The organism is Brevibacillus porteri, assembly GCF_003013475.1.
In the GTDB taxonomy this organism is placed as follows: domain Bacteria; phylum Bacillota; class Bacilli; order Brevibacillales; family Brevibacillaceae; genus Brevibacillus; species Brevibacillus porteri.
Window position 1 is genome coordinate 1 of record NZ_PXZO01000045.1, and the last position, 56,973, is coordinate 56,973.

Below are 56,973 nucleotides of genomic sequence, written 5' to 3' on the forward strand. Positions count from 1 at the left end.
CACTCCCTCCTACTCGATTGTCCGGCATAAATACGGCTTCAAAAGTACAAGTGCTACGAAAAATAAAATGACTGCGACATAAGCAGGCAAGAGATGAATAAAATCGACATAGCCAACAGTAAAATGTATGCCTATGCCAGAAATAAAGCCTGGAATGCCTGCTAAAAACAATGTCCACCAAATCCACGCTTCTCCTCGCCTGATACCCCAAAGGCTAATCAGTAAGACAGCCAGACCATTCGAAACTAAGGCTCCGCCAAAGCCAGCACGGTCATGAGCAATCACCGGAATTAATCGCTCATTGTAAGACTGCATGGTATCAGCTGACACACAGAGAAAGACGAGGTCGGAAGGAACGAAGACACCTGTGACGCCGATGATGGAAATGATGATACCAGCCCCTGTCAAACCAAATCCGATGATGACAAAGAGCAATTGTCCCCATAGAGCCATTCGCCAATCCTGATCATTGTGAAGCTGAGGCGGTAGGCGAGTCAAATGAACCTTTGCAGGTGTTCGTAATGCGAGCAAAAACATGGGGAACAACACGAGCGCTAAAATCGCGTGCAAGTAATCGAAGTACCCGTATCCAATAAATAAAAAGAAGCTGGAAAATCCAACAGCACCGGAGACGAGCAAGATGGTCCGCGTCCAGTGAATGTCTTTGCGTAGGCCATGGTAAGCCAGTTGACTATACAAAATTCCGATGGATATCATCGTTCCTGCCAGACTAATCCGATCGTGTGACATAAAAGAGAGGATTTGCGCATTTAAGAGTGCAAGCTGGTCGGCTGACATCCCGAGAAAGCGTTCGTCGTAGGGGAGGACGACGGTTGTTGCGGCGACTAGCCAAGCAAGTGCCCCACCGATAATCATGCCCACGCCCAACAAGAGTCCCCATATCCAAGAAGGAAATAAAAAAGCAGGTCGCTTTTCTTGAGGAGGGTTAGTGTCTGGTTGTGTTTGCAAGATGGCTTCGTTAATTCGTTTTGGCAAGCCAGGTCCAGAATAGACCAAACCACTGTGCAACTGCACAAAATTGGCACCCGCTGCCAGAAGAGTCAGAGCATTTTGTGGCTCCAGAATACCACCTGATCCAATGATAAGGGCATCTGACCACTGTTCCCGTGCCCAGGAGACAAATTTGACGGCTTGCTCGTGTGAACTCCTCCCTGTGATGTAAACAGAGTTGTTCGCGCATGGTGAAATTTCCTGAATCGTGCCTCCAGCGACAACGAAGCCGTTGAGTCCTGCTTCTTTTGCCGAGGTAAGAATCGGGAGTGCTTCCGCTTCTGTAAGACTCGGTGGGATCGCCAGCAAGAGTGGCATATCCGTCTTGTTACGCAAACAGGAGAAATGTTCCTTCCACGCTGTATGGCTCCATTCTGGTTGTCCCGTATTCGCCCGCGTATCTATTGTGAAAAATGAACAAAAACGCTCCAATCTGGCGATCAGCTCCTGAAGCTCTTCTGTGGCTTCTCTCAGGCCGGCTTCTGGTCGGCAGGCCAATCTGACTCCGATAGGAATTTGGATGCCAGAAGCCACCTCCAGGCGCCTCTCAAGGGCATGTATACCATTATTTTCCAATGGACTGGAATAGTGGATATTCATCGCGGCAATGTCACGTTGAACGGTGCCGTCAGAATCAATCGGTTCTTTGGACACAGGTCCCAGCTCTAGAAACCCGAAGCCGAATTTGGACAGCGCCTGAATGGCGATGCATTCCGTGTCCAATCCGGCACCCAACCCGACTGGAGTAGGGAACGTGACTGGACCAATTGTTTTGGAGAGCTGTGAGGGAGGCTCCATATGTCCCATCCATTCGATGATGTACGGACCACCCGGAATTTTTGCCAAAGTGCCGATTGACTTCAAGGTAATAGAACGGGCCCGTTCGGGTGGCATGAGAAAGAGAAGAGGCCGAAACATCGTTTGATACGACCAGTCTGGCATGGCAGCATAGCCCACCTTTCCTGATTTTTCCCATTTCCATCTTATCTTAAAGTGTTTGTATAAAAAATAAAAAAAGCTGCTCTCCGTGAAAGAGGCAGCGTTTTTTGGTTCGGATCGCTTTAGCCAGAAATGGCGGTTTGTCTTTTTACGACTTTGATCGTTTTCAATGTCTCATCTTCAGGACCTTGTACGGGTAATCCGACTCGGATGTTTTCCTGAATGTACGCGATATTTTCCTCGGTGATTACCTCCCCAGGAAGGAAGATCGGGATACCTGGAGGATAGACCATGATGAACTCAGTGATGACTCGACCTGCTGCTTCCGCCAACGGAATCGTCTCTGTTTCTGCATAGAATGCTTCTCGAGGGGTCGTGGACAGCACAGGGATATTCGGCAGTGAGATGGTCGGCTTCTCTTCTGCTTGTACGTGCGAAAATTCAACGGACAGATCACGCAATCCATTTACCAGCGTGCGGATGGATTCTTCCGTATCGCCCGCAGTAACGAAGCAGAGGATGTTGTACAAATCGCTCATCTCGACTTCAATGTTGTACTTGTCACGTAGCCAGTTCTCGACTTCCCATCCAGTGATTCCGAGATCGCGTACGTGGATGAGGAGCTTGGTTGGGTCCATCGCAAAAGTCGCAGGCTTTCCAAGAATCTCTTTGCCAACGCAGTAGATGCGCGGGATTTCGTTAATCATATCGCGTGCTTTTGCTGCCAGTTCCATCGCTTGGTCCGCGAGCATTTTCCCGTTGAGGGCTAAATGCTGACGCGCCATGTCTAACGACGCGAGGAAGATGTAAGAAGTCGAAGTCGTCGTGAGCATACTCATGACCGTTTTCACCCGATCGACATCAACGAGGCCTTCCCGTACATTCAAGATCGATGTTTGGGTCAAAGAGCCACCCAACTTGTGTACGCTGGTTGCTGCCATGTCGGCACCTGCTTGCATGGCCGAAATCGGCAGTTCCTCATGGAAATGAATATGCACACCATGAGCCTCGTCTACCAATACCGGAATTTCATAGTTATGCGCAGCCCGCACGATCTCACGCAGGTCACCTGCAATACCGAAGTACGTTGGGTTAATCACCAACAGGGCAGCAGCATCAGGATGGGCTTCCAGTGCTTTTTGCACAGCCTTCACTGTGATCCCGTGAGAAATACCCAGACGCTCGTCCATTGCAGGGTGAATAAAGATTGGGATTGCTCCAGCGAAAATAACCGCCGACATAATCGATTTGTGTACGTTGCGCGGTACGATAATTTTGTCGCCAGGACTGCATGTCGCCATAATCATCGCCATGATGGCGCCGCTTGTACCTTGCACGGAAAAAAATGTATGGTCAGCGCCGAATGCCTCGGCTGCCAAATCTTGTGCTTCTTTAATCATTGCCTTTGGGTGATGCAAGTCATCCAATGGCGCAATGTTGATGAGGTCTATCGAAAGAGCGTTGTCCCCGATGAACTCGCGAAATGCCGGATGCATACCCATACCCTTCTTATGGCCCGGAATGTGAAATTGAATCGGGTTCCGGTTGGCGTGCTCCAACAACCCGCTGAACAAAGGAGTTTTCATTTGTCTCACTACGATCGCCTCACTTTACTAATCAAGAATAATAAGGGGAAAAACAAACAAATTGAGTATAGCAAAATAGGGGGGGAAAGCAAGCGAATTTTTATTCATGTTTACGAGTGGTGGCAGGAGTTTGGCCTGTAAGCCGAGAAGGTCATTTACACGGGGTGATAATTGGATGAAAACGAGAGTAACGGAGCTACTTCAAATTACATATCCGGTCGTTCAAGGTGGCTTGGCTTATTTGGCTTACGCAGACTTGGCTGCGGCTGTGTCAAATGCCGGGGGACTCGGTCAAATTACGGCTATGTCCTTGCCATCGGCGGAAGCACTGCGGGAGGAGATTCGCAAGGTCCGTGCATTGACGGATAAACCATTTGGTGTGAATTATGCAATTGGTCAACACGGTCGGCCGTATGAAGCAATGCTGGATGTGGCGATTGAAGAAAAAGTGGCAGCTGTTTCGGTAACAGGAGGCAATCCAGAGCCGCTGCTGCGCAGACTCGATGGTCATCCCATCAAAAAGCTTGTTTTGGTTGCGTCTGCCCGTCAAGCACAAAAAGCAGAATCGATTGGCGCGGATGCTGTGATGGCTGTTGGTCAAGAAGGTGGGGGGCATCTGGGACGAGATGATATTGGGACGTTCGTTTTAATTCCGCGTGTGGTGGATTCTGTGAAAATTCCGGTATTGGCTAGTGGTGGTATCGGCGATGGTCGGGGGATTTTGGCAGCGCTTTCACTTGGTGCAGAAGGTGTGGAGATGGGGACGCGATTTATTGCGACGCAAGAATGTGTCCATGCGCATTCTGCCTACAAAGAGGCGTTGGTTGCTGGAACCGAGCATGATACCGCAGTTATCAAGCGCACACTGGGGACACCTGCCAGGGTCGTTCGTACACCCGGCTCTGATCATATTCTCCAATTGGAAAAAGAAGGGGCAGGCTACGAGCAGTTAAAGAGCTTCATCAGTGGAGAGAACAATTGCACATTTATTTATGAGGGCGACAGCCAGCGTGGCTTTGGTTGGGCAGGTCAGGTTATTGGATTGATTGATGATGTACCAAGTGTCCAACAATTGTTTGACCGCTTGTTTGGCGATGTGAACAAGTCGTTGGATCGACTGCGGTCTTTTTCCTAAAACAAAAGAACAGGCCTGCGTTTTTCAAATGAAAGCGGACCTGTTCTTTTGCATATAACTTAACTAAAGAAAGCGGGAGGCGGTCTATCCACGAGAATTTCCTAAGGTATAGAGCTTACTCAACACGCCAAATGTATCTTCGAGACGACTCACCAATGCTTCTCCGTCTGCTAGGATTGGATCATGACGGTCAATGGTAACTCCACAGAGCAACTCCGCTTTTTTTACCTGTGCCAGCCTGTCCACCAGCTTTTTCACGCCAGAAGTGCCCAGCTCTTTTTGAGAAGTGCTTGCTGGTTGCATATGATCTGGAGACCAGTGAAAATGCTCCGGAACCATCGCGATGACCTCATCTAGACGCTTATTAAACGCATGACTGATGATCTCTTTGGAAGGAGACTCGTAAATTACCGCGTACCAAACAAACAAATGTGTTCCCCACAAGCCGATTTGAAAGTGCGGATGTTTTTTGTAACCGCGTTTATCATTAGCCCAGGCAACCCACGTATCAGCTGGTGGGTTCACCGTACGGCGTGCATGCTTTGCTATGTGCGTAAACATTTCATCTCCGGTTGCTACAGAGAGAAAAGGCGCAAAATGTTGGCTGAGTACTTCGAATTTAGGACGGATATTGGTTTTGATCGCGTCCATCCGAGCATCCAGTCCATCAATGGCAAAAACATCAAAATCTTCTTGACGAAAGCCTGGAAACGTTAGCATGTAACAAACACCTCTTTTAAGCATCATCGAACCCCACTGGAAAGAAAAGGGCGATCGTCCCCGTCAAGGGAGCTTGGAATCCTCCATATGATATCATACCATCCAGGAAAAAAATACATGCCGAGTTTTATGAATAGCAAAACCAAAGCCTGAATAATATGATATACCACTCACTCCCTTGCGGCTATTTTGATATCTGAGTATTCTGTCAACGGGAGGGGCCTGTAGAAGATGAATCTCGGCATGGAGTTGGAGTATTTTCATTTGGCAGTTTGGTTTGACCGCAAAACATTGCACGCGATGGTGCAGGCCCTGGTGGAAGCAGGGGTGAGCGTCACGTGGAAAGAATCTCCCGAGCAGTTTCACCTCCTCGTGAACACCACAGATGGCCGATCCGACTGGAAAATGCAGCGTTTAAACGGGTCCTATAAGCTGCACATTACCGGCATTCCTGTCAATGATTCGCGGGTGGCACTTGTACTTTACCACTTCGTAGAGCGGGCAAAAGGGCATGCCATGATCAAGGTCACTTTTGAAGAGTGCGTCTTGCTAAAGCAAATCCAGTACGGAGAAGTTATCAGAATAGTGGAATTAAAAGGAGCTGAGAAAAAAGTGATCTATGAAAAATTTTGTAATGTAACGATGGATCAGGTAATTGCCGCGATGAAACGACGTGACTCGGAAGAACGCATCCCGGTGCTGCGTCTGGAGTTGGATTATGAACTGGCAACGTTGTATGACGCAATGCAAGCCAAAGACCAAAGTCAAATGAAACAGTCCACAGAGCGCTTAAAACAGCTCCGTCGGGAAATGTTGCTTTTGGAAGCGTAGGCAGACTGGAGGATAGCCAAAGGACGATGAGTTTGACACAAACTAATACGGAATGAAAAAGCGACATCTCAAACAAATGAGGGTGTCGCTTTTTTTGGTGTGAACGTCGCTTATTTAGTAATTGTTGTTTTTATGAAAGACTTGTTTGAATGGGAGGCCTGGCGGTTGTACAATAAAGAAGGTTTTTGACAGCATATTTACGCACGCGCCGGAAAGGAAGAAAAGTTTTGGAAGCATTCCTATCACAAATCCCCAATGTAGCGATCCTGCTTTTAGCCGTCATCGCATTGACACTGATCCTGTTATGGATCGTGATTATGCAGTCTGTCCGGATTAGTCGATTGAGGAAATCAATCAACCGGATCATGACAGGGACGGGAGGAGCCAATCTCGAGGAAGGCTTGCACAGACTGCTGGATCAGGTAGAGGAAATGAAAAAGCAGCATAGCGATCAGCAGTTTGCCATCAATCGTCTGTCACAGCGAATGGCAGCGCAATGTGGCAAAGTAGCGATTATCCGTTACAATGCCTTCGGGGATGTCGGCAGTGATCTTAGCTTTTCGCTGGCGGTAACAGATGACGCTGGGAACGGTGTCGTGATCACCAGCATTTTTGGACGAGAAGAATCTCGCGTGTACGCCAAGCCGCTTGAGCAAGGGACATCGAGCTACCATTTGTCTGAAGAAGAACAGGCTGCGATCAAAAAAGCGATGACCTCAACTGCAGGGATATAAGTCCCTCTGAATTTCAATGAAACAGTAAGCATATGAATGAATCAGGGAGTTCTTTTCATTTCCCTGCGTCTGATTGCGGATATTCCGGTTTTTTGCTAAAATTCATCGTCATTTTGCTCAAGACTTTTGAAGGTACCTGAGGTATAATAAAGATGTCAAAAATGGCTTTTTTGCGAAAAACAAAAAGTAGGTGATCCGCCTTCATTACCCAAATCGATTTTCGATTCGCGGGGCAAGGCCAGGTTCTACAGCGTTCTTTTGTTGACACTTAGCGTATCTCCTCTGATTTGGATAACTGTTCGGTCGTATTCGGCCCATGCAAACCAAAAGAATTGAGGAGATATTTATGGCACAGCGTTTAGCAACTAATTACGCCAAGGCCTATTTCACGGTGAATGAAGAAGAGCTGAACCAGTTCGTTTCGCTTTTCACCAATGAACACATTTCAGTCCAAGTCAAAGTGTGTGACAATGGCGATCGTGACGTAATCCTGAATGACAAGAACGGCGAAATTCAATTGAGTTTCTGTCGGGTTGGCAGCCGCTACTCATGCGACAGCTCGTATCTGATCCGAGATAGGCAGCTGGCAAATGCCATGAGAAAAGCAATGAAAGCGTTCCGAGGCTATGGAATTGTCCACCGGATTTATGACGGCTTCACTATGGTGTATCACTACGATCAAGGATCGGTTGTGAGCATTCAGGAGCTAACCGGAGACGAAGAAGTGTCCATCTTTGAAAATAACTCTCTGCACATGGCCAATGAGCTAGAGGCTTTGTTCCAGCAGGATGGCAGCGAGCAGGAGATTGAGTCCTTACGTCAAGAAACGGACCGATGGCTGGATTTGCGTAATTGGGCAAAGAGAACTGCCCCGGAAAAACTTCCAGCAATTGATGTTCGATTAGTAACGTTATCGCGACGTCTATTTGAATTAGAAGTTTAGAAAAAAGGGTGCCTGAGGCACCCTTTTTTATGTATGTGATCACACAGCGAATAACAAAAAGCGGGTTTCCTCCTGACCAGAGGTGCCCGCTTTTGCTTTTTTGCCCTTCACTTAGCGCAATTGTAATGGTTTGCTCATATTGTACCAAATAGCTCCAGCATGATCTGAGCTGGAAACACCGTTGTTGGAGTATCCATGACTTTCATAGTAGCCAATCAAATTTTCCTTACACGTCAGCGTGATCGTCTCACGACCGGCCACTCTTGCTGATGCTTCCAGGTGTGTGAGGAGCATGGAAGCAATGCCTCGTTTTTGAAAAGCGGGAGAAACCGCTAGTCCTAGGATGGTTTGATGCCCGCCCGATGCCGGATTTTCTTTAATCGTTTGAAACAAATCATCCGTAATGAAGGGGGTTTCGATAACGGGTCCATTCACCAACCCCGCAATAACGCCATCCTCTTCCGCTACAAAAAAACTGTCTGGAATCAATCGAATGCGTTTCTCAAATGCTTCCTGTGTCGCAGCCTCTTCTGGTGAAAAGCAAAGCTGCTCGATGGCGATCAGTGCTGGCAAATCTTCTGCTTTGGCATTGCGGATAGTGATCATGTGTTCCGATCCTCTCCATTCTTGTTCGTTTTCCTTTCTCGAAAAGTTTAGAATCTTACCTGTTTGATGTCAACGAGAGCGGCTTGTAGCAAGGGGGCGCCTTCATTCTGTAGAACGTTTGATCAATTTATTTTTATAGTTCTTGTTTAATCTTGAAAAAGGGTATTGTCAAACTAGGCCGATGCATGGTATTGTTGTTTTCGTTGGAAACAGGATTAGGAACCAGGATTCACTTTAAAGGGTGGATAACAACGGAAACCGCCCCCGTTAGTGAATGACGCAGGTCCTAGCGATGTTTAACATTACACTCGTTAGGAAGGGGGAACCGAAAGATGGAATATTCGACTTTCGGAAGACACGTTGCTGTTGACACATGGGGAGTTCAGTTTGATTTGTTGAACGACGCAGAATTTTTGAAAAAGGAAATGATTGAGGCTGCTGAGGCATGCGGTGCTACGGTACTGAGTGTGCAAGCGAAGCAGTTTTCTCCTCAGGGTGCTACCGTACTGGTTCTTCTCTCGGAAAGCCACCTGTCCATTCACACGTATCCTGAGCGCGGCTTTGCTGCTCTGGATTGCTACACGTGTGGGGAAACCGTTGATCCGCAAATCGCCATCGACTACTTGGTATCCGTGCTGAAGCCGGAAAAAACTTACGCGAAGAAATTAGTTCGTGGTTTGGGTGAACTGCAAGTTGTTGAGCCAGAAATGAAGCTGGTTGAAGCGGCAAAGTAAGTAACAAATGGAAAAGTTTTCAAGAGGTGCGGGCTGATTCCGCACCTCTTTTATATGGAGCTTCGATTCCTAATTGTCATCATGGAGTGACAGTAGGAATTCTGCGGCCAATATCGTGGAGCAGAGAACGAAATTCCGTGGATGTATTGGAGATCTGGCTTTTCATGTCGGGTCTCACATCGACTTGATTGGTCCGATGCGTCGCTTCTTCATAAATATCTGCATGGATGGCACGAATCCGGTCAAATGTCCCTGCGTCGGAGGCTACTTGGATCAAGAAGTTGGGAACACGTGAACGAACAGCTGAGTGGACTTGCTGTTCAATTATACGCGTTTGCTCAGGGCCAAAATTTTTCCGAACACGAATTCCGATAACGGCATCTGTGCCGCTCACGAGAACAGTAGCACGTTCCACACCAGGCACATCATCTGCGACTGTGGTGAGCTGTTCAGCTAAATCCTGATTAAAACCATTGACCGTATATCCGTTTCGATAATTGCGGGCATTGATTCCGCCAGTGTAGGCATGATAATCATGAGCGAGGCTTGTCCGTGCACCTGGGGCTTGCTGATAGGTGGTACTTTGTGTGTGCGCTTGATTTTTTTGATGGCTGTTCGAGCTTGCGCATCCAGTCATCATGGTTGCGATCATAAGCAAGCCAACCAAATATTTCGGGCCGTACCGTTTCATACGTATGCCACCTCCATTTTTCTTAGTATGACGAAAATAAAGTCCCTTACTCTGGAAGTGGCTCCCGTAAAAAACTGCCCATTGTGCCGCGTTTCACTACCTGTTAATATGGAAGGTATGCATAATAGAGGAGGTTCACATGAAGCGTCTTGACATACGCAACATTGCAATTATTGCCCACGTTGACCACGGAAAAACCACGCTGGTTGACAAACTTTTGATCCAATCGGGCACATTCCGCTCGAACCAACAGGTAGAAGAGAGAATGATGGACTCTAACGACCTGGAGCGCGAGCGTGGAATTACGATCCTGGCGAAAACCACTTCTGTCAAATACAATGATTTCACGATTAACATCTTGGATACACCAGGCCATGCTGACTTCGGTGGCGAGGTTGAGCGTATCATGAGCATGGTGGATGGCGTTCTGTTGATCGTCGACGCCTTCGAAGGCTGTATGCCACAAACACGCTTTGTATTGAAAAAAGCGCTGGAAGCAAAAGTTACCCCTATCGTTGTCGTGAACAAAGTAGACCGCGACAATGCACGTCCTCAAGAAGTTATCAACGAAGTGTACGACCTGTTCATTGATCTGGATGCGACGGAAGACCAGCTGGAATTCCCAATCGTATATGCTTCCGGTCTGCAAGGGATTGCAGGACTTGAGCCAGATAAGCTGGAAGGCGACCTTCGCCCACTGTTTGACACCATCGTAGAGCATATGCCTGCTCCTGACGCAGACGAATCTGCTCCGCTCCAAATGCAAGTAACCATGCTGGATTACAACGACTTTTTGGGTCGTATCGGGATTGGCCGCATCTATCGCGGTACTATGAATTTGAATGAAATGGTATCCGTCACTACGCGCGAAGGCGAAGTGAAAAAAGCGCGGATTCAAAAGCTGTTCGGTTTCTCCGGTCTGCAACGTGTTGAGCAAAAAACAGCAAGAGCGGGAGATATCGTAGCGATTTCTGGTATTGATGATATTAACGTAGGGGAAACGGTTTGCCACGTTGATCATCCTGAGGCATTGCCACTCTTGAAAATTGACGAGCCTACCCTGCAAATGACATTCCTCGTGAACAACAGCCCGTTTGCTGGTCGCGAAGGTAAGCACGTAACTTCCCGCAAGCTGCGCGATCGTCTGATGGCTGAGCTGGAGACAGATGTATCTCTGCGTGTAGATGAAACAGATTCGCCAGATGCGTATGTGGTTTCTGGACGCGGTGAATTGCACTTGTCCATCTTGGTAGAGAACATGCGTCGTGAAGGCTTTGAGCTGGGTGTGTCCAAGCCAGAGGTTATCATTCGTATGATCGATGGTCAAAAAATGGAACCGGCTGAGCTGTTGATCATTGATGTGCCTGAGGAATACACAGGGGCGGTTATGGAGACATTGGGTCAACGTAAAGCCGAGATGGTTAACATGATCAACAATGGCTTCGGACAAGTTCGTCTTGAGTTCATTATTCCATCCCGCGGATTGATCGGATATCGTACAGAGTTCTTGACGATTACACGCGGTTACGGTATTCTCAACCACTCCTTCGACAGCTATCGTCCACTTGTACCAGGAGCGGTAGGAGGACGTCACGCAGGGGTACTTATTTCCCATGAGACAGGAACAGCTACCACGTATGGCTTGATGTCCGTAGAAGATCGCGGAACGATGTTCATTCACCCAGGTACAGAAGTATACGAAGGCATGATCGTGGGCGAGCACAACCGTGACAACGATCTTGTGGTTAACGTATGTAAAGAAAAGCATGCGACCAACGTACGTTCTGCTACCAAGGATGAGACTGTCAAAATGAAGGCTCCTCGCATGTTGTCTTTGGAAGAGGCACTGGAATATCTGAACGACGATGAGCTGTGTGAAGTAACACCTCAATCCGTTCGTCTGCGCAAAAAATATCTGAACAAATCAGATCGTGAGCGCTATGAGAAACAAAGACGCTGGGAAGCACAACCGCAAGCATAAGCTTGAAAGAAAAGAACGCCACTTTTCCTGTTTGGGGATGAAGTGGCGTTTTTGTTTGGGCTTTCCTTACAACAGACTTTCAATAGCAGAGATGAGCTCTTCAGGTTGAGTACGAGCACTGATGCGTTTTACAACCTGACCGTCTTTATCCACGAGGAATTTGGCGAAGTTCCATTCGATATCTTGATTTTCTTCGCCCGGGGCATGCTCTTTCAAGTATTGATACAACGGGTGAGTATTAGGACCATTGACATCGATCTTTGCAAACAGCGGGAATGTCACGCTGTAATTTCGATCGCAGAACGTTGCGATTTCTTCTTCTGTTCCTGGCTCTTGTCCAGCGAACTGGTTGCAAGGGAAGCCGAGAACAACGAGACCTTTATCCTGATAACGCTCATACAGCTCCTGTAGCCCTTTGTATTGAGGAGTAAGGCCGCATTGGCTGGCGACGTTCACGATTAGCAGGACATGCCCTTTGAAGGCGGCTAACGTCTTTTCTTCACCGGAAATGGTTTTGACGGCAATATCATACAAGCTCATCTTATTCCCACCTTTTTCTACTGACATATCTTCATCATAGCATGTACGACGAAATTCATGCCAGCAACATGGAAGAGCCTACCGTTTTTTGACACAGAATCCACCACCTGATAAAGTAAGAAAGATAGCGTTTTCCTAAGAAAAAGGAGTGACTATTCGTTTCATTCCGCCTATGAGGTGGCATGTGAAGCGGTAGGAGTTTCACCGCTTGAAGACAGGAGAGATAAGTGATGGACTGGATACAAATCGCATCAACCTATGTGCCAACGAATCCAGATCAGCTCACCGCATATGACAGCTTTCGCATATGGGCTGATAAATATCGGGCTTGGATTTTGTTTGTGGAATTAATTATCGTCTATTATCTTGGCTTTGCTACCCGTATCCGTATGCCTATTTTGAAAAACGTGCTCTTGTACATCCTTTTGTTTGCTGGAGCTCTCATTTTCGCTATTTTGGATGTGCAGCTTCCTGTGAAAAGTGCAATGTTCGTAGCGATTGCGATTCTCGTGATTGTTAAGGTACGGATCAAGCCGGAGCAAACTGGGCGAAAGTGAGGAGAACCGCGTGAAGCGTGAAGATGCACTTTTTAACTGGCTCCAAATTCAAGTGGTTGCCGAAGCGCGACCAGAAGACCATTCTGCTTTGGATACAGCTGCTTTTTTCTTGCAATTGCTGCAAGAGGATCATCAAATGAGCGATATCGGCTATCGTCAGGAAGGCAGCTGGTACGTGCTCTTTGGAAACGCTGAATCTCAAGCCTTGGAAGTGCGATACCCTGCTGAATCGGTCGAAGCTTTATTGGCCGCGATTGAAGGCGAACCCAAGTACAACTGCAACTAAAGGGACAAAGACTCCCCTCCACTTGCCGAAATGATTCGGAAGTTGGGTGGAGTTTTTTTGTATCGAGCGCTTTTTGTAGGTAATAAGACGCGGTTTCTTGGAGGATGCAACTTTTGAAAATGATTTCCCGTCAATATTCATGCCTCAAGCAACCAGGGGGATTTTGCCAGACTAGAAGGGGGAACTACCATTGAAAAAGTACATGACCAAGCCCGTATTAGCAGTGGTGACAGCTGCAGGTATTCTTGGCTGTTTGACGCCAATTTTTGCCGATGCAAGCTCGATTGCTAGTCCAAGTGCCACAAAGGTAGTCATGAATGACGAAGGGAAACAAGTAACGCGCTACAATCTGAAAGAACTTGCCCAAAATGATCCAACCACGTTGAACATGCTCTTGAAGAATCAAGCGGATCACTTGTACATCATTGTAGAAGAAATCAACTTGAATACGAAACTGCAAACCTATATGGAAGAAAACAAAGCGGAGTGGGAGCGCATTTACAACGAGTACTACAGCGATATTTGGCTGGAAGTGCGCTTGACAGACAATCATGAAGAAATCGTGAGTGTAAATGCTAAGACTGAAAATAACAAGGTGTACATAAAGGGGATTGTGACTTCGGATGTCACCAAGGTGGTTGTGAAAAAGCCGAATTCCGACATTATTGAAGTCGTTCCGACCAAGGAGCACTCTTTTACGGTCAGCTTTGAAGCTCCAGATGCATCCTATGAACCGTATGTAACTGTGAGTGCCTATGAAGGCAGCAAGCTGGTCGATAGCGAAAAAGTAAAGATCGTACCAAAAGCAGAAGAAGATAAGGAAATGATCATCCATACTATGTCTGTATTGGATGCGAAGAAAAAGGAATTAAAAGTAAAAGGAATTGTCAAGCAAGGGGCAGACAAAGTAACTGTCACCTATAATGGCGTGAAAAAAGACGCAAACGTGAAGAAGCTGTGGGACGGCGTAGGCAGCTTCACAGTTTCAGTAAAGGATGTACAAGCAGCAAAAGATCAAAAAGCCTTGATCGAGATTTACGAGGATGGCAAGAAGGTTGATTCCGAATCCGTTCAGGTAGAAATCGTTAACGCTCCTGACAAGGATCAAGCGATCGTATATGCCATTAAGGCGACTGCTGTAAACAATCCTGCCGCCAAGTCCATTCAAGTGAAGGGGACAGTAAGCGGCTGGAATAAAAAGGACGACACTGAATTGTATGTGATCGCTCCTGACGGGAAGAAAAAAGAGATTAAGCCAAATGACAAAGGCGAGTTTTCGCTGACATTGTCGTATAAGAATCATTCCTTTAGTGCCAAAACAATTCAATTCGCATTGTATGAAGATGATAAGCTGGTTAAGAAAGCTGACGTTGCATTAAGCACAAAAGTCATTGTCGAGCCTGTGAAGCCAACAGATGAGGATAAAGACGATGAGGATGACAAAAAGAAAAAAGAAAAAGGGAAGAAGAAAGATAAGCATCCCAACGGCAACGCGTATGGCTATTGGAAAAAGCACGACAAACATCATGATGACGATGATGACCAGGACGACGATGATGATCATGACGACGACAGAGACTAGTCTCTAGCGTTAAGGCCGCTGCTTGTAAGTCTCGACGTACTCCACCAATTGTCTGATGTAATCCCCCAGAATGGGGATGGAAAGAAATTGTGTCAAGAGGGAGCCGAGGAAAGCCAAAACGATAGCAGTACCAATCGTCAACCCCAGACCCCGGGCAAGACCTGCGAGGAAATTGATCCAGAGCAGCTTGCGCGGGGCTGTGTAATTTTGGATCACATCTGCTAGTCGGATATCTTCCAAGAACATCGCAATTTTATGCATCCGCTCATTTACCTTCCGAACTTCCTGAAGCTCTTCAAGGACTTGATCAATTTGCTGCATGAGGCGGTCTGTAGGCGACAAGCTGTCCATCCCCTTCCATCATTCCGTATCGTTACTACCAGTCTAGGGAAAAAGACAACCAGAATCAAGGTGAAGAGGAAACGTTTGCCTATCAGCTAGGTGAAGGGTAAAATGAACGTACAAAACGTTTGTTAGGAGGCTTTGAAATGGCTGAAACTGTTTCCCAATCTCTTTCCGAAGATTTATTCAAGCTCTTGCAAAAGGAGCGTTTTGTTACCTTGGGCACAGTAGACCATGAGTCAGGGGCACCATCGCTCAGCTCCTTGTCCTGGACGTATGCTGTCAGCGCCGATACGATTCGTTTTGCCGTGGATAATCGCTCACGTATTTTGGCTAATATTGCGAAGGAACCGCAAGTTGTCTTGCATTTGATCGGTGCCGGCTCGTCTTTCGCCATAAATGGTCGTGCTTCCGTCAAAACAGACCGACTGGAAGGCGTTCCGCTCAAGCTGGCCATGGCAGAAATCAAAATTGAGGCTGTTCGTGATATTATGTTTTACGGTTCCCGTATTTCCGTAGAACCACAATATGAAAAGACGTATGACAAAAACGCGGCAGCGAAGCTGGACAATCAAGTGATGACCGCCTTGAAAGATGCAAATTAACGGGTGGAAATAAATTGTTGACAAGAATCCTGCCGATCCTTTAGTATTAGGGTCAATCAAATTGAATAGCAATCTTCTTATCCAGAGCGGCGGAGGGACTGGCCCGATGATGCCCGGCAACCAATCACCTGTATTTTAACAGGGAGATAATGGTGCTAATTCCTGCAGAGTTATCAAACTCTGAAAGATGAGAAGGATTTGCTTACGGTGACGTAAACAAAGCCTTCTTTCAGAGGAAAGAGGGCTTTTTTGATGCCCTCGTACACTATTGGAGGGAGAGAAACAGACATGAATTTGGAAACGAAATTGATTCAGGCGGGAGTAGGCAGAGATGAAAAAACAGGGGCGGTGAGCTTTCCTGTTTACTTTGCTACGGCTTATCGCCATCCGGCCTTGGGCCAGAGCACTGGATACGATTATACACGCACAGCTAATCCTACTCGCACTATTTTGGAGGAGACCATCGCTGAAGCGGAATCAGGAGATGCAGGTTTCGCTTGCGCCTCAGGAATGGCTGCTGTTCATACCGTCATGGGCTTGTTTTCCCAAGGGGATCATCTGATCGTTTCACTCGATCTGTACGGGGGAACCTATCGATTGTTCGAGCAAGTGCTCTCTCGCTATGGTCTGACGTTTTCGTATGTGGATTTGCGTGACATTGGTGCACTCAAAAATACGATTCGCCCTGAGACAAAGGCGATCTTCGTCGAGACACCTACCAATCCGCTCATGCAGATTACCGATATTCGAGCAGTAACGCAATTGGCGAAACAGCATGGTCTCCTTACGATTGTAGACAACACATTCTTAACCCCGTATTGTCAACGCCCATTGGAGCTTGGTGCAGATATCGTTCTACATAGTGCAACCAAGTATTTGGCAGGACATAACGATGTACTGGCTGGACTCATCGTAACAAAAGGGGGAGAGTTGTCGGAAAAAATCCGGTTTTTGCACAATTCAATCGGTGCTGTACTTGGACCACAAGATTGCTGGCTTCTCGTTCGCGGGATGAAAACATTGGCATTGCGGATGGATCGTCATCAATCCAATGCCTTGATTGTAGCGAAAAAGCTGCGTGAGCATCCGGCAGTGGCGGAGGTATTTTATCCAGGTCTGCCAGAGCATCCGGGGCATGAGATCCAGGTGAATCAAGCGACTGGGCATAGTGGGATGGTATCGTTCCGCGTACACGATGCAGAACAGGTGGGATTGTTCCTGCAAAATCTGCAAATCGTGTCCTTTGCGGAAAGTCTGGGTGGTGTCGAGTCATTGTGTACGTATCCGGCGACGCAGACTCACGCCGATATCCCGCAAGAAGTCAGAGAGCATGTCGGTGTTTGTGATCGATTGTTGCGACTGTCGGTTGGCATCGAGCATCCAGATGATGTCGTAGCCGATTTGTTTCAGGCATTGAATGCTAGTTTGGTCGTAGGGGGGAGTGTACGATGAATTTTGCAACCAAGATCCTCCACGGTTCGACTTGCATTGACCCGTTCACAGGTGCGTCGTCGGTTCCGATTTATCAAGCTTCGACGTTTCATCAGGCTGATATCGATCAGCCAGGTACATTCGATTATGCCAGATCAGGCAATCCGACCAGGCATGCTTTAGAGGAAGCTATTGCGTCTCTGGAGGGAGGCGCACGCGGTTTCGCGTTCTCATCTGGCATGGCTGCCATTTCCAGCGTATTTATGCTGTTTTCAGCTGGAGACCATGTTGTAGTGGCGGAAGATGTATACGGTGGCACGTTTCGGTTTTTGACCAAGGTATTATCGAGAATGGGCATCTCCGTTACGTTCGTGGATGCAACAGATACAGATTCCGTTCGTGCGGCCATTACATCGGCAACGAAAGGGATTTACCTGGAGACCCCCTCCAATCCCACCTTAAAGGTGACAGATATTGCAGCGGTTTCTCGTATCGCGAAGGAGCACGGCTTGCTCATCATTGTCGATAATACGTTCCTTACCCCGTATTACCAGCGGCCATTAGAACTTGGCGCAGATGTGGTCATTCATAGTGCAACGAAGTTTATTGGAGGGCATAGCGACGTCGTGGCAGGCCTGGCCGTTACCAGGGAGGCTGCGTTAGGGGAGCAGCTCTACTTTATCCAGAATGGCATGGGAGCGATTCTGGGTGTGCAGGACTGCTGGCTGGTGATGCGTGGGCTCAAAACATTGAAAGCCCGACTGGATGTCAGCACGAAAACAGCCGCGAGCTTGGCCGACTGGTTGTCATCGCATCCACAAATAAGCCGCGTTTACTATACAGGACTGGAGGATCATCCCGGTCATCTGATTCAAACACAACAAGCGACTGGTCATGGGGCAGTTCTTTCTTTTGATGTAGGGAGTCGGGAGCGAGCAAAAGCATTGTTTGATCGCGTAAAATTGCCGATTGTGGCTGTCAGCCTCGGGGCAGTGGAAACGATTCTCTCGTACCCAGCTACGATGTCACATGCAGCGATGCCTGCTGAGGAAAGAGCTGCAAGGGGAATCACAGATGGCTTGATCAGGTTGTCAGCCGGCTTAGAGGATTTCGATGACTTGGTGGCAGATTTGAAGCAAGCTTTGGATCATTTGCCATCTGAAGCACCAGTCCATAAAGAAAAAGAGGTATTCTCCCGGGCTTAAATCCGGGGGATACCTCTTTTTCTTTTAAGGGGTTCCTGTACGATTTGCGTTGATTTTGTTTTGTCCTTGCGGCTCTTTGTGCATGCGTTTTTCTTTTACTTGAGAAGGTGTTTCTTCGCGAGGCTGCACACTGCGCGGCAGTTGGGGAATGATCCGACCTACGATATCCGCCAACTCTTCCGTAATACCGGCAACAGGATGGCCGCGACGAATATCATCTCCCATTTCCCGTAATCGCTGTACGATGGCAGGGTCAGCGGTTACGACAGCATTCGCCCCTTGAGGATCTTCCTTCAGTGCTTCCGCAACCGTATACTTAATGACGCCAACCTCGGGGCGATCCAGATTCGGATCTACTGTAATACCGACAACAGCATATTTGCCCAAGACCATTGCAGTGGCGTTCTGTACCCTTTTCACACGTGTTGCCAATTGAACGAGACGATCGGCAGTGGCTTGGGAAGATTGATTATAAGCAGGCTCAGGAGCTGTTTGTTGAACGCGTTGTGTATGAGTGGCATGCTTGGGCTGTTGTTCAGCCTGATTCGCCGGTGGATTATTGCCCGACATGCATGCTGTAAGCAACAAGCTAAAACCGAAGCAGCAGATCATGATCCGTTTCACAGGCATTCTCCCTTTCCCAGTATTGCCTTCCTTCGTGAGGAGGGCAGGGTTACAAGTATTTTGTTCCGGGCTGCCCATTTTCATTCTGCCAATGGGTCGTCTATCTCTGTCTGCCTGAACATAGACTGTAGTACATCACGTCGCCGCACTTGAGCATCCCTCCAAAAATTGCATAGGGTATATAAGAAGGGGAATAGGAGGCGAGATTTTGAAGAAAATCTACGTACTGGACACCAACGTACTCCTGCAAGATCCAAGGGCGATGTTTTCTTTCGCTGACAACGAAATAGTCATACCAGCTGTCGTATTAGAAGAAATCGATTCCAAAAAGCGGTACATGGATGAAATTGGCCGCAATGCTCGGTACGTATCTCGGCTCTTTGACAGTTTTCGTGAGCTGGGGCAATTGCACACTGGCATTACTCTCGAAACAGGCGGGTTGTTTCGGGTGGAACTGAATCATTCCTCTTTCCACCGCCTTCAGAAACAATTCACAGAAATGAGTAATGACAACCGCATTTTGGCGGTCGCACTAAACTTACAGGAGGAGGAAAACGGAAAACCACAGCCAAGACCGGTCATTTTGGTAAGTAAGGATGCTCTCATGAGAGTCAAGGCTGATGCATTGAATATTTCCGCAGAGGATTTTCTTTCGGATCGAGTTGTGGGGGAGTTCTCCAGTATTTACCCGGGGTATCAGAAAATGATGGTAGCGTCCGATATCATCAAGAACTACTACGCGACAAGAAAACTGCAGCTGGCCTCCTGTTTTCCACGCTATCGCTTTTACCCTCATCAATTTTTAGTGCTGAAGGACGAATGCAACCCATCTATTTCAGCGATTGGAAAGGTCGACCCGGACGGAAAAACGTTAGAAATGCTTGTGTCAGATGATGATCCGATTTGGGGCATCCGAGCCCGTAACGTGCAGCAACGGATGGCAACCGAATTGCTGCTACGAGATGATATTCCTTTAGTAACCATGACCGGTAAGGCCGGTACAGGAAAAACCTTGCTGGCATTAGCAGCGGGCCTGCTGCAAATCGAGGACCAGCAAAAATACAAAAAACTGTTAGTGGCAAGACCTATCGTTCCGCTTGGAAAAGACATCGGTTATTTGCCCGGCGAAAAAGAAGAAAAGCTTCGACCGTGGATGCAACCGATTTATGATAATTTGGAATATTTGTTTAACACAAAGCGCCCAGGTGATCTGGATAAAATTTTGGCAGGCATGGGTAGTTTGCAGGTGGAAGCTTTGACGTATATTCGTGGGCGCTCCATCCCCGAACAATTTATTATCATTGATGAAGCCCAAAACTTGACAAAACATGAAGTGAAGACGATCCTGACGAGGGTAGGGGACGGCTCGAAAATTGTGCTAATGGGTGATCCTGAGCAGATTGATCATCCATACTTGGATGAGAGCAACAACGGTTTAACCTACGTGGTAGAAGTATTTAAAGACCAAAAGCTGGCTGGACATATCCAGTTGGAAAAAGGCGAACGGAGTGTGCTTGCACAGCTGGCCGCAGATTTATTGTAAAGAGGATGTATGAAAAACAGCGAGAAGGTCATACTATTTTTGTCGAGCCCGATGATTCATGTAAGTAAACGGCGAAATGCCTTGCAGGAGGCGAAGATCCGTGGATAATCATGATCAAGCAATCGACGAAAGTCGTATGGAGATTAACCGATTCCTTTAGCTACTTTTCTCTACGATGGAGGTTGAAGAGCCAAAGAGAATAACCGGTAGAACCCCATAAGCAATTCGGGCTCGACAAGGACCGCTCCTCATTGGAGCGGTTTTCATTTTTTGCAGATTCGGAGGCAAAAAGAAAAACGCGGATAATAAATTCCCGCGTTTTTGTCCGATTTTCCTTATTTAGCAGCTGCGATCGCTGTTTGCAATGACGAAATATATCCGATGTGCATCCCTTCATGGAAAAGAGTGAAGACCATCATTTCCCCATAAGTATGCATAGTGCCTTTGTCTCCTAGCTGAAACGGTTTTGGCAATGGATCATTCAATCGGGAATGCAATTCTTCTTTAATACGCACATGTTGTTCTTTTAGCTCTGCAGCTAAGGTCTCGAGGGAAGGTCCTTCTTTTTGCCAATCAGCAGGCTTGGTTCCTGGAGCAAACATGGCTGCGTAATACGGAGGACATTTCATTCCTTCTGGTCCGAAGAGCAAGTAATCTTGTGTCAGGAGAAGATGACCAATATTCCAGCGAATGTTGTTTTTAAAGCCATCTGGAACCACGTCTGCTTCTTCCTCGGTTATTTCCGTCAATCTAGCCAAAAACATTCCGCGAATCAAGTCGTACTGATTCCATACAAAAGAAAAGTCCTGCATAGCAATCCCTGCCCTTCCTCATATTTACATGCACCAACATGTTACCGTATAAACAGAAAAGGGGAAATATACAAACTGTAAAAAATTTGCAAGTTGTCCCTCCATCTCCATACATATGTACAAAGGGGGGAAGCATGATGGTTACGTTGGATTCATCTATTTCTTTTTTGATTTATATAACAGCGGTGTCCAGCGCGGCAGCAGGTGTCACGGAAGCTTTTAAATCAGTCGTTCCCTTTTTGGCGACGGACTATGAGGCGAAAGAAAATTGCTGGGAGGATCAGTATCACGCTGCTAGACTGATGCACTACAAACGCTTTTTCAATCTGCTTATTTCCGTATTGGCTGCTGGTGTCATTTTTGGCATGCTTGGTCTGGACCCGGCTCTCATTTTAACTGGTGCTGAATCCGCTTATGTAAAAAATTCGTGGCAGCTAGGAACTTGGATGTGGGGAATTGTAGCGGTGTTTGGCTCACCTTTTTTCGCATCACTCCTCAAAATACTAGAGAGCTTCAAACAATCGGTGGACAATAATCTGCCGCCTAATCGACCGCGCCGCAAAGTCAGCGGAACACGAGAATAAGCTCGTCTCCCTATGGTTGCCCGATGCTTGCCGGATAAGCTAAGATAACCAAAAGAGTGGTAGCAAAGGTGGGCACAGGTGAATGATGTGGAAATGCTTGCGAATGACTGCGTTTTGGGTATTAACAGTTGTTGTCTTGGCGGCGTGTTCGGCTCAGTCGGAACCAACTGCTAGATTTGACCCTGAAAATCAAAAGGAATACGGAGTAAACGGCATGTATCTCGGGCAGAACATAAAAGAAGCGATGGATATTTTGAAGCCGACACAAGCTGATTTTATGGATATGGTGACAAGGCAAAGTTACACGGTAGAGCAGATGTCGCAGGGTGCGGGAGATGCTGTGATGGGGATGCTGCTGGTTGATCAGACCCAGATGATGATCAAAGTCCACAAAGGTGAATTGACATCAATCATGCTGGGAGGAGTTCCGCGTGAGGACGGGCAAAAATTCAAAACATACCGAGGACTCGCCATGTTTGACAGTGCTGAACAGCTAGAGAAGCTGTACGGAAAAGGAAAAGGCGAACAAGAAGTGGTATATGAGGGCAGTAAATATACCGCTAATTTTGGACTTGTGGACAATCAAGTAGCGTGGTTCCGATTTGATCGTAAATCATCGTAAAAAGGAGAAGGGAGTTCGCTTATGAGGAACTCCCTTTTTTGCGTGTAAAGGATTTATTTAGTCGGATGGTGCCAAACGAGCTTCACTTGATAAGCCTTCGCGATTCCCTCTGCCAGTGGAATCAAGCTTTGATCGATCAGGTAGGCTTCGGATTGTTGTGTATTTTCGGGTATCACGCCTAGAATGTGCTCACGGAGTTGCTCCGTAGCAGCCCACTGATCTTCTGAGTGGGATGGATCCCCGAGCGTTACGATGGCAACTTGATCTGCATATACATACAAATGTTCATTTTGAGAGACAAAACCGATATCATCGAGTTGATCGATTGTGGTTGCTGACGGGAGCAGCAATAGGGAAAAGGTATCGCCTAACATGTTGGACTTCTCCAAAATGGTTTCCAGCTTCTCCAGTTCGGTTTGATTCTCTATAATAAAAAGCAGTTTGTCCCGATCAAAGACATTGACATAATCTCCGATTTTATGTATGACTTGAGCATAGAAGCCAGGGAGCTTCCCGGCTGGTACTTTCAGTTCAATTCCGTACATATGGCGCATGTCATACCCCCATGTTTGCAAGCGTGTTTTTTCTATCGTATCAAAAAATCAAGGAGGTTTCCTATGACGAATCAAAATCTTGCCATTGAATCCTATGCGTTGGGAGCATTTCAAACCAATGCGTATGTGGTGACAAACACAGATACCAACCAAACCATTGTGATTGACCCGGGCATGGAGCCTGATCAGTTGCTTCACGCTCTCGCAAATAAAAACGTCGTTGCCATTCTTTTGACGCATGCCCACTTGGATCATATTGGTGGTCTCAACCAAGTAAGAGAATTGACAAAAGCACCGGTTTACATTCATCCACTGGAGCAGGAATGGCTCACAAACCCTGATCTCAACGGATCTCGACGCTGGAATCTGCCTGAACTCATCGTATGTGAGCGGGCCGAGCACGAACTGGAGGATGGTCAGACTCTGGAACTGGCAGGTTTTCACATTCAGGTGCTGCATACGCCAGGGCATTCACCAGGCAGCTGTTCATTTGTCATTGGCCAGCACTGCTTCGGTGGCGACGTTCTGTTTAACCAAAGCATCGGGCGTACGGATCTCTTTGGAGGAGATTACGAAACGCTGATGATCAGTATCCAAGACAAGCTATTTGAGCTTGATGATGAAACCATTGTGTATCCAGGACATGGACCGAAGACGACGATCGACTACGAGAAAACGTACAATCCGTTTGTCACAGGCATGCTTCGCTAAGTCACTTCATCATTCTTTATAAAATATGGGAGAGGATTTTGTCAGGTGGTGGAGAAAAGGAAGGGGGTCACCATTTACTAAAGGAGCTATTCATTATGAAGCGAACATGGAAATGGGCACTCATTCTCGTTATCGCCTGCACGAGTCTGGTTGGGTGTGCAGCACCCATCGCCCAAGCAGATAAGACCAACCAAGCTCCCAACGTGAAAGCGCCTGATCCCGCAACACCACCGCAGACAGCGCCCAATCATCAGGAGACACAACCTCCGACTTTGCCATCAAGATTTCCGGAACAGCGTATCTCCCTTCTTGCAGTTGGGGATATCATGATGCATCAGGAGCAGTTGGATGCCGTCTGGGACCCAGCGACGAAAAGCTATGATTTTCAACGATTCTTCCCGAATGTCATCCCGATGTTCCGCGAGGCAGACTGGGTCATCGGCAATCTTGAGACAACGATGAGCGGTAGCAAGGCCAAATACTCAGGCTATCCGATGTTTAATTCTCCTGAGTCGCTTGCACATTCGTTGAAGGAAATTGGATTTACTGCGGTATCGACAGCGAATAACCATTCGATGGACCGCAAAGAACAAGGGGTTCTGCAAACCATCAAATATCTCGATGAAGCCGGTCTTCCGCACACGGGAACGTTTGCCAGTCCCGAGGATCGAGATGAGCCCTTGTTGTTGACCAAGGACGGATTCACATTAGCCTTGCTATCGTATACGTACGGAACGAATGGAATCGCGATTCCAGAAGGCAAGCCGTATCTGGTCAATCTGATTTCGCCTGCGCTGATGAAAAAAGACATCGCACGGGCAAGAGAAAAAGGAGCCGATCTGGTTGCAGTGGCGCTTCATTTCGGAAATGAGTATCAACGCATGCCTAGTCCTGAACAAATCAAGACCGCCGAGCAAGCTCTAACATTTGGAGCGGATTTGATTTTGGGGGCGCATCCACATGTGGTACAACCTTATGAATGGAAGACGGTTACCCTCGAAGATGGACGTCAACACAAAGGACTGATCGCCTATTCGTTGGGCAATTTCATCTCTGCGCAGCGTTGGGACTACAAGGATGTTGGCGCAATCCTGAAGCTTGTGCTGTACAAGAATGAGTCAGGAGAGGCCAGCATCGAAAGTGCTGAAATGATTCCGACCTACGTTCATTTTTATCGGAAAAATAATAAGCGCAACTATGTCATTTACCCGGTGTCAGAAACATTGGAGAAGCTGAAGCAGGGGCAGAAATACCCTACGCTGACGAAAGAAGCGATCCAGTACATGACACAATTGCAGAAGGAAATGCCGGTTCATGTCAATAAGGTTGTCTCCAAGAAAAAAGCCAGCTAATAAATAGCTGGCTTTACTTCTTTCCGAATCCAAATGGAAGATTGAATTGTAGCTGAAGTTTTAATTCTTCGTCCATCAGCGTGATGCCTTGCACTTGGATGTTGGGGGAGATCAGCTCCGGATAAAATCCGAGATCGTACGCTTCCTCCATTTCCTCCACGGTCGATTGAGGCAAGGCAAAGCCGTCAAAGTACAGCTCGGTAATGTGGAATTTGAGATGGGTAGGTGAGACGAGCTCATAGTTACCAACGAGCTTTAGCTCCATCTGATCATACGTGCCTTCCACGGTCAGCTTGTTATCCTCAAAGGCGAAATGGGATTGTTTAAACAAGGCGTCTTTCTCTATCAGAAAATTGTTGAAGTCAGTCTGGTTGATGGTTAGTGTATGCTTGAGGAGACCTTCCGACTGAATTCGATCCGGCGTCGCCAACTCGGGAACTTGAACCATAACCTGCGCGAGCATTCCGAAGAAGGTCTGGAATGCGGGCAAACCACGTTTTTCCCAGTCTAAAATCAAGTGATTCATCATGGATTCCACAACTGTCGGATTATCCAGTTTTTGTACGTTTTTTTCTTTTTCAGCGGCAACAGCGAGCATTTCTGCTAATTGAAGCTCGTATTTTTTTCGCAGCGTTTGAAGTTGGTCCAATCGATTCTTTTTGTCGGTTTGCATCGCAGTGAGCTTGGTGCGCTCAGTATGATAGGACTCTAGTCGAGACATGTCACGCTCGTACAAGATCTCGTAGAAGTCGTACATCAATAAGAACTGATTGAAATTTTCCGCATTTAATAGTAACGTCAGAAGATTAGTACGCTCGCCCATGTAATAGGCCCGCGCTACCTCACCAGCCCGGCGTTGTGTCGCTTCCATCACCAGCTTTTGTCGTTGCAAATCGAGATCCATTTGAGCGATTTCCCCGTATGTCCGCGTCTCTTCTTCCTTGAGTAAGGTGAGGGTTCGCTCCAGCTCTTTTTGTGTAAAATGCTGCTGCAGGATGAGCTGCTCCAAAGGAGTAGAGGGCTCTTCCTGGGCGAATACCGTCAGTGGACATACAAGTAGGAACAAGACGAGAAGAAATTTGCGCATGATTTCACCTTTTGCTTTTGCCTTTCCATATTGTATGCTTCTTTTCGTATTATAGCCTTATCTAGTTGAATTTGGATAGCAGGAGAAGAGCTTATGACGATGATCGAACTGATTCGCGAGGAAATAGCAAGCCAACCAGGGAAAGCGATTACGTTCGCGCGCTTTATGGAGTTGGCCCTCTATCATGACACTTATGGATATTATATGGTCGAACAACCCAAAGTAGGCAAAGCGGGAGATTTTTATACAAGTGCATCGGTGCATCCTGTCTTTGCGGAAACAATCGCAGATGCAATCTTGGCATTGTGGGAGAAGGCGGATATTACTTCGCCTGTGCTCGTTGAGATCGGTGGTGGCACCGGGGCTGTTTGCCGACACATGCTGGAGCACATCCGTGAGAGCAAGCCAGAGGTATACAAAGAGCTGACGATCATTTTGATAGAGGCGAGTCCTTATCACCGGAAAATGCAGCAGGAGGCGCTCCAGTGGCACGAGGGTCCAAAGCGCTGGTATTCTTCTGTGAATGAAGCTGCCAAGCATGAAAAAATAGAAGGGGTTATTTTCTCGAATGAATGGCTGGACGCATTTCCAGTACATATGGTGGAGAAAACCAGATCCGGCTGGCAGGAAGTATGGGTGCGAGTTGGCGAGGATGGGTTGGAAGAGTGTCTGGGGGATATGACACCAGCGCTTGGGGAATATTTGCACGAGCTGAACTTGAAGCTGCCAATCGGCATGCGGATCGAGATAAATATGGCGATGGAGCAAACCGCACAAGAAGTTTCCAGCCTATTGAAAAAAGGGTTCGTCATCACGATTGATTACGGTGATCTGCAAGAAGAACTTTACCATCCTAGTCGAAAAAACGGAACATTGATGTGCTACCATCGTCATCAGGCTCATACGAATCCGTATATCAACATAGGCGAACAAGACTTGACGACACATGTGAATTTTTCTGCGTGGCAAGAGTATGGAGAAAAGGTTGGTTTACGGGAAATAGACTATATGAGACAGGATCGGTTTTTGATGCGGAATGGCTTGCTTCATAAAGCGGTCGCGCATATGGATACAGACCCTTTCACGAGCGTTGCGATGAAACGGAATCGGGCGATCCAGCAGTTGATTGATCCTGCTGGCTTAGGTGGGCGTTTTTGGGTCATGGTCCAAGAGAAAGGCACCTGGGAGTAAAAGAAGAGGAAAACATAAAAAAAGATGCTCATGGCGAGCATCTTTTTTCTTACATGATCAATTGTAGAAAAGCGTGTTCTTGTGGTCCTACAGGCATCACGAAGAACGTGTAATACGTGAATCCAACAAAAGACAGGAACATGAAGCCGAAGAAAATGTTTAGGTATACTCGTTCAGTCAGATTCATGTAGCTCAACGCTACGAAGAATGCAGTCAAACTGAAGAAGATGAGCGCCATCGGGTACAATTCTGCCCAAAACGCCATCAACGCGATCACGATGGTCCAGAAACCAAGAACGCGATACATACGATCCATTTTTGTCCCCCCTTTTTGCCTCGATCGGTAAGATTTACAAGATTCCTCCCCCATTATATAGGACAGGTGAACACGTGTAAACGATAAAGGTATGACGGATTGTTGTCACCCGGGGAGGAAAGACTGGACTTGCGGTGCTAATACTGAATCAGCGTATAGTTGCAGGATTGGCATCCGCGAATTTTGGAATCATCCTCACGTAATTCAATGTTCCCCAAGTACGTTTCGAATATTCCCATCAACAGAGCGTTGTGCATCTGGCATACGGCATTCGGATATTTTTTTGCGCTGTCAGAGAAGGTGCAATTATTTACGCGAAAACGCAGCTTTCCCTCATCCATTGCTTCGATGTCTGGTTTCAATCCCTGAGCCACGACAATCCGATGGATCAGGTCCAATTTTTCTTCCATAGAGGCTATTTCTAAATTGAGTCCGCTTTGGACAACCGCCCGTTTTGCCATCTCAGTTCCAATGCGATGTCCCATTTTAATTAGAGCGGCTTCGCCAGCTTCGCCGAGCGAGAGCAGGCTTTCAATCGCGATATCGGCTAACAGCTGATAGTCACGAGGAGGGAATTGCAGACTCACAACCTGTTCAGACAGTGAGTACAACCGACTGGGACGTCCTCCCTTACCACTTTTGTCTGTAACAGCAGTGAGTAAATTCACGTCCTCCAACTTCGTCAAGTGCAAGCGTGCCACATTAGGGTGGATAGAGAAGTGATCAGCTATATCCTGAACCGTGATGGGATCTTTACTGTAGGCGACAAATTGGTAAATGGAAAAACGGGTGGGGTCAGCTAAAGCACTGGTTAACTTTTGCGCATCGTGGTCCATGCCGATACCCCTTTCTCAAAACAATCTCCATAAGATCAAATTCAAAAAGTCGTCTTTTCAGCACCGAGAAAGTGGTGAGAATCTGAAAAAGGAGGAGCGGAGTGTAGGGGACCTACATGAGCACCGGACTTTGAAGGTGAACGCCTCTTTCGATGTTGTCCAAGCTTTCAGGGCTCCTTCGTGATCAAAAGACGACTTTTTGAACAATCTTCATAAGTGTATCCCATTTTGTGTTACTTGTTAAGGTAGCAGTGTGCTACAACAGCATATCGCATAAATTTTCGTCTAGTTTTTAGATTAACTACTATTGACATAGTGTTAATCAAGCATTAAAATCCAAAGTAAGGAAGGAAATTTTATTGGCTAACCTTTTGTAAGAACTTGAACCAACACGAACTGCAAATCGTAAGACTTTTATAGATGAAATCATACGTGATAGATGAGATGGAGGGGTAACCAATGGCCGTTGCTGAACGTACACAAACACAAAAATTAACGTTTTTCACTTATCCTAGCTGCACATCCTGTCGCAAAGCGAAGGCATGGCTGGCAGAAAACGGAGTGAATTACGAAGAGCGTCACTTGTTCAAAAATCCACCGACAGCAGAAGAACTGCTTGATATTATTAAAATGACTTCAAATGGCTTGGATGAAATCTTGTCGACGAGAAGTCAGCGTTTTAAAAACCTGGATGTCGATATTAATGATATGTCAGTGAAGGAACTGCTCGAAATGCTTAGTGAAGAGCCTCAGCTTTTGAAGCGTCCGATCCTGACTGACGGTGAAAACCTGATCGTCGGATTCAATTCTTCCGCCATGAAAAATCTGTTGTCCTAATAAAGAGGGGGTAAAGACCTCCTCTTTTTTGTTTGTCCATCGAAAGGTAAAATAAAGCCACAAGCTGATAAAAGGTGGGAGTTCTTATGGAGACCTTGCTTTTGCAAAAACAGGACGGTATCGCCACAATCACATTAAATCGACCGCATGTACATAATGCCATTAGCGTGGAGTTGGTTGATGAACTGCATCAGGTCTTGCGAGACTGCCAAGCCGATCCAGAGGTAAAGGTTCTGATTGTGACGGGGACAGGCAGAAGCTTTGTTTCCGGAGGCGATTTGAATCAGTTTATTGCAGCGCGCGGTTATGAACAGGCGCATCCTTTGCTCAGTAAAGTGACAGGGCTTTTGTCCGCCATTGATCAGAATTCCAAACCGGTGATTGCCATGATTAACGGTGCAGCGGTCGGAGGTGGCTGTGAGTTTGCGGGCGCGTGTCATTTTCGTTTTGCCAGTGACCGAGCGACCTTCGGGTTTGTACAAATCAGCATGCATATTACGACAGGCTGGGGTGGAGGAAGTCGGCTGTTGGACTTGTTGCCAGAGTCAAAAGCACTCGCTCTTCTGTTGACTGGTGACAGATTGCGTGCAGAGGAAGCTAAGTCCTATGGTTTTGTTGACGAGGTATACACAGAAGAGAAGCTGCATGAGGAAGTATATCGTTTCGCTCGAAAAATCGCTGCCCAGCCGCTAGCTGGCATTGAGGCGTACATGAAGATTTTGCAGTGGAAGCGTATGGGCATTTCGCAAGAAGAACGAATCCGGCGCGAAGTGAGTCAATGTGCGCATCTTTGGGGTAGCCCTGAACACGTCGCGGTAGTGGAAAGCTTCCTGACTAAGCGCCCAACGTCCTGATCGATGTAGTCCATTTCGTTTAAACATTTATTTGCTTGGACATACTTTTTCTAGTAGAAAGCGATTCTACAAGAGTAGGGAAAAGCATAGGATGAATTACATCATCCTTTTTAAAGGTAACGGGAGGGACTCATATGGTAGCTTCCAGACAAGACGCATGGACCGAAGATGACGATCTAGTGCTGGCGGAAGTCACCTTGCGCCACATACGCGAAGGCGGCACACAGCTTGCTGCATTTGAAGAAGTGGGTCAAAGGTTAGGAAGGACAGCAGCTGCGTGCGGCTTCCGCTGGAACAGTTGCGTACGCAAACGGTACGATGCGGCTATTTCGATTGCGAAAAGCCAAAGACAGCAGCTGAAAAAGCTCGGGAGGATTCAAGCACCGCCCCCTGTGGTGGCTGAGGTCGAGGTCGTCGCGTTGCACACAAAACGATCTGAAACACCAGTAGCAGAGGTACAAAAGTACGCGGATGTAGAGGAGCAGCAGATTGAAGCAGCCATTCGCATGCTCGTCAATCAAAAAGAAATGACTCGTCGTTTGCGACAATTGGAACAAGAGTTGGAAGGAAAAGAGTTGGAGTTAAAAGAATTGAAAGAAGCCCACGAACGCGCTAGAAAAGAACTGGATCAGGTTCAGGGGGTCAATGATGACTACCGTGCGTTGGTACAGATCATGGAACGTGCACGCAAGCTTGCTTTTTTACAGGAAGAGGATTCCAACAAAGCGATCTTCAAAATGGATGAAAACGGAAATTTGGAGCGCGTAGAAAAATAAGCGTAGAAATTAGGGATGAAAAAAGAAGCGGGCATTGATCCGCTTCTTTTTGTTTGCGCATTCATTTGTCATTCATGTTGGGAAAGGGAGAGCTAGTCTTGCAGCTCTACGCTCTCTGGCAACCATACGTACGGGTTTTCACCACGATCACGCATGAGGTTGTATTTCACAGGCGTGAAGCCCATTTTCAACCAAAAATCGTCTGCGCGACAGCGTGAGTTGGTTTTAATAGGAGCTCCAAAGCTCTTCGCGTGGTTGACCAAAGCAGTTCCGTAGTCTTTGTGACGGTAGTCAGGCAGGACTTCGAGCTTCCACAGCTCATAATAGTCTTGCGCAGGTTGGAAGTAACGGTCGTATTTCCCGTCAATTTTGTAGAGGCTCATACGTGCTACCATAAGATCGTTGTCATAAATACCGTAAAATGGAGATTCCGAATCGTTTTCCACGATGTTCGCCTCCAGGTCTTCCTTCATAGAAAGCTCCTCCAGGCCAAATTCGCGAAACTTCTGGAATTCCTCCAGTGTCTTATAGTTGATTTGCAAACGTCTTACTTCAAACATGGTTAGCCACTCCTCTCACAGCTCTTTGCCTTGGCCACCTTTTGGCCCCGCCCCTTTATTATACACGATGATGGGCTTTTCCGAAGTGTTTTTCTTTTTTTATTGGAGGGATTGTCAGGAAATGATTTCGCTTCCTTGGAAAAATTTAAAATTTCATCCTAGAACTATGATCATTCTCGTGGCAAAATAGAAAGTAGGATCACATGATACAAACCAGGCAAACAATTTGGAAGCGCTTACGGTTGTAGTCGGTTTGTCAAAGAGGGGAGCGTTGCCATGCGCAAGGTATTAATCGCAAACCGTGGTGAGATTGCCAGACGAATTATCCGTACATGCAAGGCAAGAGGAGTGGCTACGGTTGCTGTCTATTCGGATGCAGACAAGGATCTGCCGTTTGTTCGTGAAGCAGATGAGTCAGTCCATATTGGTCCACCGCCTGTGCCACACAGCTACCTGAACGTAGAAGCCATTCTTGGAGCAGCGAAAAGCACCGGTGCCGATGCCATTCATCCGGGATACGGTCTTTTGTCAGAAAATGAAGCTTTTGCCCGCCGTGTTCTGGAGGAAGGTCTTCTTTTCATTGGTCCAACCCCGGAGGTCATCGGTCAAATGGGTGACAAGCTGACTGCTCGTCATATTATGGAGACTGCGGGAGTACCAGTCGTTCCAGGGTGCGAACAGGCTATCGATTCACCAGATGAAGCAGCTGTCATCGCGATGTCCATCGGATATCCTGTGATGCTAAAGGCCAGTGCTGGCGGCGGAGGAATCGGGATGCACATTTGTCGAGACGAGGCTGAGCTGCGTCAAGCCTACCAATCGGCGAAAGGTCGTGCAAAAGCGTATTTTGGTAACGATGCGATGTACATGGAGAAGTACGTGGAACGTCCGCGCCACATCGAAGTGCAGGTCGTTGCCGATCAGCATGGAAACGTCATCCACTTATTAGAACGGGAATGCTCTATACAGCGCAGACATCAAAAGGTACTCGAAGAAAGCCCTTCGCCCTTTTTGGACATAGCAACGAGAGAGCTTCTGTGCGATGCAGCGGTTACAGCCGCGAAAGCAGTGAGCTATTCGGGTGTTGGAACAGTTGAATTTATCGTAGATGAACAGAAAAACTTTTACTTCTTGGAAATGAATACACGCTTGCAAGTGGAGCATCCCGTGACGGAAGAAATGACGGGCATTGACCTCGTATCGCTCCAACTGGACATTGCCGATGGTCACCCGTTGTCGATCGAGCAAGAGGACGTCAAGGCTCTGCGCCACGCGATTGAGCTGCGTGTCTATGCGGAAGACCCTGTCACCTTCCTTCCATCGCCAGGGACGATTACGTTATACCAGCCACCTGCATTTGAACATGTACGAATTGATGATGGGGTAGAGACAGGTACACAGGTGACTCCTTTTTACGACCCGATGATTGCAAAGGTCATTGTATCTGGGGCGACAAGACAAGAGGCTGTGCAACAGGCGCAGAAGGCCATGGATCATTTTCTGATTACTGGCATTAAAACGAACATTCCGTTTTTGCAAGAAGTATTACAGGACGACCAATTCCGAGCAGGTAACTATACGACATGGTTCGTTACTGAGCGTGGAGCGGCATCAAGCAAGGAAAAACGCTAAGCTAATAAAAATGATAGGTAAGGGAGAGGACTATCCATGAAACAAGTAGCAGCCAATATGGCAGGAACTGTTATTAATGTCTTGGTTCAGCCAGGTGACGAGATCAATGAAGGACAAGACGTCCTTGTACTGGAATCGATGAAAATGGAAGTTCCTGTACAGGCTCAAGCCTCAGGCAAGGTTGTGGAAGTAAAAGCGAACATTGGCGATTTTGTCAACGATGGCGATATCATTGTCGTTTTGGAATAGGATTAGAATACTTCTAAACTGAGCGACCGCTAGGCGAGGAGGTGGGCTTATAGTGCGTGTGCAAATCGTGGAGGTCGGCCCTCGTGACGGGCTGCAAAATGAGAGCGCGATCGTTCCGGCGGCAGCCAAAATCACGCTGATTCATAAGCTGATGGAAGCAGGCTTGAAGCGGATCGAAGCAAGTTCGTTTGTGAATCCAAAATGGATACCGCAATTGGCGGATGCAGATGAGGTCTTGCAGGGAATCAATCGCAGCCAAGAGGTAACGCTTAGTGCATTGGTTCCAAATATTCGCGGTCTGGAGCGGGCGCGCCAATGTGGACTGACAGAGATTGCCCTGTTCATGTCTGCCTCTGAAACGCATAATCAAAAAAACATCAATAAACGGATAGAAGACACGTTTCCGATCCTGCGGGAGGTTGCCCAGGAAGCGCTAGCTCTCGGGATGAAAGTTCGCGGATATATCTCAACGGTGTTCGGTTGTCCGTACGAGGGAAATGTTCCACTGGCCAATAGCCGCAGGGTGACAGAGGCTCTGTTGGAAATGGGAGTGTACGAGATTTCTCTAGGGGATACGATAGGGGTTGCAACACCGAAGCAGGTTCATGAGGTTTTTGGAGAACTTGTGAAAGATGTTACGAACGAGCGCTTAGCCGCCCATTTCCACGATACGAGAGGAACTGGATTGGCGAACGTAGCAGCAGCGTTAGCGGAAGGAATCCGGATCTTTGACAGCTCAATCGGCGGCCTCGGTGGATGCCCGTATGCCCCAGGAGCTGCCGGCAACATTTCGACTGAAGATTTGGTTTACATGCTGCATGGAATGGACTATGAAACGGGCGTCGATCTCGAGAAGTTGATTGAGGCTGGTGCGTATATTGGGCAGCAATTGGACAAAGAGCTCCCCTCAAAAGTGCTGCGGGCATCGCTCGCAAGCAAACCAGTTGGATGATCTGTATTTTCTACACATTCGCAAAGAGGGGATAGAATATGACGGTTTCCCTGCAAAGAGAGGGCGCAATCGGCGTACTAACGCTGCAACGGCCAGAAGTTTTTAACTGCCTCAATCTTGAAACGCTCGTGACATTGCGCGGCTTGATCAGTGAAATCAGCCATGATCGTGACATCCGAACGGTCATTGTGACAGGTGCTGGCGACAAGGCGTTTTGCTCTGGTGCGGATTTAAGAGAGCGGCGCTCCATGTCACCACAACAGGTCGATGTCTATATCCAAACGATTCGAGATACGTTCACAGAGCTGGAAAAGCTACCGAAACCAGTCATCGCGGCGATTAACGGGCTGGCGCTGGGGGGCGGTACAGAATTGGCGTTGGCGTGCGATCTGCGGATCATGAGTGAGCATGCCCAGATGGGTTTAACGGAGACATCGCTCGGGATCATCCCGGGTGCTGGCGGAACACAGCGTTTGCCTCGGCTGGTTGGAAAAGGCGTCGCCAAGGAACTGATTTTTACGGCAAGGCGAGTATATCCGGAGGAGGCACTGTCCATTGGGTTGATCAATCGGATTGTTCCCGCTGATCAACTTATGGCTACAGCGATTGCTGTGGCTGAGCAAATATCAGCGAATGCTCCACTTGCCCTAGCCCAAGCCAAGTTTGCTATCGATTGTGGAGTGGAAGTCGAGCTAGCTAGGGGACTTCAGATTGAGAGCAATGCGTATAAGCTGCTCGTCCCGACGAAAGACCGCCTAGAAGGACTCGCAGCCTTTCAAGAAAAACGAAAACCGATATACCGCGGAGAGTGACGAGGGGGATTACGCTGATGACCAAACATTTGGAAGACACATTGCACGAAAAAATCGCCCAAGTAGTGCAAGGGGGCGATGCCAAGTATCATGACAAGCTCAAGGAGCAAAACAAGCTGTTCGTCCGAGATCGTCTCAAGCTATTGTTCGATGACGAGTTCATGGTCGAGGATGGGCTGTTCGCGAATGTCATGGCAGGCGATCTGCCGGCGGATGGAGTTGTGACCGCAATCGGCAAGGTAAATGGTCAAACTGTCTGCGTGATGGCTAATGATTCGACAGTGAAAGCCGGGTCTTGGGGATCGCGGACCGTCGAAAAAATTATTCGCATTCAAGAGACCGCTGAAAAAATGCGTGTTCCTCTTCTCTATCTAGTGGACTCAGCAGGAGCGCGTATCACTGACCAATTGGAGATGTTCCCAGGCCGACGGGGTGCTGGGCGAATTTTTTACAACCAAGTGAAGCTTTCCGGCAAAATTCCACAAGTGTGCATTTTGTTTGGACCTTCTGCTGCTGGTGGCGCTTATATCCCAGCCTTTTGTGACATTGTCATCATGGTCGACAAAAACGCGAGCATGTACTTGGGCTCTCCGCGTATGGCGGAAATGGTGATTGGAGAAAAAGTGAGCTTGGAAGAGTTGGGCGGCGCACGGATGCATTGCTCCGTCAGCGGATGCGGCGACGTACTGGCTGCCAATGAAGAAGAAGCGATTCAAGCAGCGCGCAGCTATCTCCGTTTCTTCCCGGCGAACTATACGTTGACGCCACCGACTGTACTGGCGAAGGCCCCTGTGTCTACAGCGAAGGAAATCACGAGCATCGTACCGGAGAACCAAAATGCAGCTTTCAATATGCATGATGTCATTACAGCATTGGTCGACGAGGATTCGTTCTTTGAAATCAAAAAATTATTTGCCCAAGAGCTGATTACCGGATTGGCACGTTTGGATGGCAAGCCTGTCGGTATCATTGCCAACCAGCCGCGTGTGAAGGGAGGAGTCTTGTTTGTAGATTCGGCTGACAAGGCGGCTCGATTCATCACGTTGTGCGATGCGTTTTCGATCCCACTCCTGTTCTTGGCGGATGTTCCTGGCTTTATGATCGGGACAGCAGTAGAGCGAGCAGGCATTATCAGACACGGGGCCAAAATGATCTCCGCCATGGCGGAAGCTACCGTACCGAAAATCTCCGTCATTGTACGCAAAGCGTATGGTGCTGGCTTGTATGCAATGGCCAGCTCTGCATTTGAGCCAGATGCTTGCCTCGCACTGCCTGGTGCCCAAATCGCCGTAATGGGTCCAGAAGCAGCGGTCAATGCCGTCTACAGTAACAAAATTCAGGCGATTGAGGACCCGGCAGAGCGTCAAGCGTTTATTCAGGAAAAACGCAGAGAGTATCAGGAGGACATCGATCTGTACTTACTGGCATCCAACTTGATTGTAGATGCTATTGTGCCTCCAAGCGAACTGAGACGAGAATTAATCCAGCGCTACGAGGTTTACAAGGAAAAGCGTCACGTTTTTTCGGACAGAAAGCATGCAGTTTATCCCGTATAATTCAGGGGTCAGGCTGTCGTCAAAAGGCGATGGCCTGATTTTTTTTACAGAAAATGTGTGACAACCTAGGAATATTTCGATAATTTCGATCTTTTTTTGTGTCAATCAATTGAACAATCCCGAAAACTCTGTTATTCTTGAAAAATAAGCATTGATTAATGTGGGTGAACAAATGCTGCTAAAATCAAGGACGTGTCAGGTGGTAGTCATAGGTGGAGGGTCTGTCGGGCTGCTGTATGCAGCAAGGCTCGCACTCGCTGGACAACCTGTTACGATTGTTACACGCAGTTCACTCCAGGCGAATCAGCTAAATGAACGCGGGCTCAGCTTTCAAAAGCTAAATGGCGAAACAGTCACTATTCCTGTCACCGCCAGCCCCATTGAAGAAGGATTGCCTGAAGGGAATCTGTATCTGTTAACAGTAAAGCAGCCAGATTTGCACAGCGTGCTTGCAGCCTTAAAAGGGGTAGACCTTGAGGCAAGAGTGATCGCTTTGCAAAATGGCATGGGGCATTACGAATTGCTTCGAACCATTTTAACGGAGACACAGTGTTTCTTTGCGATTAATACGGAAGGAGCAAGGAGATTGTCGCCTACAGAAGTCGTGCATACCGGTACAGGTACTTTGCGCGTAGGTTCTTGGGAGACTTCTGATTGCAATGATCCACTGATTCGCTCATTTGTTGAGTGGGCAATATCAACAGGCATGGAGGCTGTCTATGAAAAGGCAATACAGCCCTTCGCTTGGCGCAAGCTCATCGCAAATGCACTGATCAATCCGTTAACCGCGCTTTTTGAAATCCCAAATGGTGCTCTCCTCGAAAATTCACATACGCAACAGCTCATGCGTGCTTTATTTGTGGAAGCAGCTGCAGTGGCTGCCTATGCCGGACAAAAAATCGAGGATGCAGACTTGCAGGAAATTGTCTCCATTTGCCGAAATACTTCCCGTAACCTATCCTCCATGTTGCAGGATATAAAGAAGCGCAGACCGACGGAAGTGCAGTCTATCAACGGCTATCTCGTCCAAGTAGGACAAAAGGCCGGGATTCCGACTCCGCTGCACGAAACCTTGCTTCGCGTTATCCTTCTGAAGTCAGACATGGGAATACGGAAGGAGGGAGGCGACAGTAGATGACCTTTTTGGCGAATGTCTGGGCCTATTTGTGGGGTACGCTGACGGTTGTGCCGTTTCTCGGATTTCCGCTCGTTTATTTCATCTTGTATGTGACGACGCGGAATAAGAAATTGGCAGGCCGCTTCGCGATAAATATCACGAATCTTTTGGTGATTCGTTCTGCCGTTTCCGCTTACGAACTGATTTGGCCCGAGGCTTTGTCCGCTTGGTGGTGGGTATTCTGCTTTTACCTAGTGGTAACCGTGCTACTTGGGTGGGTACAGATGAAGTGGAAGGGGCGGCTCTCCCTCAAAAAGGTAGGATTTTCGGCCTGGCGTTTGTCGTTTCTCTGGTTTGGAATCGTCTACATAGTGCTGTTTACGACCGGAATTATCAAAACGATGGGTGTCGTGTAAAGCACTGTTGATACATATCGTATTTATTCCGATAAGAAAGAAGGTTGGAACTATGCGACTTCCCATCGAGACCATCGGTCACAAGATTCGAATGATTCGGAAAGAACGCGGCTTTACCTTGGAAATTATGGCAGGCAAGACAGGGTTAAGCAAAGGTTTGCTGAGCCAAGTAGAGCGTGGAATTTCGCAGCCGTCGCTTGATTCGCTGTGGAAAATCACCAAAGCTCTGGAGTCACCCATCATTCATTTTTTCGAGGATATTGATCAGAAGCAGGTGCATGTGACTCGCTTGCAAAAACGCAGACAACTAGTCTTTCCTGAATCGACGGGCACTTATTCGCTGCTCTCGATGGGAGGCAGTGCCAAGCTGGGGATGCTGGAAGTGCGACTGATGCCTGGAGAAATGGCTGTCGACAAATTCGTACAGTCTGAGGGAGAAGAGTGCTTCACGGTCATTACTGGTAGTGTGACAGCGCGCTTCAACGATGAAGAGCATGTATTGGAAGCAGGAGACAGTATTTCATTTGACAGTAGCAAAACACACTCAATCGAAAATACAGGAGAAACGGAAGCTTTGTTAATTTGGTCCGTCACACCTCCACAATTTTAATGCAAGCGCGAACGAGCCTGTATTACACTTTGACAACCCATTAAAGTGGGTTGTCTTGTTTTTTGTGGCTGTGGAGCATGTTATAATTTTGATTGACCATGGCCCTAAGAAAGGTGAGCTAGCATGAATGTTGAATGTCTCGCGCTTCCATTGGCGAATCCGCTGGCACAGGAGTACCAGCAGCAAAATGCCTCTGCATTACAGTTTTTTGCGCATAATCCCTACCGAGAACAGTCCTACCGAGAACGCGTGGAATGGCTTCAAAGTCAATCCTATCCTCACCGGAACCAGCTCGTGGAAGGTTTATATCGTTTTAATAAAGAGATGGGTACTCACCCTGAAGCACTGAAAAATATCGAGTTGCTCAAACAGCCAGACACATATGTGGTCATCGGCGGTCAGCAAGCAGGAGTTCTGGGTGGACCACTCTATACAGTCAACAAAGCTGTTCATCTGATCCAGGCAGCGAAAAGGCTGTCTGCCGAGCTTCAGGCGAACGTCATTCCGGTGTTTTGGATTGCTGGAGAAGACCATGACATCGATGAGATCGATCATGTGTACTGGGGAGCGGACGATGGAAAGCGCCTGCATAAAGAGAGGCTGCCTCTGAACAAAAAGGGCCGCCAATCTGCAAGTACGCTACCCTTGGACCCTGAACTGTGTACACAGTTCCTGGAAAAGTTTTTCCAGGGACAAACAGAGACTGCCGAAACCAAGAAGATTCGTGAGTTGCTGATGCAGACTGCGGCAGATTCGCGTACAGTCGCAGAGTGGTTTGCCCGCTTGATGGCAAAACTGTTTGGCAAGCACGGTCTTGTTCTGGTTGAATCCTCGTTGCCGTTTGTTCGTGAACTGCAGCAATCCATTTTTTCACAGATCATTGAGAACAATGAGCAATTGACGAAGGTGATGCTACGGGCGGCGGATCGGATTTCAACAGCTGGCTATCCGCTTCAATTGCAAGTGGAAGAGCATCAAGCCAATTTGTTCGTCTATGAGGGCAATGATCGATTGTTGCTAGAACGTCACGGGGAGCGCTTTATCAATCGGAGACGCTCTTACAGTCGCGATGAATTGCTCAAGCAGGTTGCAGATTCCCCGGAGCGTTTTAGCACAAATGTCGTTACTCGTGGGTTGATGCAGGAGCATCTGTTTCCTACGCTTGCCTTCATTGGAGGTCCGGGCGAGATTGCTTATTGGGCGTTTTATCGGGAGGTATTCGAGCTGTTCGGGATGCAGATGCCGATCGTATTGCCTCGTATGTCTATTACCCTTGTGGAAGGTGCTCAACAGAGACTGCTGGATAGCTTGGGGCTTTCTATTGAACAAGTCTTGACTGATTTCACCGCTTGGAAAACCGAGTGGTCCAAAAACCAGGTACCGCATCCGTTGGAGCAGCAATTCGCATCGGCAAGGGAGTTGATCATGTCGATCTATCGTCCGCTGGTAGAAGAGGTCGTTTCTTTGGATGGCGGATTGCGTGGTCTGGCTGAGAAAAATAGTAAGCTGCTATTAGAGCAAGTATCCTTTTTGGAAGAGCGTCTGATTCGTTCGCTACAGCAAAAAGATGACGTGGAGCATGTGCGCGTCCAACGAATTGAGACCGCTTTGTTACCCGAAGGTGCTCTGCAAGAAAGAAAGCATTCGTTTTTCCCATTTGCAAATAAGTATGGTCTTGGCTTGGTTGACCGTTTAGTAGATGCGCCATTCGCGCATGATGGTACTCATCAACTTTATTACCTGTAAAAGGCAGTGCAAAATAGTCGGATCGTCCTAGAAGTGGACCCGGCTATTTTTTGTTGTTTAAGTTGATGGAAAACTTTTCTTCTAATTATGCTGAAACTTTTCCGACAAATTCTGCGTATTAGTAGTAATGGATTGTTTTTGGGGAAAGGTGGTACTCGGGATGCAGATTACATTACAACAAATCGGGAAAAAAGCCACTCTACTAGTTGTTAGCTTGTCGGTTTTATTGACGGGTATTGCAACCGCAGGATTGAAAAAGGCCGACGCACGGGAAGAATACGTGGCCAATTCTGCATTTATCGACACAAATGGACATTGGGCAGCAAAAGAAATAGGGATCGCTACCAAAAAAGGATTGATTAAAGGATTTCCCGACGGGACCTTTAAGCCAGAACAAACAGTGACGCAAGAACAGTTTTTATCCCTAATTGAACGCGTCATTCCTTCCTTTACAGGTCATGAGCCTGACAGCTTGATCAAAGAGACCTACTTGCAGGCTGCTGCGGGACGCTGGTCGGAAAAAACCTATCACCATTTGGCTTCAGCGGGTATCATGCCATCCGGGAAGCCGACGCATAGCATGACACGGTTGGAAGCGGCAAGAACCTTGCTGGCAGCCATCGGGCATCAATCAGAAGGGGAAAAATATCGGGGAACGACAGCGAAATTTTTCACGGATCTTTCAGTCGAAAATGAGACACAGGTGATGACGGTCTACCCTGCCTACAAAATGGGGATTTTGGCTGGCTTTCCAGATGGAAGCTTTCGTCCTGATGAAAAAATCAACAGAGCACAGGCAGTCGTCCTGTTAAATCGTTTGGAAACAAAAATCGACGAGCTGTATCCTGGCAATGTAGCAGAGAGCGAGAAAAAGGCAATGACACAAGCCGTCTCGTCATTTGTGGGAGACGTGATGGATAAGCAAAAGATTCGTCGCTTTGATGACTTGTCCGCGTATGTAAAGAAAAACAATCTGCCTGTCAGCGAATCGTTTTTACGTGAGCATTTTTCGTTTATGCAGTATGAAGTGTATGATTATGTCCGGTTTCCACAATTTAATGAGCTGATGTACTTTGCAAAAATCGGAATGAATAAATACAGAATGACGGTTCAATATTACGCAGGGGATTTGGGTGGAAGTGTCGATCGCACGTTTTACCTTTCCTCGAGCGATGGCAAAACGTTTCGACTGATTGGAAAAGATGAATAAGAAAAGAAGGCTGGGATATGACCCCAGCCTTTTTCGTGTCAGGGATGCCGTTTTTGCCAGATAAAAAGGACGAATGCAATCACGAGGGGATAGAGGGCGGACCATCCCAAAAAAGGATAGAGTCCTACTGTACAGACGAGAGAAGTCCAGGAAGCGATTCGGCCTACCCGACTATTACGCAAGAGTCGTACACCAGCCAGACACCCGCCGATGTAAGTCGCAAAAAAGGTTGCATTAGGCAGCTCGATGAGTCTGGACAAGTCGATCATGTCGAAATAGAGTACACCGAGAACGAGGACAAAACATAGAGAGAGAAACAGAAGTCCGCCGGTTGGTGTCCGGTACTTGGCGTGGAGGGTGCCAAACCAGCGAGGAGCGATCTTTTCTTGCGCCAGCGAATAGGCGATACGTGAAGCAGCACCAATGTAAGCGTTGGCTGTTGCGATACAAATGAACAGTGCGGTTACGGCTACGATCCATCCGCCGATCGGACCCAGGGAGAGTTGAACCATGACACTGAGTGAGGCAGCGGAGATACCGAACCCGTAGCTATGCGTAGCGACAGTCATAAAGGCCACGGCAAAATACAAGAGAGCGACGATTCCCGCGCTCCACAAAACACCGCGAATCGCGTTTTTCGCAGGATCGACGAATTCCTCTGAGAGATGTGTCACGGCTTCCCACCCAATGAAGCACCAGAACATCAGACCTGCTGCTTGCACGACACTTAACCAACCGTTTGGCATAAAAGGGGTAAAGTGCGTGACTGATGCATGCGGAATGCTTGCGACAATGGCCAAAATCAAAATCGTAATAATCAGCGAGACAACAATCGTTTGGACACGTGCAGCTACATGTAAGCCTATAACATTCATCATAAGGACAGCGAGAAGAAGCAGAGCAGCAGCCGCATAAACTTGCGACTCACTCCAGTTCAGCAGGATCGCAATGTAGTTGGCCCCTGTAACACTTAGAATCGGTGCGCCAATCGGGACAGACAAGAGAAAGAACCAGCCTACCATGTTTCCGAATCGATCTCCGTACGCTGTCCGTACAAATGTAGAGACTCCACCTGAGCTCGGATAACGAGCAGATAACAGCCCCATCGTAATGGCCATGGGCAGGACGAGAATAGACATGACGAGCCAAGCTAAAATGGAAGCAGGACCAGCCTTCTGCGCTGCGAGTCCGGGGATGAGCAGGACGCCGGAACCGATCACAGCCCCGATGTATAAGGCGACGATCTGCGGAAGTCGCAGTGTTTTGGCTAGACTGGGGGCTTGCGTCGATGATTTCCCCATAGGTAGATCCCTCACTTTTTTACTTACCTTGTCGTTGGTATCTGAAGTGTAGCATAGACTTAATCATCGGAGTTATCTATAATATTAGATAATTCAAATCGATTTTTTCAATGAAAAGAGGGGGAAATCTGGATACTCGTTATTTGCAAACATTCCGTGAAGTAGCAAAATGCCAAAGTTTTACTCGTGCAGCAGAAATTTTAGGCTACGCGCAGTCGAGTGTAACGACCCAAATTCAAAATCTGGAATCGGAGTTCGGTGTCAGCTTATTCGAGCGTTGGGGCAAAAAAATCAGGCTTACCCATGCAGGCGAAGTGCTTCTCGGCTACAGTGAACAGCTGCAAGCTGTATTAGATGAAGCAAAAGCGAATCTGTCAGAGCAAGCACATCTGGCGGGAACGTTGAGTATCGGAACGGTGGAGTCACTGGCAGCCTTTTATTTACCACCCTATTTGCAAAAATTTCGCTTGGAGCAGCCGCGTATGCGAATCATGCTTGCACCGGGCATCTGTCAAGACTTGAGGCAGGGGGTAAAGGAAGGAAAGTTCGATTTCGCCTTTGTGCTCGATTGGCTCCACGATCAATCTGAGCTGACAAATGTCGTTTTAGGTGAGGAAAAACTAGTTGTTGTGGCTGCGCCTACACACCCGCTTGTGAAAAAAGAGCAGGTAGAAACGCACGATTTTAGCGGGGAAACCTGGATTTTTACAGAAAAGGGATGCAGTTACCGAGGGATGATGGAATCGGTGTTGCGTGAAGCAGGAGCCACCGTGGAATCTTCTTTTGAATTTGGCAGTCTGGAAGCGATAAAACAATGTGTCGCATATGATTTAGGAATTGCGTTACTTCCGAAAATTGTCGTACAAGAAGAAGTGAAAAATGGTACACTTGTAATACTCTCGTTTTCCCATCCGGATATCCGTGTTTTCCGACAGTTGGTCTACCATAAAAAGAAATGGATGCCACAGGCTTTGTTACGCTTTTTGGAGTTACTTACGGTAGAAACTGCAGAGTGTAAAGTGCCGATAATAGGAAGATAATTGGAAAAACTGATGATGGTTGAACTTGCGTATGATATGATAGACAAGGTTGCTTTATGAGATAAAAGGAGGTCCATCCGTACATGAACACAGTATCTGAAAGCATCGTAAAAGATATGGCGTTGGCGCACAACGGCCATCTGAAGATTGATTGGGTAAAAGAACACATGCCTGTCCTGAACCGCATTCGCGAGCGCTTTGAAAAAGAGAAGCCGTTTGCAGGACTGAAAGTTGCGATCTCCTTGCACTTGGAAGCGAAAACAGCTTATTTGGCAAAAGTAGTTCAAGCTGGTGGCGCTGAAGTAACCATTACCGGTTCCAACCCGCTGTCTACGCAAGATGACATTTGCGCAGCGTTGGTGGAAGACGGCATTCGCGTATTTGCGAAATACAATCCAGATCCTGCTGAGTACAAAGAGCACCTGATCAAAACACTGGAAACTCGTCCTGACTTGATCATTGATGACGGTGGCGACCTGATCACCATTTTGCACAGCGAGCGCCGTGATCTGCTGTCTCAAGTACGTGGTGGTGCAGAAGAAACCACAACAGGTATTCTGCGTCTGAAAGCGCTAGAAAAAGAAGGCAAGCTCGAATTCCCAATGGTTGCCGTAAACGATGCATTCTGCAAATACTTGTTCGACAACCGCTATGGTACTGGTCAATCCGTATGGGATGGGATCAACCGTACAACGAACCTTGTAGTTGCGGGTAAAACGGTTGTTGTAGCAGGCTATGGCTGGTGCGGTAAAGGTGTAGCGATGCGCGCAAAAGGTTTGGGCGCAAAAGTAATCGTAACCGAAATCGACCCAATCAAAGCGGTAGAAGCTTACATGGATGGATTTGAAGTAATGCCAATGCTTGAAGCTGCGAAGCATGGTGACTACTTCGTAACAGTGACAGGTAACCGCGATATCATCAGCAAAGAGCATTTTGCTGTGATGAAGGATGGCGCAATCTTGTCCAACGCGGGTCACTTCGATGTCGAAGTAAACAAGGTCGATCTGAATGCAATGTCGACTTCTTCCCGTATTGTGCGTAAAGATATTGAAGAATTTGTCTTGGCTGATGGTCGAAAAGTGTATCTGCTCGCAGAAGGCCGCCTCGTGAACTTGGCTGCTGGCGACGGACATCCGGCTGAAATCATGGATATGACCTTTGCACTGCAAGCAGTATCCTTGGCTTATGTCAATGAACAGTACCAAAACATTGGCAAAAAAGTGCTGAACGTACCATTCGAATTGGATCAAATGGTGGCACAGTACAAGTTGGAAGCTCTGAACATCGGAATCGACAAATTGACAAATGAGCAAAAATCCTACCTGGAAAGCTGGGTCGAATAGTCACTCGAATCCCGTCTTTTCCCGGCAAAAAAATATGCGAAAAAATCCTGCATACAAACGCAGGATTTTTTTTTATAATAACAAATAGGTACCAGGTGGGGAAAAGTGGGGGAAAGTGGAGCCAACCGACAGGAAAGTGGGGGACCAGGGCGTGTTCATGGGGGAATATCAGCACAGCATCGACGAAAAAGGCCGCCTGACGATCCCAGCCAAATTCCGTGAAGGGCTAGGCGCTTCCTTTGTTATTACCCGCGGGCTGGACCAATGTTTGTTTGCTTATCCGCAAGATGAGTGGAAACAACTAGAGGAAAGACTCAAGTCTCTCCCATTTACAAAAGCAGATGCTCGCGCATTTACACGATTTTTCTTTTCAGGTGCCACCGAATGCGAGTGGGACAAGCAGGGAAGGGTAAACATACCACCCAATTTACGTGAGCATGCAGGCATGCAAAAAGAATGTGTGATCATTGGGGTGTCAAACCGTGTAGAGGTATGGAGCAAGGAACGCTGGGAAGATTATTTTGCTCAGTCAGAAGGCTCTTTTGGAGAAATTGCCGAAAAACTGGTTGATTTTAATTTGTAGCAGCGAGAAGAACAGGAGTGACGACATTGTCGTTTCATCACGTAACCGTTTTGATGGATGAGGCTGTCGCAGGGCTAAACATTCGTCCTGGAGGCATTTATGTAGACTGTACACTTGGTGGAGCTGGGCATAGCAGCTTGATTGCTTCCAAGCTGACGGAGGGCGGTCGCCTTATCGCCATCGATCAGGACGACTGGGCACTGGATAATGCCCGCGAAAGACTCGCTTCCTATATGGACAGAGTCACGCTGGTAAAGAGCAACTTTCGCCATATCAAAGACATTGTGAGAGATTTAGGTTTGGATGGCGTAGACGGGGTGTTGTTTGACCTCGGGGTATCCTCTCCGCAATTGGACGAGGGAGAGCGCGGCTTCAGTTACAATGCCGATGCGCCCTTGGATATGAGAATGGACCAACAAGCGCCACTGTCCGCCTATGACATTATCAATGAGTGGGATGAAGAAGAGATTGCTAAGATCATTTGGCTGTACGGAGAAGAGAAATTTTCCCGGAGAATTGCCCGGCAAATCGTTCAACAAAGGAAGAAGCAGCCGATCCAAACAACAGGTGAACTCGTTGAGTTGATTAAGGAAGGAATTCCTGCCGCTGCGCGCCGTACCGGACCCCATCCGGCGAAGCGTACCTTTCAGGCAATTCGGATCGCAGTCAATGATGAATTGGATGCATTCAAAGAGGCCGTCGTCGATGCTATTACTGTCTTGAATCCAGAAGGTCGCGTAAGCGTCATCACGTTTCATTCCTTAGAGGACAGAATTTGCAAGCAAATTTATCAAGACTTTTCAAAAGGGTGCACGTGCCCGCCAGCCTTTCCGATTTGCACATGCGGAAATAAAGCGGTTGTAAAAGTCATTACAAAGAAGCCGATTTTGCCATCAGAAGAAGAATTGGAAGCAAACAAACGTGCACGATCAGCTAAACTACGGATAGCGGAGAAGCTATAGACCGGGATCGACGAGAAAGGGGAGGGAGAAGCGATGAGTTATTACTACCGAGGAAATCTAGCTATGGAGTTGGAACAACAATCCCGCTCTGTAACGAAAACAACAAAGCGCACGGTTCGAATCAAGCCAACGATTCCGACCGGAGAAAAATTGCTGTATCTCTTATTTATCTCGTTAACCGTCGTCGGCTTGGGTCTAGTGGGCATCCGCTACTCGCAAATTTCCCAGTTGAATTACGAAATTCAAAGCACCAAACATGAAAACCGTGTGACGACAGAAAAAAATGCAACAGTGAAATTGCAAATTGAGCAAATGACCAACCGGGATCGCCTGCAAAAAGAAGCAGAGAAGCAGGGGATGGTATACAATCCAGCAGCTGTACATACGATTGGGAAACCGGAAGTACAAGCGAGTTCTCTGCCGCAAACACAACCCAAAAAACCTTAAATGTTACTGCTCTCACGTGCGGTAACATTTTTTCTTAGCTGGGCCCGAGTCTGCTCCTGACTCGGCTAGGTTGCGTTCGTCTCCCCCCATCTACCTTTGTTGGGAGGCGGGCGATCTTTGATGCGACGGAGTTGAATGGAGATGGAATGGAAACGAAAAGTAAATTGGCGGATTCTCGTGGTAGCCTTATGCCTGATCTTGACCTTTTCGACGTTGAGCTTTCGAATTTATTGGATCCAAACAGCAGAGGCTGCCAGAATCATGGAAACTGCACAAAAGCAGTGGGACAGAGAACATGTTTTGAAGCCGAAGCGTGGAGCGATCTATGATCGAAACGGAGAGATTTTGGCGTATGATGGGAAGGCCTATACAGTAAATGCAAGGCTGAAGCCACTTGATGCGAGAGACGAAGATGTGGTGAAAGACCCTTACTACACAGCGAATATGCTGGCTCCTATTTTGAATGCGCCTGTTCCAGAATTGGTGAAGAATTTGACCAAATCAAGTAAAGTAGTGGAATTGGGACGCTACGGGCTAAAGATCAGTGAAGAGCAGAGAAACCGCATTCTGAATTTGCAATATCCGACACTGCCAAGCGGTGAGAAGCTCAAAAAGAATCAGCTCCCAGGAATCTATTTGACTGAAACGACTCGCCGGGTTTATCCGAATAACGCCTTCGCTTCCCATGTGATCGGTTATCTTGATTTGTATGATGAACCGAAAATGGGGATTGAGCTGAAATTGAACGAAGAATTGGCTGGAAAAAAGGGAAATATTGCCTACCAAAAGGATCGCGCAGGCTACCAGCTGCCAGACGGAGAAGGGGAGTACATTCCGGCAAAGGATGGTTTAGATGTTTACCTGACAATTGACCGGCAAATCCAGAATTATGTAGAACAAGCGCTTGACAAGGTGGAGCAGCAGTACAAGCCACAGGGCATGACGGTGATTGTAGCCGACCCACAAAGCGGTGAGGTTCTGGCCATGGGCAACCGCTCACAGTTCAATCCGAATACGTACTACAACGGGATTGAGAATTACAATAACCATGCTGTCACCACAATGTTTGAGCCGGGCTCTACGTTTAAGATTATTACTCTTGCGGCAGCGATTGAAGAAAAAATGTTTAATCAGAATGAAACCTATCAATCAGGTGCTTATACCATCAAGGGGCAGATTCCGATCCGTGACCACAACAATGGTGCCGGTTGGGGAACTATCACCTTTTTGGAAGGGGTTCAGCGATCTAGTAACGTATTGTTTGCGAAGTTGGGGTATGAACGGTTGAAGCTGGAGGGTTTGAAGAAATACTTCAAAAAATTCGGGATGGGTGAAGTAACCGGAATTGAGCTTCCCTACGAGAAAAAAGGAAGTCTGATCAACCTGGAAAAACCTCGGTCACCACGTGACTGGGCTGCAACAACGTATGGACAAGCAGCGACGGTTACGGCGATCCAGCAGGTTGCCGCTGTAGGGGCGATCGCGAATGGAGGAGAGCTTCTAAAACCTCATATTGTAAAAGAAATGCGCGATCCTCACACGGGAGCAGTCGTCAGTCGGACGCAACGTGAAGCTGTGGAGAGGGTTGTAAGTGAAGCGACTGCGAAACAGACACGAGACATTTTGGGTAAGGTTGTCTCAGAGAAGCCCGGGACCGGTTTGCAATATCAGATCGAAGGGTACCAAGTAGCGGGAAAAACCGGAACTGCACAAAAATATGATCCCAACACAGGAAAAATTATGGATGGACGTTATGTAGTATCATTCATCGGTTTTGCGCCAAAAGACAATCCAAAGCTGTTGGTCTATGTCGTTATTGATGATCCGCAAACAGATGCTTGGTATGCATTGTGGGGGAAAATGATGCTCGCTCCAATGTTTACATCCATTATGGAACGCAGCCTGCAATATTTGCAGCAGCAGCCTGATCTGTCGGTAGTCAAGGATAAACAGACTGAAAAGCCGACGACGAAAAAAGAAGCGCAGGTAGCACTTGCATCTTCACCTGCGACACCGAAGACATTGCCTAAGTTTGAAGGGATGTCCACGACAGCCGCGCAATTGCGGGCAAAGCAGGACAGTTTGACTGTAACGGTAGCCGGGACAGGCACGAAAATCGTCAAACAGTATCCGGAAGCCTATGAACAGGTCGTTCCGGGTGAACAGATCATCCTCGTAACAGATAGGGTCAAAGGAACAAAGATGCCTGATTTCAAAGGAAAATCATTGCGTGACGTCATGGAGTTCAGCTCTTTGATCAATCTCGAAATGAAATCGACTGGAACTGGATTCGTCACCCAACAAAGTATTCCTCCGGGAACGGTGCTCCAGGGTACAGAGCTGCTTCAGGTGACGCTGCAATCCGTGTCCGAACCACCTGCACCGACTACACCACCTCCAGGTCAGGAGGGCGGCACAGTGCCTGTTACAACGACTCCAAACAATCAAGGGTCGAATCCTACTATAAATCCAACAGGTGGAAATAATCCGGCTCCGCCATCTTCCGGTCAGCAAACTGGGCAAGGTGGTGAAGCACAGCCGCCAGCATCTGGACAGGCACCTCCTCCAGACAAACAAGGAGACCAAACGACACAAACACCGACAACTCCATAGTTCTAACTAGTCCCCCCTGCGAATAAGGTTAAGAAGAGACAACCTATTTGAGGGGGGACTCGCTTTGCGGGTATCCAATGCTACTGTACGCCGACGCATTTTTATCATCTTAATTGTAGGAGTCGTTTTGTATTCGGCACTTGTCACCCGTTTGGGGTATGTTCAATTGATAGAAGGACCGAAACTCTCGCAAATGTCAGATGAACTACTCAAGCGGGAAATTAAATTTCAACCCAATCGCGGTCGCATTCTAGACAGAAGCGGCAATGAGCTCGTGACGAATATGACCGTCCCTACACTGGTATCGGTTGGGGCGCAAATCAAAGACCCTAAAGAAACAGCGAGACAGCTCGCCGTCATTTTGGAGCAAAAAGAAGAAGATGTATTTCGTGCCATTACGAAAAAAGAAATGAGTAACAACCAGATTCCAGGTGGAAGAAAACTGTCTATTGAAAAGGCGAGAAAAATACAAGAATTGAATTTGCCAGGTATATACTTGGCAGGAGATACGAAGCGTTTTTACCCGAACGGAAATATGGCAGCCCATATTCTTGGTTTCACAGGCATTGACAATCAAGGGTTGACAGGGCTTGAAAAAATTTACGATCCCTTCTTGATGGGGACCGAGGGGCATATTTCATTTCCGTCTGATGCCAAAGGGCGTGTACTGCCAGGTGGAACAGAAGACTACGTAGCACCCGTAAATGGCATGGACATGTATTTAACACTCGACAGTACCATCCAATCGTTTATCGAACGCGAGCTGGATCAGGCGGTGGTCGCTTATCAGCCTGATGATGTGCTGGCGATCGCCATGAATCCAAAGACAGGAGAAATATTGGGGATGGGAAGTCGCCCGACTTTTCAACCGGATGCGTACAGGGACTATCCTTCAGAGGTGTACAATAGAAATCTCCCTATCTGGAAAACATACGAGCCTGGTTCCACTTTCAAGATCGTGACCCTTGCAGCGGCTTTGAATGAAGGTGTCATCAATTTGAACGAGGGATTTTACGATCCGGGTTTCATTAATGTGGCAGGTAAGCGATTGCGATGCTGGAAGCGGCAAGGGCATGGACAGGAAACGATGCTGGAAGTGGTAGAGAATTCTTGTAACCCTGGCTTTGTTACGATGGGTCAGCGACTGCAAAAAGAACGACTTTTTGACTACATCAAAAAATTTGGCTTCGGACAAAAGACAGGGATCGATTTGATCGGCGAAGAAAACGGGCTGTTATTCAACTTGAATAAAGTGGGACCGGTAGAGCTGGGTACGACTTCTTTCGGTCAAGGGGTATCGGTAACACCGATTCAACAAATGGCTGCAGTCTCAGCTGCTATCAATGGTGGCAAACTTATGAAGCCGTTTGTTGCCAAAGAATGGCGGGATAGTGTGACACACGATGTCGTAGCGAGGACCTTGCCGACGGAAGTTCGACAGGTGATTACTGCGGAGACCTCAGCCAAAGTTCGGCATGCGCTGGAAAGTGTGGTCGCTCAAGGAACGGGTAATAAGGCATATATTGAAGGGTATCGGGTAGGAGGAAAGACGGGAACCGCGCAAAAAGTAAAAAATGGACGTTACGTAGATGGGGAATACATCGTGTCGTTTATCGGCTTTGCGCCGGCGGATGATCCACAGATTGTCGTATATTTCGCCGTGGACAATCCGAAAGCACTGGCGTTTGGTGGATTGATTGCCGCCCCGAGTGTAAAAAGTATCATGGAATCCTCCCTTCAACATTTGAATGTACCCAAACGAAAAGATGGCATCCCCAAGGAAATTAACAAAGCACTTGGAGAAAGGGCGCCAATTGAAGTGCCAAACATGGTCGGACAGTCCATGAGAGACGTAGTGACAACGTATGATACTCTGCCGCTAGTCGTTTCAGGTAAAGGACAGTACGTCATCCAGCAGTCCCCTGCACCCGGAGTAAAAATTGATGAGGGCGGAAAAATTCGCATATACCTTGGTGACAAATCGACCAATTAGCTATAAAATGAGATTTCGAAGGCGGAGGGGAGTAGGCTTGTCTACGTTCGCTCTGCCTTTGTTCGTCAAGACTGCGCCTAAATGAACGGCGTAGCCAAGTACAAATGTTCAAATTTCTGTCTATACTAGTTGGAGAATGGGGTGCCTGTTTCATGTTTCTACGGGATCTGCTCATGCCTTTGTTGCCAGTAACGGTTTCGGGGGATGACAGCATGGAGATTACGGGTTTGACAGCAGACTCGCGCCAGGTAAAGCCCGGCTACTTGTTTGTCTGTCTGACTGGATATACCGTGGATGGACATACGTTCGCGGCCCAGGCGGTGAAGGATGGTGCCGTTGCCGTGTTATCCGAACAAGATCTGGACGTGCCAGCGACTATTGTCAAAGTACCGGATACCCGGCGGGCAATGGCTATGCTGGCTGATCGTATTTTCGGATCTCCTACGAAAGAAGTAAAAGTCATTGGCGTAACGGGGACAAATGGCAAGACGACCACTACACATCTGATCGACAAAATATTATGCGATCAAAGCAAGCAAACAGGCTTAATCGGAACGATCCATATGAGAATTGGAGACGTAACGGAAGAAGTCAAGAATACGACTCCGGATGCCATAGATTTGCAAAGAAGCTTTCGCCGTATGTGCGATGTAAACACAGACTATGCGATTATTGAGGTTTCCTCTCATGCACTGGAGCTGGGAAGAGTCCGCGGTTGTGAAATTCATACAGCGGTTTTCACCAACCTGACGCAGGATCACCTCGACTATCATAAAACGATGGAAAACTATCGCTACGCCAAATCATTGTTGTTTTCCCAGCTGGGCAACAGCTATGACACAGACCGTCTAAAAACGGCTGTACTGAATGCGGATGACGAGGCGTCCGAATTATATGCTACCGTTACACCGGCGCGAGTCATTACATACGGCATTGATCAACCAGCAGATGTAAGGGCAAAACAAATCGAAATCACCAGTAAAGGAACTTCTTTTACAGTCGAAAGCTTCGCTGGTAGTGCGCGTCTGAACTTGAAGCTGATGGGAAAGTTCAATGTGTATAACGCTTTGGCAGCCATCGCGGTTACACTCGCAGAAGGGATTCCACTAGAAGAGATCAAAGCGAGCCTGGAAGAGGTAGCGGGCGTAAATGGGCGATTTGAAGCAGTAGATGCTGGTCAGCCGTTTGCGGTGCTCGTCGACTACTCCCACACGCCAGACAGCTTGGAAAATGCATTAATGACCGTCAAGGAATTTGCCCGTGGCAACGTATTTTGCATTGTTGGTTGCGGAGGCGACAGAGATCGAACCAAACGCCCAATCATGGCGCAAATTGCAACGAAATATGCTGATCTGACCGTCTTAACATCAGATAATCCGCGTTCAGAGGAGCCGCAGGCGATTCTCGATGACATGCTGGCTGGCTTGTCGGAAGTGGCAGCTGATCGTTATACGGCGCTGACAGACCGACGCGAAGCAATTGCGCATGCCGTTTCGCTTGCAAAGCCGGACGATGTGATCTTGATCGCCGGAAAAGGACACGAAACGTATCAAATTATTAAAGACCAGGTGTTGCCCTTCGATGACCGTGAAGTTGCGCGCGAAGCGATTGCCCGGTACAACCAAGAATAGAACAGATGCCACACACTGCATCGAAAGAAAGGGGGCTCGGGCATGTTCGTTGACAATGTCCTAATCGTCACGATCGTCGCTGCGTTTCTCATCGCTGTACTCATTGGCCCATTGTTTATTCCCTTCCTTCGCCGCCTGAAATTTGGGCAGGCAATTCGTGAGGAAGGACCGCAATCCCATTTTAAGAAGGCTGGAACTCCCACGATGGGAGGCACCATCATTCTTTTGGCACTCATATTTACCGTGTTGAAGTTTGCCAATGCGAAAATGGAAATTTACTTCCTGTTATTGGTGACTCTCGGATACGGTTTAATCGGGTTTCTGGATGATTTCATCAAAATCAAGAAAAAACGCAACCTCGGGTTGACCGCCAAACAGAAGTTTGCTGGTCAGATTGTCTTGGCAATCGGCGCTTATATTTTGCTGCTCATGATGGGGCATGACACGTCAATCCATCTGCCGGGTACACCGTGGAAGCTAGAGCTTGGCTATTTTTACTTCCCATTCCTGTTGTTCCTTTTGGTAGGTACAACGAATGCCGTTAACATCACAGATGGATTAGATGGACTATTGGCAGGGACGGGAGCAATTGCTTTTGGTGCTTATGCGATCATCGCATGGTTTGGTCAAGATTATGACACCGCTATTTTTAGTGCGGCTGTTGTAGGTGCGGTACTTGGCTTCCTCGTCTTCAATGCACATCCGGCACGCGTGTTCATGGGTGATACCGGTTCACTCGGACTGGGTGGGGCGCTGGCGGGAATTGCAATCATGACCAAGACGGAATTGCTCTTGGCTATTATCGGTGGGGTATTTGTTGTCGAGACGCTCTCTGTTATTATGCAGGTAGTCTCCTTTAAGACACGTGGAAAGCGTATTTTCCGTATGAGTCCCCTGCATCATCATTTTGAATTAACAGGCTGGTCAGAGTGGCGCGTGGTAGTCACGTTCTGGCTCGTCGGTATGTTCTTTGCTGGATTGGGTGTATACCTTGAGGTGGTGACAATCAGATGATGCGTTTTCAAGATAAGCATGTCGTCGTTATTGGTATGGCAAAGAGCGGTGTCGCAGTGGCAAAACTGCTACACCGCTTTGGTGCTCATGTCGTCGTAAATGATAAAAAGCCACGTGAAGAAGCGGTGGGGATAGAAGAGCTGGAATCGTTGGGGATTCCGGTCATTTGCGGCTATCACCCAGATGATCTGATTCATGAAGGTGTATCCCTTGTGGTCAAAAATCCGGGGATTCCGTATGAAGCAGCACCTGTCAAGCAGGCGCAGGCACTAGGCATTCCTGTTGTGACGGAGGTGGAGCTGGCCTCCCAGATTGCCAAGGCACCGATTATCGGCATTACAGGCTCCAATGGCAAGACCACTACCACTACGCTCGTCGGACTGATTTTCAAAGAAGCGGGTCTGGATGCGAAGGTAGGAGGCAACATTGGTACCGTGTTGTGCGGCCTGGCGGAGGAAGCTGGTCCTGACGAATGGCTCGTTGCCGAATTGAGTAGCTTCCAACTGATGGGGACGAGGGAATTCCGCCCGCATATCGGTGTTTTGCTCAATCTGTATCCTGCACATCTCGATTACCATCACAACATGGAAGAGTATTTGGCAGCCAAACTAAAAATGTTTGCCAACCAAACGGCAGATGACGCAGCTATTTTGCCATATGACCAACCAGAGATTGTAGAAAAATGCAAAGACCTCCCTGCAGCCATCTACTACTTTAGCAAGAGTCAAGAGGTGCCAAAGGGAGCTTTTGTCAAGGATGGTTTGATCCTGTTTGCGGATGGGAATGGGAATACAGAGCCAATCGTTTCGATAGCGGACATTACCGTTCCTCATCTGGACAACGCTCTGGCAGCAATTCTTGTTGCGAAGCTCGCAGGCGCGGACAAGCAATCGATTATACAAGTTCTTACTACCTTCCCAGGGGTAGAGCACCGGATGGAGTTCGTGGATTCGATTCGCGGTGTCAAATACTTCAATGATTCAAAAGCAACCAACCCGGAAGCGGCATCGCGTGCCTTGCAAGCATGTAAGGAGCCGGTCGTATGGATTTGCGGCGGGCTGGATCGTGGTGTTGATTTTCGGGAACTGCTGCCTGTGATCCAAGGTCGGGTAAAAGCAGTTATCGCTCTCGGGCAAACGGCTCCGATTTTATTGGAACGTGCTCAGGAAGCAGGGATTAATGAGCGTATCCATGTCGATACTGTGGAAAAAGCCGTTCTTGCTGCTTCCCAGTTGGCCGAATCAGGTGATGTGGTTTTACTGAGCCCTGCTTGTGCGAGTTGGGACATGTTTCCTTCGTTTGAGACAAGGGGGAGCATGTTTAAGGACGGCGTGCATAGACTTAAAACAAGCCTAGCATAACGTCCCACTGTACCATCAAGAATATGACAAAAGCGGGACGGCATGAGAAAGGATGACCTGGCACAATGAGCAAGGTACGCTCTGCCCCCGACTTCGTAATTATTTTTGCAACACTTTTTTTATTGGGAATTGGCATCGTGATGGTGTACAGCGCCAGCGCGATCGTGGCGCAAAAGCCGCCGTTTTCCGATCCGTATTTTTTCGCCAAGCGGCAACTGATCTTCGCTCTGTTAGGGATTACATCCATGTACATTACGATGAATATCGACTACTGGGTGTGGAAGCAATGGGCCAAGCCAGGGTATTTGGTGAGCATCGGTTTGCTGATTTTGGTTCTGATCATCGGGATTGAAGTAAATGGTTCGAAAAGCTGGCTTGGTTTTGGAGCCTTTGGAATTCAACCAGGTGAATTTGCGAAGCTGGGCGTCGTTGCGTTCCTGGCGAGATGGCTCTCCGATAATCAGAAGCAAATAGTGTTGTTCCGAAAAGGTCTTATGCCTGCCTTGGGAATCCCGGTTCTGTGTTTTGGCTTGATCATGCTGCAACCGGATTTGGGCACAGGGACGGTTTTGATGGGAACAGCAGTTGTCGTGATTTTTGCTTCAGGTGCGCGGATCAGTCATTTTGTCGGACTGGGAATGATCGGAGTTGTTGGCTTCATCGGCTT

The 56,973-nt window shown here is 47.7% G+C and carries 57 protein-coding genes and 1 riboswitch (1 of these 58 only partly in view); of the genes, 42 read left to right on the forward strand and 15 right to left on the reverse strand.

Features of this window, described 5'->3' with window-relative positions:
• Positions 1–9: 9 nt before the first annotated feature.
• Together C7R92_RS22110 and C7R92_RS22115 are read right to left on the reverse strand one after the other, a co-directional pair.
• Positions 10–1,953: a beta/alpha barrel domain-containing protein gene (locus C7R92_RS22110; RefSeq protein WP_106835663.1), complete on the reverse strand. Its 1,944-nt coding sequence runs from the start codon at positions 1,951–1,953 to the stop codon at positions 10–12.
• A 119-nt stretch (positions 1,954–2,072) separates the two neighbouring features.
• Positions 2,073–3,545 carry an aminotransferase class I/II-fold pyridoxal phosphate-dependent enzyme gene (locus tag C7R92_RS22115; protein ID WP_069849688.1) on the reverse strand — a complete coding sequence of 491 codons (1,473 nt, stop codon included), beginning with the start codon at positions 3,543–3,545 and terminating at the stop codon, positions 2,073–2,075.
• A 166-nt stretch (positions 3,546–3,711) separates the two neighbouring features.
• Here C7R92_RS22115 and C7R92_RS22120 point away from each other — a divergent pair, with 166 nt between their 5' ends.
• Positions 3,712–4,671 carry an NAD(P)H-dependent flavin oxidoreductase gene (locus tag C7R92_RS22120; RefSeq protein WP_069849686.1) on the forward strand — a complete coding sequence of 320 codons (960 nt, stop codon included), beginning with the start codon at positions 3,712–3,714 and terminating at the stop codon, positions 4,669–4,671.
• An 84-nt stretch (positions 4,672–4,755) separates the two neighbouring features.
• Here C7R92_RS22120 and C7R92_RS22125 read toward each other — a convergent pair whose 3' ends face one another.
• On the reverse strand, positions 4,756–5,391 hold the full coding sequence (locus tag C7R92_RS22125) for a YktB family protein (protein ID WP_106835664.1): 636 nt from the start codon (positions 5,389–5,391) through the stop codon (positions 4,756–4,758).
• Between the two features lie 231 nt (positions 5,392–5,622).
• Between C7R92_RS22125 and C7R92_RS22130 the strand changes: the two genes are divergently transcribed.
• The 3 genes from C7R92_RS22130 to C7R92_RS22145 all read left to right on the forward strand — a co-directional run bounded on the left by C7R92_RS22130 (position 5,623) and on the right by C7R92_RS22145 (position 7,899).
• Positions 5,623–6,222: a hypothetical protein gene (locus C7R92_RS22130; RefSeq protein ID WP_017249605.1), complete on the forward strand. Its 600-nt coding sequence runs from the start codon at positions 5,623–5,625 to the stop codon at positions 6,220–6,222.
• 227 nt (positions 6,223–6,449) lie between these two features.
• Complete coding sequence (locus tag C7R92_RS22135) at positions 6,450–6,956, forward strand: DUF4446 family protein (RefSeq protein WP_069849680.1); 507 nt, start codon at positions 6,450–6,452, stop codon at positions 6,954–6,956.
• Between the two features lie 346 nt (positions 6,957–7,302).
• Positions 7,303–7,899 carry a hypothetical protein gene (locus tag C7R92_RS22145; protein WP_007723238.1) on the forward strand — a complete coding sequence of 199 codons (597 nt, stop codon included), beginning with the start codon at positions 7,303–7,305 and terminating at the stop codon, positions 7,897–7,899.
• Positions 7,900–8,010: 111 nt separating this feature from the next.
• Here C7R92_RS22145 and C7R92_RS22150 read toward each other — a convergent pair whose 3' ends face one another.
• Entirely contained in the window at positions 8,011–8,505 is a 495-nt protein-coding gene (locus tag C7R92_RS22150) for a GNAT family N-acetyltransferase (RefSeq protein WP_106835665.1), read from the reverse strand.
• Positions 8,506–8,837: 332 nt separating this feature from the next.
• On the opposite strand from C7R92_RS22150, the gene speD reads away from it, so the two are divergent.
• Positions 8,838–9,239 carry an adenosylmethionine decarboxylase gene (gene speD, locus C7R92_RS22155; protein WP_007723244.1) on the forward strand — a complete coding sequence of 134 codons (402 nt, stop codon included), beginning with the start codon at positions 8,838–8,840 and terminating at the stop codon, positions 9,237–9,239.
• Between the two features lie 79 nt (positions 9,240–9,318).
• Here speD and C7R92_RS22160 read toward each other — a convergent pair whose 3' ends face one another.
• Positions 9,319–9,930, reverse strand: a complete 612-nt coding sequence (locus tag C7R92_RS22160; RefSeq protein ID WP_106835666.1) for a YhcN/YlaJ family sporulation lipoprotein — start codon at positions 9,928–9,930, stop codon at positions 9,319–9,321.
• 139 nt (positions 9,931–10,069) lie between these two features.
• On the opposite strand from C7R92_RS22160, the gene typA reads away from it, so the two are divergent.
• Complete coding sequence (gene typA / locus C7R92_RS22165) at positions 10,070–11,911, forward strand: translational GTPase TypA (RefSeq protein WP_106835667.1); 1,842 nt, start codon at positions 10,070–10,072, stop codon at positions 11,909–11,911.
• 66 nt (positions 11,912–11,977) lie between these two features.
• Here typA and C7R92_RS22170 read toward each other — a convergent pair whose 3' ends face one another.
• On the reverse strand, positions 11,978–12,451 hold the full coding sequence (locus C7R92_RS22170; RefSeq protein ID WP_106835668.1) for a glutathione peroxidase: 474 nt from the start codon (positions 12,449–12,451) through the stop codon (positions 11,978–11,980).
• A 230-nt stretch (positions 12,452–12,681) separates the two neighbouring features.
• Here C7R92_RS22170 and C7R92_RS22175 point away from each other — a divergent pair, with 230 nt between their 5' ends.
• The 3 genes from C7R92_RS22175 (at position 12,682) to C7R92_RS22185 (ending at position 14,876) form a co-directional block, all read left to right on the forward strand.
• Entirely contained in the window at positions 12,682–13,008 is a 327-nt protein-coding gene (locus C7R92_RS22175) for a YlaH-like family protein (protein ID WP_017249598.1), read from the forward strand.
• Positions 13,009–13,018: 10 nt separating this feature from the next.
• Positions 13,019–13,294 carry a hypothetical protein gene (locus tag C7R92_RS22180; RefSeq protein WP_106835669.1) on the forward strand — a complete coding sequence of 92 codons (276 nt, stop codon included), beginning with the start codon at positions 13,019–13,021 and terminating at the stop codon, positions 13,292–13,294.
• A gap of 190 nt (positions 13,295–13,484) precedes the next feature.
• Positions 13,485–14,876 (forward strand): hypothetical protein, encoded by a 1,392-nt coding sequence (locus C7R92_RS22185; RefSeq protein ID WP_106835670.1) that lies wholly within the window; start codon positions 13,485–13,487, stop codon positions 14,874–14,876.
• 9 nt (positions 14,877–14,885) lie between these two features.
• On the opposite strand, the gene C7R92_RS22190 is transcribed toward C7R92_RS22185, so the two are convergent.
• Positions 14,886–15,227: a DUF5665 domain-containing protein gene (locus C7R92_RS22190; protein ID WP_007723262.1), complete on the reverse strand. Its 342-nt coding sequence runs from the start codon at positions 15,225–15,227 to the stop codon at positions 14,886–14,888.
• A gap of 137 nt (positions 15,228–15,364) precedes the next feature.
• On the opposite strand from C7R92_RS22190, the gene C7R92_RS22195 reads away from it, so the two are divergent.
• The 3 genes from C7R92_RS22195 (at position 15,365) to C7R92_RS22205 (ending at position 18,459) form a co-directional block, all read left to right on the forward strand.
• On the forward strand, positions 15,365–15,823 hold the full coding sequence (locus C7R92_RS22195) for a pyridoxamine 5'-phosphate oxidase family protein (protein WP_017249595.1): 459 nt from the start codon (positions 15,365–15,367) through the stop codon (positions 15,821–15,823).
• Between the two features lie 74 nt (positions 15,824–15,897).
• A riboswitch (SAM riboswitch) is annotated at positions 15,898–16,017 on the forward strand.
• 94 nt (positions 16,018–16,111) lie between these two features.
• The gene (locus C7R92_RS22200) at positions 16,112–17,275 is read left to right on the forward strand and encodes an aminotransferase class I/II-fold pyridoxal phosphate-dependent enzyme (RefSeq protein WP_106835671.1); all 1,164 of its coding nucleotides are present in this window, start codon (positions 16,112–16,114) and stop codon (positions 17,273–17,275) included.
• Positions 17,272–18,459 (forward strand): trans-sulfuration enzyme family protein, encoded by a 1,188-nt coding sequence (locus C7R92_RS22205; RefSeq protein WP_106835672.1) that lies wholly within the window; start codon positions 17,272–17,274, stop codon positions 18,457–18,459. Before C7R92_RS22200 ends, C7R92_RS22205 begins: the two co-directional genes overlap by 4 nt.
• Before the next feature lie 24 nt (positions 18,460–18,483).
• Here the strand turns inward: C7R92_RS22205 and C7R92_RS22210 are convergent, their stop codons facing one another.
• Positions 18,484–19,089: a YhcN/YlaJ family sporulation lipoprotein gene (locus C7R92_RS22210; protein WP_106835673.1), complete on the reverse strand. Its 606-nt coding sequence runs from the start codon at positions 19,087–19,089 to the stop codon at positions 18,484–18,486.
• Positions 19,090–19,291: 202 nt separating this feature from the next.
• Between C7R92_RS22210 and C7R92_RS22215 the strand changes: the two genes are divergently transcribed.
• On the forward strand, positions 19,292–20,626 hold the full coding sequence (locus C7R92_RS22215) for a PhoH family protein (RefSeq protein WP_069849661.1): 1,335 nt from the start codon (positions 19,292–19,294) through the stop codon (positions 20,624–20,626).
• Between the two features lie 335 nt (positions 20,627–20,961).
• Here the strand turns inward: C7R92_RS22215 and C7R92_RS22220 are convergent, their stop codons facing one another.
• Complete coding sequence (locus tag C7R92_RS22220) at positions 20,962–21,438, reverse strand: DinB family protein (protein WP_106835674.1); 477 nt, start codon at positions 21,436–21,438, stop codon at positions 20,962–20,964.
• 137 nt (positions 21,439–21,575) lie between these two features.
• On the opposite strand from C7R92_RS22220, the gene C7R92_RS22225 reads away from it, so the two are divergent.
• Together C7R92_RS22225 and C7R92_RS22230 are read left to right on the forward strand one after the other, a co-directional pair.
• Positions 21,576–22,022 carry a hypothetical protein gene (locus C7R92_RS22225; protein ID WP_106835675.1) on the forward strand — a complete coding sequence of 149 codons (447 nt, stop codon included), beginning with the start codon at positions 21,576–21,578 and terminating at the stop codon, positions 22,020–22,022.
• An 82-nt stretch (positions 22,023–22,104) separates the two neighbouring features.
• The gene (locus C7R92_RS22230; RefSeq protein WP_106835676.1) at positions 22,105–22,644 is read left to right on the forward strand and encodes a hypothetical protein; all 540 of its coding nucleotides are present in this window, start codon (positions 22,105–22,107) and stop codon (positions 22,642–22,644) included.
• A 53-nt stretch (positions 22,645–22,697) separates the two neighbouring features.
• Here C7R92_RS22230 and C7R92_RS22235 read toward each other — a convergent pair whose 3' ends face one another.
• Positions 22,698–23,198: a hypothetical protein gene (locus C7R92_RS22235; protein ID WP_106835677.1), complete on the reverse strand. Its 501-nt coding sequence runs from the start codon at positions 23,196–23,198 to the stop codon at positions 22,698–22,700.
• A 63-nt stretch (positions 23,199–23,261) separates the two neighbouring features.
• On the opposite strand from C7R92_RS22235, the gene C7R92_RS22240 reads away from it, so the two are divergent.
• Positions 23,262–23,909 (forward strand): MBL fold metallo-hydrolase, encoded by a 648-nt coding sequence (locus C7R92_RS22240; protein WP_106835678.1) that lies wholly within the window; start codon positions 23,262–23,264, stop codon positions 23,907–23,909.
• 95 nt (positions 23,910–24,004) lie between these two features.
• A complete protein-coding gene (locus C7R92_RS22245; RefSeq protein ID WP_017249585.1) occupies positions 24,005–25,261 on the forward strand; it encodes a CapA family protein in 1,257 nt (418 codons plus the stop codon).
• A 13-nt stretch (positions 25,262–25,274) separates the two neighbouring features.
• On the opposite strand, the gene C7R92_RS22250 is transcribed toward C7R92_RS22245, so the two are convergent.
• Positions 25,275–26,348 (reverse strand): hypothetical protein, encoded by a 1,074-nt coding sequence (locus C7R92_RS22250; protein WP_017249584.1) that lies wholly within the window; start codon positions 26,346–26,348, stop codon positions 25,275–25,277.
• Between the two features lie 93 nt (positions 26,349–26,441).
• On the opposite strand from C7R92_RS22250, the gene C7R92_RS22255 reads away from it, so the two are divergent.
• Positions 26,442–27,539, forward strand: coding sequence for a class I SAM-dependent methyltransferase (locus C7R92_RS22255; RefSeq protein WP_106835679.1), 1,098 nt, complete (start codon positions 26,442–26,444; stop codon positions 27,537–27,539).
• Between the two features lie 49 nt (positions 27,540–27,588).
• On the opposite strand, the gene C7R92_RS22260 is transcribed toward C7R92_RS22255, so the two are convergent.
• On the reverse strand, positions 27,589–27,855 hold the full coding sequence (locus tag C7R92_RS22260) for a DUF2626 domain-containing protein (RefSeq protein ID WP_017249582.1): 267 nt from the start codon (positions 27,853–27,855) through the stop codon (positions 27,589–27,591).
• 137 nt (positions 27,856–27,992) lie between these two features.
• The gene (locus C7R92_RS22265) at positions 27,993–28,691 is read right to left on the reverse strand and encodes a helix-turn-helix transcriptional regulator (protein WP_106835680.1); all 699 of its coding nucleotides are present in this window, start codon (positions 28,689–28,691) and stop codon (positions 27,993–27,995) included.
• Positions 28,692–29,150: 459 nt separating this feature from the next.
• On the opposite strand from C7R92_RS22265, the gene C7R92_RS22275 reads away from it, so the two are divergent.
• The 3 genes from C7R92_RS22275 to C7R92_RS22285 all read left to right on the forward strand — a co-directional run bounded on the left by C7R92_RS22275 (position 29,151) and on the right by C7R92_RS22285 (position 31,158).
• Positions 29,151–29,528, forward strand: a complete 378-nt coding sequence (locus C7R92_RS22275) for a Spx/MgsR family RNA polymerase-binding regulatory protein (RefSeq protein WP_016740704.1) — start codon at positions 29,151–29,153, stop codon at positions 29,526–29,528.
• An 86-nt stretch (positions 29,529–29,614) separates the two neighbouring features.
• Entirely contained in the window at positions 29,615–30,382 is a 768-nt protein-coding gene (locus tag C7R92_RS22280; protein WP_106835681.1) for an enoyl-CoA hydratase/isomerase family protein, read from the forward strand.
• A gap of 134 nt (positions 30,383–30,516) precedes the next feature.
• Positions 30,517–31,158 carry an RsfA family transcriptional regulator gene (locus tag C7R92_RS22285; protein WP_106835682.1) on the forward strand — a complete coding sequence of 214 codons (642 nt, stop codon included), beginning with the start codon at positions 30,517–30,519 and terminating at the stop codon, positions 31,156–31,158.
• Between the two features lie 92 nt (positions 31,159–31,250).
• On the opposite strand, the gene C7R92_RS22290 is transcribed toward C7R92_RS22285, so the two are convergent.
• Positions 31,251–31,718, reverse strand: a complete 468-nt coding sequence (locus C7R92_RS22290; RefSeq protein ID WP_007723302.1) for an N-acetyltransferase — start codon at positions 31,716–31,718, stop codon at positions 31,251–31,253.
• Between the two features lie 276 nt (positions 31,719–31,994).
• On the opposite strand from C7R92_RS22290, the gene C7R92_RS22295 reads away from it, so the two are divergent.
• The 10 genes from C7R92_RS22295 (at position 31,995) to C7R92_RS22340 (ending at position 42,018) form a co-directional block, all read left to right on the forward strand.
• Positions 31,995–33,350 (forward strand): acetyl-CoA carboxylase biotin carboxylase subunit, encoded by a 1,356-nt coding sequence (locus C7R92_RS22295; protein WP_106835683.1) that lies wholly within the window; start codon positions 31,995–31,997, stop codon positions 33,348–33,350.
• A gap of 36 nt (positions 33,351–33,386) precedes the next feature.
• Positions 33,387–33,599 (forward strand): biotin/lipoyl-containing protein, encoded by a 213-nt coding sequence (locus C7R92_RS22300; RefSeq protein ID WP_015892116.1) that lies wholly within the window; start codon positions 33,387–33,389, stop codon positions 33,597–33,599.
• A 52-nt stretch (positions 33,600–33,651) separates the two neighbouring features.
• On the forward strand, positions 33,652–34,551 hold the full coding sequence (locus C7R92_RS22305) for a hydroxymethylglutaryl-CoA lyase (RefSeq protein ID WP_106835684.1): 900 nt from the start codon (positions 33,652–33,654) through the stop codon (positions 34,549–34,551).
• A gap of 38 nt (positions 34,552–34,589) precedes the next feature.
• Entirely contained in the window at positions 34,590–35,363 is a 774-nt protein-coding gene (locus C7R92_RS22310) for an enoyl-CoA hydratase-related protein (RefSeq protein ID WP_106835685.1), read from the forward strand.
• Between the two features lie 17 nt (positions 35,364–35,380).
• On the forward strand, positions 35,381–36,919 hold the full coding sequence (locus C7R92_RS22315) for an acyl-CoA carboxylase subunit beta (protein ID WP_106835686.1): 1,539 nt from the start codon (positions 35,381–35,383) through the stop codon (positions 36,917–36,919).
• Positions 36,920–37,091: 172 nt separating this feature from the next.
• Complete coding sequence (locus tag C7R92_RS22320) at positions 37,092–38,057, forward strand: ketopantoate reductase family protein (protein ID WP_106835687.1); 966 nt, start codon at positions 37,092–37,094, stop codon at positions 38,055–38,057.
• Positions 38,054–38,452, forward strand: coding sequence for a DUF3397 domain-containing protein (locus tag C7R92_RS22325; RefSeq protein ID WP_017249573.1), 399 nt, complete (start codon positions 38,054–38,056; stop codon positions 38,450–38,452). The genes C7R92_RS22320 and C7R92_RS22325 overlap by 4 nt, the downstream gene beginning before the upstream one ends.
• A 52-nt stretch (positions 38,453–38,504) precedes the next feature.
• Complete coding sequence (locus C7R92_RS22330) at positions 38,505–39,062, forward strand: helix-turn-helix domain-containing protein (RefSeq protein ID WP_007717657.1); 558 nt, start codon at positions 38,505–38,507, stop codon at positions 39,060–39,062.
• Between the two features lie 123 nt (positions 39,063–39,185).
• A complete protein-coding gene (gene bshC / locus C7R92_RS22335) occupies positions 39,186–40,808 on the forward strand; it encodes a bacillithiol biosynthesis cysteine-adding enzyme BshC (RefSeq protein ID WP_106835688.1) in 1,623 nt (540 codons plus the stop codon).
• A gap of 160 nt (positions 40,809–40,968) precedes the next feature.
• Positions 40,969–42,018, forward strand: coding sequence for an S-layer homology domain-containing protein (locus C7R92_RS22340; RefSeq protein WP_106835689.1), 1,050 nt, complete (start codon positions 40,969–40,971; stop codon positions 42,016–42,018).
• A gap of 38 nt (positions 42,019–42,056) precedes the next feature.
• On the opposite strand, the gene C7R92_RS22345 is transcribed toward C7R92_RS22340, so the two are convergent.
• Positions 42,057–43,319, reverse strand: coding sequence for an APC family permease (locus C7R92_RS22345; protein ID WP_106835690.1), 1,263 nt, complete (start codon positions 43,317–43,319; stop codon positions 42,057–42,059).
• Between the two features lie 110 nt (positions 43,320–43,429).
• Here C7R92_RS22345 and C7R92_RS22350 point away from each other — a divergent pair, with 110 nt between their 5' ends.
• From C7R92_RS22350 to spoVE, 11 genes are all read left to right on the forward strand, one after another.
• Entirely contained in the window at positions 43,430–44,359 is a 930-nt protein-coding gene (locus tag C7R92_RS22350; protein ID WP_208636225.1) for a LysR family transcriptional regulator, read from the forward strand.
• An 83-nt stretch (positions 44,360–44,442) separates the two neighbouring features.
• Complete coding sequence (locus C7R92_RS22355; protein WP_069849628.1) at positions 44,443–45,702, forward strand: adenosylhomocysteinase; 1,260 nt, start codon at positions 44,443–44,445, stop codon at positions 45,700–45,702.
• 151 nt (positions 45,703–45,853) lie between these two features.
• Positions 45,854–46,285, forward strand: coding sequence for a division/cell wall cluster transcriptional repressor MraZ (gene mraZ, locus C7R92_RS22360; RefSeq protein ID WP_017249567.1), 432 nt, complete (start codon positions 45,854–45,856; stop codon positions 46,283–46,285).
• 17 nt (positions 46,286–46,302) lie between these two features.
• Positions 46,303–47,247: a 16S rRNA (cytosine(1402)-N(4))-methyltransferase RsmH gene (rsmH, locus tag C7R92_RS22365; protein WP_106835691.1), complete on the forward strand. Its 945-nt coding sequence runs from the start codon at positions 46,303–46,305 to the stop codon at positions 47,245–47,247.
• 33 nt (positions 47,248–47,280) lie between these two features.
• Complete coding sequence (gene ftsL2 / locus C7R92_RS22370; protein WP_106835692.1) at positions 47,281–47,694, forward strand: cell division protein FtsL; 414 nt, start codon at positions 47,281–47,283, stop codon at positions 47,692–47,694.
• A gap of 141 nt (positions 47,695–47,835) precedes the next feature.
• A complete protein-coding gene (locus C7R92_RS22375) occupies positions 47,836–50,307 on the forward strand; it encodes a penicillin-binding protein (RefSeq protein ID WP_106835721.1) in 2,472 nt (823 codons plus the stop codon).
• A gap of 64 nt (positions 50,308–50,371) precedes the next feature.
• Positions 50,372–52,300, forward strand: coding sequence for a stage V sporulation protein D (locus C7R92_RS22380; protein ID WP_106835693.1), 1,929 nt, complete (start codon positions 50,372–50,374; stop codon positions 52,298–52,300).
• Between the two features lie 152 nt (positions 52,301–52,452).
• Positions 52,453–53,931 (forward strand): UDP-N-acetylmuramoyl-L-alanyl-D-glutamate--2,6-diaminopimelate ligase, encoded by a 1,479-nt coding sequence (locus tag C7R92_RS22385; RefSeq protein ID WP_069849622.1) that lies wholly within the window; start codon positions 52,453–52,455, stop codon positions 53,929–53,931.
• A gap of 42 nt (positions 53,932–53,973) precedes the next feature.
• Positions 53,974–54,945 carry a phospho-N-acetylmuramoyl-pentapeptide-transferase gene (mraY, locus tag C7R92_RS22390; protein WP_015892099.1) on the forward strand — a complete coding sequence of 324 codons (972 nt, stop codon included), beginning with the start codon at positions 53,974–53,976 and terminating at the stop codon, positions 54,943–54,945.
• Positions 54,942–56,306 (forward strand): UDP-N-acetylmuramoyl-L-alanine--D-glutamate ligase, encoded by a 1,365-nt coding sequence (gene murD, locus C7R92_RS22395; RefSeq protein WP_106835694.1) that lies wholly within the window; start codon positions 54,942–54,944, stop codon positions 56,304–56,306. Before mraY ends, murD begins: the two co-directional genes overlap by 4 nt.
• A 65-nt stretch (positions 56,307–56,371) precedes the next feature.
• Positions 56,372–56,973, forward strand: partial view of a stage V sporulation protein E gene (gene spoVE / locus C7R92_RS22400; protein WP_106835695.1) — the 5' portion only. The gene runs 493 nt beyond the window's last position; 602 of the gene's 1,095 nt are visible here — the first part of the coding sequence; the start codon lies at positions 56,372–56,374; its stop codon lies off the right edge, out of view.

Coding starts and splice junctions, on each gene's coding strand:
- C7R92_RS22110 (WP_106835663.1), bottom strand. CDS start 1,953: ATGCCAGACTGGTCGTATCAAACGATGTTTCGGCCTCTTCTCTTTCTC.
- C7R92_RS22120 (WP_069849686.1), top strand. CDS start 3,712: ATGAAAACGAGAGTAACGGAGCTACTTCAAATTACATATCCGGTCGTT.
- C7R92_RS22125 (WP_106835664.1), bottom strand. CDS start 5,391: ATGCTAACGTTTCCAGGCTTTCGTCAAGAAGATTTTGATGTTTTTGCC.
- C7R92_RS22130 (WP_017249605.1), top strand. CDS start 5,623: ATGAATCTCGGCATGGAGTTGGAGTATTTTCATTTGGCAGTTTGGTTT.
- C7R92_RS22145 (WP_007723238.1), top strand. CDS start 7,303: ATGGCACAGCGTTTAGCAACTAATTACGCCAAGGCCTATTTCACGGTG.
- C7R92_RS22150 (WP_106835665.1), bottom strand. CDS start 8,505: ATGATCACTATCCGCAATGCCAAAGCAGAAGATTTGCCAGCACTGATC.
- speD (WP_007723244.1), top strand. CDS start 8,838: ATGGAATATTCGACTTTCGGAAGACACGTTGCTGTTGACACATGGGGA.
- C7R92_RS22160 (WP_106835666.1), bottom strand. CDS start 9,930: ATGAAACGGTACGGCCCGAAATATTTGGTTGGCTTGCTTATGATCGCA.
- typA (WP_106835667.1), top strand. CDS start 10,070: ATGAAGCGTCTTGACATACGCAACATTGCAATTATTGCCCACGTTGAC.
- C7R92_RS22170 (WP_106835668.1), bottom strand. CDS start 12,451: ATGAGCTTGTATGATATTGCCGTCAAAACCATTTCCGGTGAAGAAAAG.
- C7R92_RS22175 (WP_017249598.1), top strand. CDS start 12,682: ATGGACTGGATACAAATCGCATCAACCTATGTGCCAACGAATCCAGAT.
- C7R92_RS22190 (WP_007723262.1), bottom strand. CDS start 15,227: ATGGACAGCTTGTCGCCTACAGACCGCCTCATGCAGCAAATTGATCAA.
- C7R92_RS22195 (WP_017249595.1), top strand. CDS start 15,365: ATGGCTGAAACTGTTTCCCAATCTCTTTCCGAAGATTTATTCAAGCTC.
- C7R92_RS22200 (WP_106835671.1), top strand. CDS start 16,112: ATGAATTTGGAAACGAAATTGATTCAGGCGGGAGTAGGCAGAGATGAA.
- C7R92_RS22205 (WP_106835672.1), top strand. CDS start 17,272: ATGAATTTTGCAACCAAGATCCTCCACGGTTCGACTTGCATTGACCCG.
- C7R92_RS22210 (WP_106835673.1), bottom strand. CDS start 19,089: ATGCCTGTGAAACGGATCATGATCTGCTGCTTCGGTTTTAGCTTGTTG.
- C7R92_RS22220 (WP_106835674.1), bottom strand. CDS start 21,438: ATGCAGGACTTTTCTTTTGTATGGAATCAGTACGACTTGATTCGCGGA.
- C7R92_RS22225 (WP_106835675.1), top strand. CDS start 21,576: ATGGTTACGTTGGATTCATCTATTTCTTTTTTGATTTATATAACAGCG.
- C7R92_RS22230 (WP_106835676.1), top strand. CDS start 22,105: ATGATGTGGAAATGCTTGCGAATGACTGCGTTTTGGGTATTAACAGTT.
- C7R92_RS22235 (WP_106835677.1), bottom strand. CDS start 23,198: ATGCGCCATATGTACGGAATTGAACTGAAAGTACCAGCCGGGAAGCTC.
- C7R92_RS22240 (WP_106835678.1), top strand. CDS start 23,262: ATGACGAATCAAAATCTTGCCATTGAATCCTATGCGTTGGGAGCATTT.
- C7R92_RS22245 (WP_017249585.1), top strand. CDS start 24,005: ATGAAGCGAACATGGAAATGGGCACTCATTCTCGTTATCGCCTGCACG.
- C7R92_RS22250 (WP_017249584.1), bottom strand. CDS start 26,348: ATGCGCAAATTTCTTCTCGTCTTGTTCCTACTTGTATGTCCACTGACG.
- C7R92_RS22255 (WP_106835679.1), top strand. CDS start 26,442: ATGACGATGATCGAACTGATTCGCGAGGAAATAGCAAGCCAACCAGGG.
- C7R92_RS22260 (WP_017249582.1), bottom strand. CDS start 27,855: ATGGATCGTATGTATCGCGTTCTTGGTTTCTGGACCATCGTGATCGCG.
- C7R92_RS22265 (WP_106835680.1), bottom strand. CDS start 28,691: ATGGACCACGATGCGCAAAAGTTAACCAGTGCTTTAGCTGACCCCACC.
- C7R92_RS22275 (WP_016740704.1), top strand. CDS start 29,151: ATGGCCGTTGCTGAACGTACACAAACACAAAAATTAACGTTTTTCACT.
- C7R92_RS22280 (WP_106835681.1), top strand. CDS start 29,615: ATGGAGACCTTGCTTTTGCAAAAACAGGACGGTATCGCCACAATCACA.
- C7R92_RS22285 (WP_106835682.1), top strand. CDS start 30,517: ATGGTAGCTTCCAGACAAGACGCATGGACCGAAGATGACGATCTAGTG.
- C7R92_RS22290 (WP_007723302.1), bottom strand. CDS start 31,718: ATGTTTGAAGTAAGACGTTTGCAAATCAACTATAAGACACTGGAGGAA.
- C7R92_RS22295 (WP_106835683.1), top strand. CDS start 31,995: ATGCGCAAGGTATTAATCGCAAACCGTGGTGAGATTGCCAGACGAATT.
- C7R92_RS22300 (WP_015892116.1), top strand. CDS start 33,387: ATGAAACAAGTAGCAGCCAATATGGCAGGAACTGTTATTAATGTCTTG.
- C7R92_RS22310 (WP_106835685.1), top strand. CDS start 34,590: ATGACGGTTTCCCTGCAAAGAGAGGGCGCAATCGGCGTACTAACGCTG.
- C7R92_RS22315 (WP_106835686.1), top strand. CDS start 35,381: ATGACCAAACATTTGGAAGACACATTGCACGAAAAAATCGCCCAAGTA.
- C7R92_RS22320 (WP_106835687.1), top strand. CDS start 37,092: ATGCTGCTAAAATCAAGGACGTGTCAGGTGGTAGTCATAGGTGGAGGG.
- C7R92_RS22325 (WP_017249573.1), top strand. CDS start 38,054: ATGACCTTTTTGGCGAATGTCTGGGCCTATTTGTGGGGTACGCTGACG.
- C7R92_RS22330 (WP_007717657.1), top strand. CDS start 38,505: ATGCGACTTCCCATCGAGACCATCGGTCACAAGATTCGAATGATTCGG.
- bshC (WP_106835688.1), top strand. CDS start 39,186: ATGAATGTTGAATGTCTCGCGCTTCCATTGGCGAATCCGCTGGCACAG.
- C7R92_RS22340 (WP_106835689.1), top strand. CDS start 40,969: ATGCAGATTACATTACAACAAATCGGGAAAAAAGCCACTCTACTAGTT.
- C7R92_RS22345 (WP_106835690.1), bottom strand. CDS start 43,319: ATGGGGAAATCATCGACGCAAGCCCCCAGTCTAGCCAAAACACTGCGA.
- C7R92_RS22350 (WP_208636225.1), top strand. CDS start 43,430: ATGAAAAGAGGGGGAAATCTGGATACTCGTTATTTGCAAACATTCCGT.
- C7R92_RS22355 (WP_069849628.1), top strand. CDS start 44,443: ATGAACACAGTATCTGAAAGCATCGTAAAAGATATGGCGTTGGCGCAC.
- ftsL2 (WP_106835692.1), top strand. CDS start 47,281: ATGAGTTATTACTACCGAGGAAATCTAGCTATGGAGTTGGAACAACAA.
- C7R92_RS22375 (WP_106835721.1), top strand. CDS start 47,836: ATGGAATGGAAACGAAAAGTAAATTGGCGGATTCTCGTGGTAGCCTTA.
- C7R92_RS22385 (WP_069849622.1), top strand. CDS start 52,453: ATGTTTCTACGGGATCTGCTCATGCCTTTGTTGCCAGTAACGGTTTCG.
- mraY (WP_015892099.1), top strand. CDS start 53,974: ATGTTCGTTGACAATGTCCTAATCGTCACGATCGTCGCTGCGTTTCTC.
- murD (WP_106835694.1), top strand. CDS start 54,942: ATGATGCGTTTTCAAGATAAGCATGTCGTCGTTATTGGTATGGCAAAG.